The sequence below is a fragment of the Anoxybacillus suryakundensis genome (assembly GCF_001418025.1).
GTDB lineage: Bacteria > Bacillota > Bacilli > Bacillales > Anoxybacillaceae > Anoxybacillus > Anoxybacillus tengchongensis.
The window spans coordinates 56,291-113,961 of sequence record NZ_LIOK01000003.1 but is presented as its reverse complement, the minus strand read 5'-3'; the positions used below and the strand labels follow the sequence as shown (position 1 = coordinate 113,961).

The 57,671-nt window shown below is 42.1% G+C and carries 53 protein-coding genes (2 of these 53 running past the window's edge); 15 read left to right on the top strand and 38 right to left on the bottom strand.

Annotated elements, in window-relative coordinates; all coding sequences use genetic code 11:
- On the top strand, positions 1-443 hold the 3' portion of the coding sequence (locus ASC42_RS03000) for a DUF2777 family protein (protein WP_055440491.1). 79 nt of this gene lie to the left of the window's left edge; 443 of the gene's 522 nt are visible here — the last part of the coding sequence; the start codon falls outside the window, past its left edge; the stop codon is at positions 441-443.
- Here the strand turns inward: ASC42_RS03000 and ASC42_RS02995 are convergent.
- Together ASC42_RS02995 and ASC42_RS02990 are read right to left on the bottom strand one after the other, a co-directional pair.
- On the bottom strand, positions 437-2,383 hold the full coding sequence (locus ASC42_RS02995; protein WP_055440490.1) for an EAL domain-containing protein: 1,947 nt from the start codon (positions 2,381-2,383) through the stop codon (positions 437-439). The genes ASC42_RS03000 and ASC42_RS02995 overlap by 7 nt on opposite strands.
- A gap of 116 nt (positions 2,384-2,499) precedes the next feature.
- Positions 2,500-2,856, bottom strand: coding sequence for a YisL family protein (locus ASC42_RS02990; protein ID WP_055440489.1), 357 nt, complete (start codon positions 2,854-2,856; stop codon positions 2,500-2,502).
- 151 nt (positions 2,857-3,007) lie between these two features.
- On the opposite strand from ASC42_RS02990, the gene ASC42_RS02985 reads away from it, so the two are divergent.
- Complete coding sequence (locus ASC42_RS02985; RefSeq protein WP_055440488.1) at positions 3,008-4,198, top strand: ornithine--oxo-acid transaminase; 1,191 nt, start codon at positions 3,008-3,010, stop codon at positions 4,196-4,198.
- 22 nt (positions 4,199-4,220) lie between these two features.
- On the opposite strand, the gene ASC42_RS02980 is transcribed toward ASC42_RS02985, so the two are convergent.
- The gene (locus tag ASC42_RS02980; protein WP_055440487.1) at positions 4,221-5,084 is read right to left on the bottom strand and encodes a fumarylacetoacetate hydrolase family protein; all 864 of its coding nucleotides are present in this window, start codon (positions 5,082-5,084) and stop codon (positions 4,221-4,223) included.
- 186 nt (positions 5,085-5,270) lie between these two features.
- On the opposite strand from ASC42_RS02980, the gene ASC42_RS02975 reads away from it, so the two are divergent.
- Positions 5,271-5,450: an aspartyl-phosphate phosphatase Spo0E family protein gene (locus tag ASC42_RS02975; protein ID WP_035046237.1), complete on the top strand. Its 180-nt coding sequence runs from the start codon at positions 5,271-5,273 to the stop codon at positions 5,448-5,450.
- 5 nt (positions 5,451-5,455) lie between these two features.
- Here ASC42_RS02975 and ASC42_RS02970 read toward each other — a convergent pair whose 3' ends face one another.
- On the bottom strand, positions 5,456-6,565 hold the full coding sequence (locus ASC42_RS02970) for a DUF418 domain-containing protein (protein ID WP_055440486.1): 1,110 nt from the start codon (positions 6,563-6,565) through the stop codon (positions 5,456-5,458).
- 71 nt (positions 6,566-6,636) lie between these two features.
- Positions 6,637-8,229 (bottom strand): long-chain-fatty-acid--CoA ligase, encoded by a 1,593-nt coding sequence (locus ASC42_RS02965; RefSeq protein WP_055440485.1) that lies wholly within the window; start codon positions 8,227-8,229, stop codon positions 6,637-6,639.
- Between the two features lie 141 nt (positions 8,230-8,370).
- Here ASC42_RS02965 and ASC42_RS02960 point away from each other — a divergent pair, with 141 nt between their 5' ends.
- The 7 genes from ASC42_RS02960 to ASC42_RS02930 all read left to right on the top strand — a co-directional run bounded on the left by ASC42_RS02960 (position 8,371) and on the right by ASC42_RS02930 (position 10,484).
- Positions 8,371-8,595, top strand: coding sequence for a spore germination protein (locus ASC42_RS02960; RefSeq protein WP_009361956.1), 225 nt, complete (start codon positions 8,371-8,373; stop codon positions 8,593-8,595).
- A gap of 3 nt (positions 8,596-8,598) precedes the next feature.
- The gene (locus ASC42_RS02955; protein ID WP_055440484.1) at positions 8,599-8,820 is read left to right on the top strand and encodes a spore germination protein; all 222 of its coding nucleotides are present in this window, start codon (positions 8,599-8,601) and stop codon (positions 8,818-8,820) included.
- 12 nt (positions 8,821-8,832) lie between these two features.
- Positions 8,833-9,045, top strand: coding sequence for a spore germination protein GerPB (locus ASC42_RS02950; protein ID WP_055440483.1), 213 nt, complete (start codon positions 8,833-8,835; stop codon positions 9,043-9,045).
- 72 nt (positions 9,046-9,117) lie between these two features.
- Positions 9,118-9,702 (top strand): spore germination protein GerPC, encoded by a 585-nt coding sequence (gene gerPC, locus ASC42_RS02945; RefSeq protein WP_055440482.1) that lies wholly within the window; start codon positions 9,118-9,120, stop codon positions 9,700-9,702.
- Entirely contained in the window at positions 9,699-9,896 is a 198-nt protein-coding gene (locus ASC42_RS02940) for a hypothetical protein (RefSeq protein WP_055440481.1), read from the top strand. The genes gerPC and ASC42_RS02940 overlap by 4 nt, the downstream gene beginning before the upstream one ends.
- On the top strand, positions 9,893-10,288 hold the full coding sequence (locus ASC42_RS02935) for a spore germination protein GerPE (protein WP_055440480.1): 396 nt from the start codon (positions 9,893-9,895) through the stop codon (positions 10,286-10,288). Before ASC42_RS02940 ends, ASC42_RS02935 begins: the two co-directional genes overlap by 4 nt.
- A complete protein-coding gene (locus ASC42_RS02930) occupies positions 10,263-10,484 on the top strand; it encodes a spore germination protein (protein ID WP_032100839.1) in 222 nt (73 codons plus the stop codon). The genes ASC42_RS02935 and ASC42_RS02930 overlap by 26 nt, the downstream gene beginning before the upstream one ends.
- On the opposite strand, the gene ASC42_RS02925 is transcribed toward ASC42_RS02930, so the two are convergent.
- From ASC42_RS02925 to ASC42_RS02885, 9 genes are all read right to left on the bottom strand, one after another.
- The gene (locus ASC42_RS02925; RefSeq protein WP_055440479.1) at positions 10,481-10,759 is read right to left on the bottom strand and encodes an HNH endonuclease; all 279 of its coding nucleotides are present in this window, start codon (positions 10,757-10,759) and stop codon (positions 10,481-10,483) included. The two genes, ASC42_RS02930 and ASC42_RS02925, sit on opposite strands and share 4 nt — an antisense overlap.
- A 12-nt stretch (positions 10,760-10,771) precedes the next feature.
- Complete coding sequence (locus ASC42_RS02920) at positions 10,772-14,131, bottom strand: AAA family ATPase (RefSeq protein WP_055440478.1); 3,360 nt, start codon at positions 14,129-14,131, stop codon at positions 10,772-10,774.
- Positions 14,131-15,291 (bottom strand): exonuclease SbcCD subunit D, encoded by a 1,161-nt coding sequence (locus ASC42_RS02915; RefSeq protein WP_055440477.1) that lies wholly within the window; start codon positions 15,289-15,291, stop codon positions 14,131-14,133. Before ASC42_RS02915 ends, ASC42_RS02920 begins: the two co-directional genes overlap by 1 nt.
- Position 15,292: 1 nt before the next feature.
- Entirely contained in the window at positions 15,293-18,925 is a 3,633-nt protein-coding gene (gene addA / locus ASC42_RS02910; protein ID WP_055440476.1) for a helicase-exonuclease AddAB subunit AddA, read from the bottom strand.
- 4 nt (positions 18,926-18,929) lie between these two features.
- Complete coding sequence (addB, locus tag ASC42_RS02905; protein ID WP_055440475.1) at positions 18,930-22,394, bottom strand: helicase-exonuclease AddAB subunit AddB; 3,465 nt, start codon at positions 22,392-22,394, stop codon at positions 18,930-18,932.
- A gap of 16 nt (positions 22,395-22,410) precedes the next feature.
- The gene (locus ASC42_RS02900; protein WP_055440474.1) at positions 22,411-23,013 is read right to left on the bottom strand and encodes a TVP38/TMEM64 family protein; all 603 of its coding nucleotides are present in this window, start codon (positions 23,011-23,013) and stop codon (positions 22,411-22,413) included.
- Between the two features lie 65 nt (positions 23,014-23,078).
- The gene (locus tag ASC42_RS02895) at positions 23,079-23,597 is read right to left on the bottom strand and encodes a competence protein ComK (RefSeq protein ID WP_055440473.1); all 519 of its coding nucleotides are present in this window, start codon (positions 23,595-23,597) and stop codon (positions 23,079-23,081) included.
- 78 nt (positions 23,598-23,675) lie between these two features.
- Positions 23,676-24,956 carry an isocitrate lyase gene (gene aceA, locus ASC42_RS02890; RefSeq protein ID WP_055440472.1) on the bottom strand — a complete coding sequence of 427 codons (1,281 nt, stop codon included), beginning with the start codon at positions 24,954-24,956 and terminating at the stop codon, positions 23,676-23,678.
- Positions 24,957-25,172: 216 nt separating this feature from the next.
- Complete coding sequence (locus ASC42_RS02885; RefSeq protein ID WP_055440471.1) at positions 25,173-26,420, bottom strand: M48 family metallopeptidase; 1,248 nt, start codon at positions 26,418-26,420, stop codon at positions 25,173-25,175.
- Between the two features lie 145 nt (positions 26,421-26,565).
- On the opposite strand from ASC42_RS02885, the gene ASC42_RS02880 reads away from it, so the two are divergent.
- Together ASC42_RS02880 and ASC42_RS02875 are read left to right on the top strand one after the other, a co-directional pair.
- Positions 26,566-27,156, top strand: a complete 591-nt coding sequence (locus tag ASC42_RS02880) for an SCO family protein (RefSeq protein WP_055440470.1) — start codon at positions 26,566-26,568, stop codon at positions 27,154-27,156.
- A gap of 78 nt (positions 27,157-27,234) precedes the next feature.
- Positions 27,235-29,610, top strand: coding sequence for an EAL domain-containing protein (locus ASC42_RS02875; protein ID WP_055440469.1), 2,376 nt, complete (start codon positions 27,235-27,237; stop codon positions 29,608-29,610).
- Between the two features lie 12 nt (positions 29,611-29,622).
- On the opposite strand, the gene ASC42_RS02870 is transcribed toward ASC42_RS02875, so the two are convergent.
- The 12 genes from ASC42_RS02870 to ASC42_RS02810 all read right to left on the bottom strand — a co-directional run bounded on the left by ASC42_RS02870 (position 29,623) and on the right by ASC42_RS02810 (position 41,763).
- Positions 29,623-30,417: an ABC transporter ATP-binding protein gene (locus ASC42_RS02870; RefSeq protein ID WP_055440468.1), complete on the bottom strand. Its 795-nt coding sequence runs from the start codon at positions 30,415-30,417 to the stop codon at positions 29,623-29,625.
- The gene (locus ASC42_RS02865; RefSeq protein ID WP_055440467.1) at positions 30,383-31,357 is read right to left on the bottom strand and encodes an ABC transporter permease; all 975 of its coding nucleotides are present in this window, start codon (positions 31,355-31,357) and stop codon (positions 30,383-30,385) included. Before ASC42_RS02865 ends, ASC42_RS02870 begins: the two co-directional genes overlap by 35 nt.
- Before the next feature lie 17 nt (positions 31,358-31,374).
- A complete protein-coding gene (locus ASC42_RS02860) occupies positions 31,375-32,361 on the bottom strand; it encodes an ABC transporter substrate-binding protein (protein WP_055440466.1) in 987 nt (328 codons plus the stop codon).
- A gap of 106 nt (positions 32,362-32,467) precedes the next feature.
- Complete coding sequence (locus ASC42_RS02855; protein WP_055440465.1) at positions 32,468-34,018, bottom strand: fatty acid--CoA ligase family protein; 1,551 nt, start codon at positions 34,016-34,018, stop codon at positions 32,468-32,470.
- Positions 34,019-34,169: 151 nt separating this feature from the next.
- A complete protein-coding gene (locus ASC42_RS02850) occupies positions 34,170-34,412 on the bottom strand; it encodes a hypothetical protein (RefSeq protein ID WP_072242650.1) in 243 nt (80 codons plus the stop codon).
- Between the two features lie 252 nt (positions 34,413-34,664).
- Positions 34,665-35,327 (bottom strand): 3'-5' exonuclease, encoded by a 663-nt coding sequence (locus tag ASC42_RS02845; RefSeq protein WP_055440464.1) that lies wholly within the window; start codon positions 35,325-35,327, stop codon positions 34,665-34,667.
- Positions 35,328-35,338: 11 nt separating this feature from the next.
- Complete coding sequence (locus ASC42_RS02840) at positions 35,339-37,171, bottom strand: DUF294 nucleotidyltransferase-like domain-containing protein (RefSeq protein ID WP_055440463.1); 1,833 nt, start codon at positions 37,169-37,171, stop codon at positions 35,339-35,341.
- 55 nt (positions 37,172-37,226) lie between these two features.
- Positions 37,227-38,876, bottom strand: coding sequence for a sodium:solute symporter family protein (locus ASC42_RS02835; RefSeq protein WP_055440462.1), 1,650 nt, complete (start codon positions 38,874-38,876; stop codon positions 37,227-37,229).
- A gap of 26 nt (positions 38,877-38,902) precedes the next feature.
- Positions 38,903-39,205: a DUF4212 domain-containing protein gene (locus ASC42_RS02830; RefSeq protein WP_032100864.1), complete on the bottom strand. Its 303-nt coding sequence runs from the start codon at positions 39,203-39,205 to the stop codon at positions 38,903-38,905.
- Positions 39,206-39,866: 661 nt separating this feature from the next.
- Positions 39,867-40,532 (bottom strand): hypothetical protein, encoded by a 666-nt coding sequence (locus ASC42_RS02820; RefSeq protein ID WP_141653486.1) that lies wholly within the window; start codon positions 40,530-40,532, stop codon positions 39,867-39,869.
- Positions 40,526-40,837, bottom strand: coding sequence for a hypothetical protein (locus tag ASC42_RS02815; protein WP_055440460.1), 312 nt, complete (start codon positions 40,835-40,837; stop codon positions 40,526-40,528). Before ASC42_RS02815 ends, ASC42_RS02820 begins: the two co-directional genes overlap by 7 nt.
- 191 nt (positions 40,838-41,028) lie before the next feature.
- Complete coding sequence (locus tag ASC42_RS02810) at positions 41,029-41,763, bottom strand: MBL fold metallo-hydrolase (RefSeq protein ID WP_055440459.1); 735 nt, start codon at positions 41,761-41,763, stop codon at positions 41,029-41,031.
- A 153-nt stretch (positions 41,764-41,916) separates the two neighbouring features.
- On the opposite strand from ASC42_RS02810, the gene yhfH reads away from it, so the two are divergent.
- Positions 41,917-42,048 carry a protein YhfH gene (yhfH, locus tag ASC42_RS13610; RefSeq protein WP_072242648.1) on the top strand — a complete coding sequence of 44 codons (132 nt, stop codon included), beginning with the start codon at positions 41,917-41,919 and terminating at the stop codon, positions 42,046-42,048.
- Between the two features lie 28 nt (positions 42,049-42,076).
- Here yhfH and ASC42_RS02805 read toward each other — a convergent pair whose 3' ends face one another.
- The 10 genes from ASC42_RS02805 to hemE all read right to left on the bottom strand — a co-directional run bounded on the left by ASC42_RS02805 (position 42,077) and on the right by hemE (position 54,984).
- Entirely contained in the window at positions 42,077-43,786 is a 1,710-nt protein-coding gene (locus ASC42_RS02805) for a glycoside hydrolase family 13 protein (protein WP_055440458.1), read from the bottom strand.
- A gap of 18 nt (positions 43,787-43,804) precedes the next feature.
- Positions 43,805-44,632: a carbohydrate ABC transporter permease gene (locus ASC42_RS02800; protein WP_055440457.1), complete on the bottom strand. Its 828-nt coding sequence runs from the start codon at positions 44,630-44,632 to the stop codon at positions 43,805-43,807.
- An 11-nt stretch (positions 44,633-44,643) separates the two neighbouring features.
- Complete coding sequence (locus tag ASC42_RS02795) at positions 44,644-45,939, bottom strand: ABC transporter permease subunit (RefSeq protein WP_055440456.1); 1,296 nt, start codon at positions 45,937-45,939, stop codon at positions 44,644-44,646.
- Positions 45,940-46,008: 69 nt separating this feature from the next.
- Complete coding sequence (locus ASC42_RS02790) at positions 46,009-47,316, bottom strand: ABC transporter substrate-binding protein (RefSeq protein WP_055440455.1); 1,308 nt, start codon at positions 47,314-47,316, stop codon at positions 46,009-46,011.
- A 38-nt stretch (positions 47,317-47,354) separates the two neighbouring features.
- Positions 47,355-48,374, bottom strand: coding sequence for a LacI family DNA-binding transcriptional regulator (locus ASC42_RS02785; RefSeq protein WP_055440454.1), 1,020 nt, complete (start codon positions 48,372-48,374; stop codon positions 47,355-47,357).
- Between the two features lie 135 nt (positions 48,375-48,509).
- Positions 48,510-50,819 carry a YhgE/Pip domain-containing protein gene (locus ASC42_RS02780; RefSeq protein ID WP_055440453.1) on the bottom strand — a complete coding sequence of 770 codons (2,310 nt, stop codon included), beginning with the start codon at positions 50,817-50,819 and terminating at the stop codon, positions 48,510-48,512.
- Between the two features lie 74 nt (positions 50,820-50,893).
- Positions 50,894-51,463 carry a TetR/AcrR family transcriptional regulator gene (locus tag ASC42_RS02775; protein WP_055440452.1) on the bottom strand — a complete coding sequence of 190 codons (570 nt, stop codon included), beginning with the start codon at positions 51,461-51,463 and terminating at the stop codon, positions 50,894-50,896.
- Positions 51,464-51,564: 101 nt separating this feature from the next.
- A complete protein-coding gene (gene hemY, locus ASC42_RS02770) occupies positions 51,565-52,983 on the bottom strand; it encodes a protoporphyrinogen oxidase (RefSeq protein ID WP_055440451.1) in 1,419 nt (472 codons plus the stop codon).
- The gene (gene hemH, locus ASC42_RS02765) at positions 52,980-53,927 is read right to left on the bottom strand and encodes a ferrochelatase (RefSeq protein ID WP_055440450.1); all 948 of its coding nucleotides are present in this window, start codon (positions 53,925-53,927) and stop codon (positions 52,980-52,982) included. Before hemH ends, hemY begins: the two co-directional genes overlap by 4 nt.
- 7 nt (positions 53,928-53,934) lie before the next feature.
- Complete coding sequence (hemE, locus tag ASC42_RS02760; protein ID WP_141653485.1) at positions 53,935-54,984, bottom strand: uroporphyrinogen decarboxylase; 1,050 nt, start codon at positions 54,982-54,984, stop codon at positions 53,935-53,937.
- A gap of 181 nt (positions 54,985-55,165) precedes the next feature.
- Between hemE and ASC42_RS02755 the strand changes: the two genes are divergently transcribed.
- Positions 55,166-55,672, top strand: coding sequence for an antibiotic biosynthesis monooxygenase family protein (locus ASC42_RS02755; RefSeq protein WP_082435670.1), 507 nt, complete (start codon positions 55,166-55,168; stop codon positions 55,670-55,672).
- Between the two features lie 15 nt (positions 55,673-55,687).
- On the opposite strand, the gene ASC42_RS02750 is transcribed toward ASC42_RS02755, so the two are convergent.
- Entirely contained in the window at positions 55,688-56,056 is a 369-nt protein-coding gene (locus ASC42_RS02750) for a rhodanese-like domain-containing protein (protein WP_055440447.1), read from the bottom strand.
- A 96-nt stretch (positions 56,057-56,152) separates the two neighbouring features.
- Between ASC42_RS02750 and ASC42_RS02745 the strand changes: the two genes are divergently transcribed.
- Complete coding sequence (locus ASC42_RS02745; protein WP_141653484.1) at positions 56,153-57,328, top strand: M20 metallopeptidase family protein; 1,176 nt, start codon at positions 56,153-56,155, stop codon at positions 57,326-57,328.
- A 10-nt stretch (positions 57,329-57,338) separates the two neighbouring features.
- On the opposite strand, the gene ASC42_RS02740 is transcribed toward ASC42_RS02745, so the two are convergent.
- Positions 57,339-57,671: the 3' portion of an ABC transporter permease gene (locus ASC42_RS02740; RefSeq protein WP_055440446.1), read on the bottom strand. It continues 876 nt past the right edge of the window; the window shows 333 of its 1,209 coding nt (coding positions 877-1,209); its start codon lies beyond the right edge, outside the window; its stop codon occupies positions 57,339-57,341.

The following is a 57,671-nucleotide window of genomic DNA, read 5'->3' as shown; positions in this document are numbered from 1 at the left end:
TGTTTTTTGATGAAGATGATGAAGCGCATGAGTTCATCAGTTTGCCTGAAGAAGTGGAATTGTTTCGCTTCGGTCAATGGGTGAAAGGATGGCTCGGAGAACATGGAGACATATATATGTCGGAACGTTATACATTAAAAAACGGTGATCGTCTTCGCTACATGAAACCGTTGTCGCACGCATACGAACAATGGCTTGCTCAGCTACCCGATCACGCGTTTTTCCATTTCATTCATTTAATTAATGAATGGAATTTTTCGGTATATGACTGTTTGTATTGTTATAACTATATGTTATTTGCTGAAAAAGGGGTGAATTTTTTAATGTTCGACAACTCGCTCGACATGTGTAACGTCCAACATTATTTTGACGGGAAGCAACATCGTTTCGAACTGACGTTGCAAACAGGAAAAAAAATGATTGGCGTACAACTCGATCATTGAATGGTGGATTCGCTTCCTTGCAGCACTTGTTGTTCAAACTGTTCGGCCAGAAGTGGTTTAAAAATGGCGTATCCTTGCGCATAATGACATTTTAATCGTTTCAACAATTTCATTTGTTCCGCCGTTTCAACACCTTCTGCGACAACTTTTAAGCGCAAACCGTGCCCCATCGTAATAATCGATTTGACGATCGCAATATCCGAGCGATCTTTATGAAGCTGATAAATAAACGATCGGTCAATTTTTAACGTGTTAATCGGCAAATCTTTTAAGTAACTAAGCGATGAATAGCCTGTGCCAAAATCATCAATCGACACGTGTACGCCAAGCTGTTGCAGTTTTTTCATGACGTGGATGCTGTAATACATATTGCGCAACATCGAACTTTCCGTTAATTCTAAATGTAAACAATGCGCAGGCAGTTGCGATTGTTTGAGCGCTTGTTGGACGTCTTCAAAAAATGTCGGATGTTGAAATTGCGAAGCGGATACGTTGACTGAAATTATTAACGAACGAAAGCCGAGATCGTGCCATTTTTTCGTTTGCATGCACGCTTCTGTTAACACCCAGCGCCCGAGGTCATGGATGAAACCAATTTCTTCCGCAATCGGAATAAACTCAAGTGGAGAAACAAGACCGATTTTCGGATGTTTCCAACGTAACAACGCTTCGCTCCCAATAATTTTCCCAGACATTAAATCGAGAAGCGGTTGATAAACGAGAAAACATTCATTTTTGTCGAGCGCTTTTCGTAAATATCGTTCCAACTCGACGCGATGCATGACTTGTTCATTCATTTTTGTCGCGTACAATTTCACATTGTTGCCGCCGTTTTGTTTCGCTCGATTGACCGCTGTATCTGCATTTTTTAATAGCGACTGCGCATCTACACCATCTGTTGGATAAAAACTGACACCGACGCTTGCAGTTAAAAAAAACTCTTTTTCTTCGTATACAATCGGTAAAGCAATATGTTGGAGCAATGTTTTCGTCCATTCGACGACCGTTTGCACATCCGTTTGTTTTGTCAACAATAAGCTAAACTTATCTCCCCCAAAACGACCGAAATGCGCGCCAGATGGCAATATGTTTTTTATTCGCTCCGCCATTTGCTTTAATATTTCATCTCCTCCGTAATGACCAATCGTATCGTTCACCATTTTAAAGCGATCCATATCAATAAATAAAACCGCAAGCGTATCGCCTGTTTCTTTCGCTTTGTCGATGGCGTTTTTCACGATATTTGTAAATTGCAGCCGATTCGGCAACCCTGTGTCTATATCGTGATATGCGATATATTTGATATGTTCTTCCGCGCGCTTTTGTTCAGTAATGTCACGCCCGATGCCGTAAATGCCAACCTTGTTTCCGTCAACGATAATCGGGACATTTTTAATTTGGAATAAATATACCTCTCCTGATTTCGTCGGAATTTCTAAATTGTATTGTTGTACTTTTCCTTTTAACGCGCGATAAAAATAGCGACGCACGCGGGGAATGTCTTCTTTTTTAATGTAATCGAGCGAGTTTGTATGCAAAATTTCGTCTGCTTTATACCCGAACACTCGTTCAAATGCGGGATTGACACTTGTGAAATTGCCTTCTAAATCAGTGGAATATACGATGTCTGGATTATGTTCAAATAAGGAGCGGTAATATTGTTCAGATAGTTTCATTTTTTGACGCATTTCGTCTACATCCGCTCGACATTCGTCAAAAACGAGGGCACAGATGACTGCTATTTCCGATGCATCCCCAATCATCGGAAACAACTTTGCTTGGGGTAAATGATGTTGCACGTATTGTTCGACTTGCATGCGAAACGAAGGAGAAAGCGAAGAAACGAAAATCGTTAGTTGGTCATACTCATATAAACGATAGTCACTTACCCACCGTTCCCAATCCGCAAACGTGTTGCAAACTGTTTGAAATAATTTCATCCCCTTTTTCCCACTCTTTCTTTCTCTTTATAATATTTTTTCAATTATTAATCAATTTGTATTATAGCACATTTCCATATGATAGAAAAAGAAAAAAGTTGGCGAATATGCCAACTTTACGAAAAAAATGAAAAACCAAACGGCAATTTAAAGCCAAGATAGAGCACAACGACGAACGCAACAAGAAACTGAAGCCAAAGAACGTTCGTATTTTTCCCTTTTGCTGTCCGAACGAGAATCATTTCCATTGTAGCAATAACCCATAAACCGACGATCACTTTGACGATATACAGAAACGGAAATGAGGACATGCTATGTAAAATCCACGCGCCTGTCGCAATGATTAACACGTAAAATAAGCGCAACAACATGTGTACCATCTTTGTTTTTTCATGTCCTTTCGCTTGAAAAAAGATCGCAACGACAAATAAAATAAGCGCAACGACCCACGTTGTAATATGTGCATGTGTCATAACTAAGCTCCTTTCTTTCTCCAATTCATATATGCTTATCATAGCATGTCTATATATGAATTGAAAAAGAAAACGCTCGCCTTTTCTATTTACTTTCTGTATTCACTTCAAGTATGTTATATATGTGACTATTGCAATAGGAGGGATTGACGTGAAAACAGCACAAATTATCGAACTAACAGAAAAATACGGAGCAAATAACTATCATCCACTTCCAGTTGTCTTATCGAAAGGCGAAGGTGTATGGGTAGAAGATCCAGAAGGGAATCGTTATATGGATATGTTAAGCGCTTACTCAGCGGTCAATCAAGGACATCGCCATCCGCGCATCGTACAAGCGCTTATTGAACAAGCTAATAAAATTACATTAACATCGCGCGCATTCCATAACGACCAGCTCGGTCCATGGTATGAAAAAGTGGCAAAATTAACAAAAAAAGAGATGGTTTTACCGATGAACACAGGTGCCGAGGCGGTCGAAACAGCCGTCAAAGCAGCGCGTCGCTGGGCATATGACGTCAAGGGCGTTCCTGCCGATCAAGCGGAAATTATCGTTTGTGAAGATAACTTCCACGGTCGGACGATGACAGCGGTGTCGATGTCATCAAACCCAGAATATAAACGTGGATTCGGTCCGATGCTTCCGGGCATTAAAGTCATTCCGTTCGGTGATGTCGAAGCACTTAAACAAGTGATTACTCCAAATACAGCTGCATTTATTTTTGAGCCTATTCAAGGGGAAGCAGGCATTAACATTCCGAAAGAAGGGTTTTTAAAAGCCGCATATGACGTATGTAAACAACATAACGTGTTATACATTGCCGACGAAATTCAATCCGGGCTTGGTCGTTCTGGTAAAATGTTTGCATGCGATTGGGAAGAAATTGAACCAGATATGTACATTCTCGGTAAGGCGCTCGGTGGTGGCGTATTCCCAATTTCATGCGTAGCCGCAAATCGCGACATTCTTGGCGTATTCAATCCAGGCTCGCACGGATCGACATTCGGTGGCAATCCGCTCGCTTGCGCCGTTTCGATCGCTGCGCTTGATGTCATCATCGAGGAAAAATTACCAGAGCGTTCATTTGAGCTCGGTCAATATTTCCAAGAAAAATTGCGCGAAATCAACCATCCAGACATTAAAGAAGTGCGCGGCAGAGGGTTGTTTATCGGCGTTGAATTACACGTCCCAGCGCGTCCATATTGTGAAAAACTGCAACAAGAAGGGCTATTATGTAAAGAAACGCACGATACGGTTATTCGCTTTGCCCCTCCGCTCGTCATTACAAAAGAAGAGCTCGACTGGGCGATTGAAAAAGTGAAAAAAGTATTTGAACAGTAAAAAGCTGGGGCATCCCAGCTTTTTATTTGACTACATTTCGTAACGTTCCAATTTGCTCAATTGTAATTTCAATCACATCCCCCGACTGTAAAAAGCGCGGCGGATTCATTCCTTTTCCAACACCAGCTGGCGTTCCTGTCGCAATCACATCCCCTGGCTCTAACGTCATCCCTTTCGACAACGTCGCAATGATTGTTGGAATATCGAAAATAAATTGCGCTGTCGTTGCCGATTGTCTCACTTCACCATTTACTTTCGTTTCAATATGTAACGCATGTGGCTCAGCAATTGCCGAACGATGAACGATCCATGGCCCCATCGGACATGACGTATCTAAGCTTTTGCCAAGTAAATATTGTTTATGTCGTTCTTGTAAATCGCGCGCCGTCACATCGTTTACAATCGTATAACCAAATACGTAATCGAGCGCCTGTTCTTTCGGGATCGCTTTTCCTTTTTTTCCAATCACAATCGCAAGCTCCCCTTCATAATCTAATTGATCGGTTACATCCGCATGGCGTAAAATTGTTGCTTCATGCCCGATCACTGCCGTTGGCGCTTTCGAAAATACAATGATATTTTCACGATCTGCTTCGCCACCCATTTCTTGTGCATGATCGGCATAATTTTTTCCGATACAAAAAATATTTTTTGTCGGGCGTGGAATCGGCGCAAGCAATTGAACATCACGAAGCTCATACGTCCACTCTGGTCGCACACGTTCAAGCACACGTTGCACTTTTTCAATAAACGATTCACCAAGTTCGATGCATTCGATCATCGTATGCGGTATCGTTTCATCTGCTTTCGATAAATGAACGACTTTCTTCCCATGAACAACCCCTACAAACACATCCGATCCGGCGTGCGCTGTAACAAATTTCATTTCCTCAACCCCTTTTTCGTATGATCGAACATCATTATGTTCTCTTTTTTATAACTAAACTCCTTTGTAAAAAAATTATTTTTCAGCACATTATACTATTTCCTTTTTCTTCAGAATATGTATAATAGTTTATACATACAGTCGTTTACAGACTGTTGACGAAAATGAAAAATGTTGGTGAATCTTATGTCTCTTTCCCTCATCGAAAAGAAAAGACGACAATTAATTGAATTGGCGCAAATGTACGGTTTTTCTGCGAAGGAAACGATCCAATGCAGCCAAGAGCTTGACGAATTGTTAAATAAGCATTTGAAAGAAGCCGTGCTTTTTCATAAAGAAAAAGAAGACAAGCCGTGTACGACATGATCGACTCATGTCGTTTTCTTTTTTCCATACGTCATCCATCGCCATACGCGTTCCAGCGGGCCGATCGTATGTTTTTTCAGCCACCAATGACTCCAACATATTTGCATGACATATACAACGAGTGCGATAGTGAGCGCTTGTTTTGGCGTTACTTTCCCATATAAGCCGAAGCCATATGAATAAAAAATGGTCGTGCAAACGACGGATTGCATCAAATAGTTTGTGAACGCCATTTTTCCGACGGGCGCAAAAAAACGAATCACTTTCTCTGTCACAAACGAAAACGCGGTCAAATAAAACAGAGCGAGCGCAGGACCTCCGATCATATCTTGGGCATACTCGGTTACGATATTTTTTTCGACATACGGAAGCCACTTGAAAACCATGCCAATAATAAACGAGCCGATGCACCATTTTCGGATCGTTGCGCGATGTCGATTGACATCATGAAACCACTTTTCTTTTGCGATATATGCACCAAATAAAAAAAATGGTAAAATCGTTAACATAAAAATAAATGCTTGTGTCAATGAATTGACGTACAACCAGTCATCTAGCCGTTGCACAAAAATTTGTTCCCACGTGCCTTGTTGATAGTTTGCTATCGCTTGTTGCGCCAACGTCGGTTGGGAAAAATCGACATCACCGCTCATTTTCCACATCAGCCACATGAGTACGGTGGAACCGAAAGCCCAACTGCTCCAAAGCGAAAGCGCCCAGTTGCGCAACGTTTTTGCGCTCGCTTGAAAAAACGGAAAAAGAAACAAACCAACGATCGTATACCCGATTAAAATATCGCCATGCCAAATGAAAAACGCATGAATCATACCAAATAACAACAACGCTAGCAATCGGCGCAAAAAAGTCACTTGAAACCGCTCGCCCCCCTTATCGAGCATGATCCATGCTCCCCAGCCGAACAACAACGAAAAAAGCGGATAAAAGCTCGCTTGCGCAAATATATCTACAAATGCAAGCAGGAAAAGATCAACTCCATCTTTCGCAAACACCGTAGCATCGACATACATCGTAGGAAGCGAAAAATCAAGAACGTTCACAAGCAAAATGCCAAATAACGCTAAACCACGCACTGCATCAATGATTGAAATACGCATCTTTTCCCTCCTTTTCCATTTCAGCGTAAAGAAAAAAGAGCCGTCTGTCAATCGACAACGGCTCTTCCCCGTTAGTTCACATACCTTCCTGTCTTCCCTATTGATTGCCAATATTCGTTGCGTAAATGTACTTTTTGAATTTTTCCTGATGCGGTTTTTGGTAATTCTTGAACGAATGTCACACCGGTAATCGCTTTAAAATGGGCAAGTTTTTCACGTGAAAAGGCAACGAGCTCCTGTTCTGTCACTTCTTTTCCCGGACGGACGACGACGAATGCATGCGGAGTTTCGCCCCATTTTTCATGCGGAACAGCGATGACGGCCGCTTCAAGTACAGCTGGATGCTCGTACAACACCCCTTCCACTTCAATCGATGAAATGTTTTCTCCACCGCTAATAATAATATCTTTTTTCCGATCGACGATGTCGATGTTTCCGTATTCATCAATCGTCGCCATATCTCCTGTATGCAGCCAACCGTTGCGAATCGTCTCCATCGTTGCTTCTTGGTTTTTCCAATAGCCTGCCATCACACCGTTACTGCGCACAATGACCTCTCCGATCGTTTTTCCATCGCGCGGCACTTGTTCACCATGCTCATTGACGACTTTCACTTCACAGCCAATCATCGCATAACCTGCTTTCGCTTTCATTCGATATTGTTCACTTAACGGTAAATGACTGAGATGCGAGCGAATTGTTGATACAGTACTTAACGGTGATGATTCCGTCATCCCGTACACTTGAATAAACTCCCAACCTAATTCTTTTTCCACGCGCGTCACAAATGCTGGTGGGGGAGCAGAACCTGCAATAACGACACGCACATCATGCTCGATCATTGGCACATGTTGCTCATAATATTGTAGCAACGTATTTAATACCGTTGGCGCCATGTGCATGACGGTCACTTTATATTTATTGACGTATTCAAAAATCACTTCAGGAATAGCCTTACGCAAGCAAACGTGCGTGGCTCCGTTTGCTGTATAGTAAAATGGTGCTCCCCATCCGTTTACGTGGAACATCGGCAAAATGTGCAAATACACATCGCAGTCTGAAACACGCAAATGGTGCATCGTGCTTAATGCGTGCAAATAGTTGTTGCGATGTGTGAGCATCACCCCTTTTGGATTTCCCGTCGTTCCGCTCGTATATAGCAAACTACATACGTCGTTTTCATCGATATCCGGGCGCTCAAACGGCTCCTTCGTATATTGGACAAGCCATGTATCGTAAGCGATTTCATAAATGTCGTCCGTTTTCCCATGCACAATAATATGCTCAATCGTTTGTAGCTCATCTTTAATTGGTGCAATCAAATGATACAACTCATAATCAACGAACAACACTTTACTTTCGCTATGGTTTAAAATAAATACGTAATCATCTGGTTTTAAGCGAATATTGAGCGGTACCATGATCGCTCCTGTTTGAAATACACCGTAAAATCCTTCGAGCATTTCTAACGTATTTGGCGCTAAATAAGCGACACGATCCCCTTTTTTCACCCCTAAATCGCGTAACCCGTGCGACAATTGATTGACGCGCTCATTGAGTTCACGATAGGTGAGCGATTTTCCCTCACTAATGACGCCAACTTTCTCACCATAAAGCGATACGGCGCGATCTAAAAAATGAGTTAATACTAATGGAACATTCATCCCCAATCCCCCTTATTTTTATGTCTAAAAATTATCATTTTTCAGAAATATTATAGCACATCTTTCTTTTTATCGAGCACATTTCTTTCATTGTTTTCATATAATCGGGTAAGGGAAAGAATGAGAGAGAGGACGATGGCCATGCCTTCCTATATTGCGGGTCCAATTAAAATCACGAACGTCAGTAGCGATGCGACCGTCAATTTCGGCGATACGTTGCAAATCGCTCCAAAAAGTTCATCGAAGTCGCTTGCAGGTGCTGGCGGTGGAAATACAGGGGACTTTTTACAAACGAATACGTTTATTAGCTTTACAAATACGATCGATCCAGACATCGCCGATGGCAACGTAAAAAGTAAGGGATAGCCGATGCCAGCCATTGTTGGAGCGGTACAAATTAACAGCATCGGAAGTGGCGGTGTGTTTCATATCGGCGATGTATTTGCTATCTCTCCGTATAGCGTTGCTAAAACGTTTGCTGGCGCTGGCTCATTTAATACGGGAGACGGTCTCCGTATTTACAATCAATATAGCAACACAAATACAAACGACCGCGATATTGCTGATAGCAATATCGTTGGAAACGCCTAGTGAGGTGGGAAGATGAACTTTTACATTCAACAAACGATTTCAATTCATCAATTAAAAATCGGCTCGCTCACGAACTCATCCGTTCTTCAAATCGGAACAACCGGCAAAGTACAACCGCTCGCCACATTAAGCAATACCGGGCAATTTACACAACCTGCTCCGGAATCAAAAATTAATATTCAAGGAGAAGAAGGAACGTTCGTTCCACTCCAATCCCCTGTATAAAACTGTGCTACTTCTTCCTGCTCGGCCATACATTAGAAAGTAAAAGGGTCGGCAAAGAAGGAGGCGTCATACATGTGGCACGATTACTTTAAACAACTCGAAACGTATTTAAAATGGCAACAACAAAAAATGCAATTGCTTGAACAAGCAGTAAACGATTTACAACAACAATATGAACAGCTAAAAAAAAAGCCGCGCACAACAATTGAAAAAATTGAATATCATTTCGATCAATTAAAAGTGGAAACGTTAGAAGGAACGTTAAATATCGGTTTAAATCCTGCAACGTTCGGAGAAGATACGATTGAAAATTTTGCTGTTCCCCAAAGCCAAACGATCATTCCGCAACCAGCACCGATTTTTCGCGACATTCAAACTGCTGTTCACGAATATTTACAACAAGAAGGAGAAAACATCATCGCCCGCACCGAACAAACATACGGACGTTCACTCGATTCAGCATATCGTCAATTTATATTACAAGATATTGCGCGCCAAATTGATGATCGCATTCATTTTTATTTGCGCCAATACGGAGAGCATGAACATGAAAACGATGCATTACAACAAACGATCATTTCTTATTTAAAAAGAGATATCGAACATTCGATTGACACCTTTTTAAAACATCTACCACGAGAGGAGACGAACGAATGAATATGACAGTTGTGAATCATCATCTATCTGTCGGTCATATCGCCATCGGAGGAGTAGCAAGCGCCTCGCTCGTATTAATTGGTGACAGCGAAACGATTCAGCTAGCTTCCGCATTTGATACGCCGCCCGAATCGTTAATTATCGGTCCGTTTCCAGAAAAACAAAACAATAAAAAAAATGAGGAAAAGCGATGAGCCGCCTTTCCGTCGTCCACTTTCTACGGGCAAACGCTGTTGTCTTTAGTTCTGTCGTGCAAATTGGAGATAGCCAAGAAATTCGTCTTTCTGCGCGAGCGCTAGCTGTTCAGCGACAACTCGAATATGTGGATAGTCGGGAATTTCCGCTTACCTTTCCAGTTTTCACAAAACCGATTCCGCTTCCACCCGCTGACGATAAGGATGTTTGCCGTTATACGTTGCACGATTGCCCGCTCATCGCCGTTCATTCCGTTCGCGTCATCGGAATTTCTTCTACATCCGTTGTGCATATCGGTTCAACAAAAACCGTAGAGGCGAATTCGCGCGTGAAACATATTCGGCAATTAGAAAGGAGAGAACAACATGCCAGCTCTCGTCGGTCCGATTAAAATTAACCTTGTCGCTAGCGGTGCCGTTATGCAAGTAGGTGATACGTTATATGTATCACCGAAAATATCGTCAAAAACATTTGCCGGTGCTGGCGCATTTAATACCGGAAATTTTATTATCGCTAACAACGGCATTAGCTTAACAAACACGCTTGATTCTGACGTATTCGATCAAAACGTTGCCGGCAATGCTTAACGCTTTTGCCGTTTCGCTTTTTTTATTTTTGGTATGCGTTCAGCTGGTTGTTTGCGAATCCAGCGAACAAATGATGCAATTTGCCCATCATGTTGTAGCCGTTCAATCGTATAGAGCCGACTGGCTAACTCTTCATTCGTATATATAGCGTGAATTTGTTTATGGCACGGGATGCATAACTTTGCTGTTTCTGTGCCACCATACTCTTTTGGTGTTAAATGATGAACAGTTAATGCGACATCTTCTCTTCCGCACAGTTCACACATCCCTTTCATTTCCATTCTCCTTTACATCACTTCAAGTTGGACCGTTGTTCCTTTTCCAGACGGTTCTGCTGGCTTGACCATCAACCGTTTCGGCATGCGCGCATGCAATTCTTGCACGTGACTAATGACCCCAATCGCCATATTGTCTGCACGCAATCGTTCTAATGCGGTCATCACGACATCTAACAACTCTTGATCGAGCGTGCCGAATCCTTCATCTAAAAAGAAAAATTGAAGCGGATATTCTCCGCGCAACTGAATTTGCGCTGATAGTGCCAACGCTAACGATAAAGACGTTAAAAACGTTTCTCCACCAGATAACGTCGTCACCGGACGACGTACACCGCCATTTGCGTCATCACGAATGACAAAACCGCCTTCCGAATCTAATTCAATTGCATATCGTTGTCTCGTTAATTCTCCGAGCCGTTCCGATGCGTAGCGCGTTACATGAACGAGCTGTTCCTCGGCAATAAATTCAACAAAACTGTTGCCGCGCAATACTTTTTGTAACTCCTCATACTGATTGACCATCTTCTCTAATTGCGCTCGTTCGCGTTGCAATTGTTCAAAGCGCACATGTTTCGCTTCCAAGTCAGAGACGATCGCTTCAAGTGAACCGAGTTGCCGCATATGCTCATCGACCCGTTGCTTCACGTCTTCGTACTCACGCATCGTTTCTTCCCATTGCTGTTTCGTTATCGTCGCACCGTTCATCACTTCGTTTAAACGCTGCCATTCGTTTTCTAGCTTCACCAGCACTTGCTTATATTGCTGTATGTCGTGAGCCATTTGTTGTTTGATTTGTTCTTCTAAGCGAGAAGCCCGCACGTCATCGACTGTCTTCCATGGACTTTTTTGTAACTGCTCGGTCAAAGCTTGTTCTGCTTCCTTTTTTCTTTTTTCTACTTCTTGTAAAGCGACATCTGCGGCCTGTTTTTCCGATTGTAACATTTGTAATTGTTGCTGTAATGATGTCCATCGTACATACGCTTCTTCTTCTTCTCGTTTTACACGCTGAAGCGCTTGTTCGAGATGAACGAGCTGTTGTTGTACACTTTCTTCGTCTATTCCTTCAGGTAGCGTTCGTTTATATTGTTCGTATTGTTGTTGTTGCATATTCCATTCCGTCATACGTTCTGCTTTTTGTTTCATGACTGTTTGATACGTTTCTTTCCATCGCTCCAATTCAGCTCGTTTATCATCTAGTACCGGCACGCTTTTTTCAATGCGCTGTTGCAACTGTTGCGCTTCTCCTTCCCGTTGACGAAGATCGCTAACTAGCGCATCGATTTGTTCAAACGATACATCCGGATACGCCTCATACCACATCGCTTGTTCTTTTTCTACGCGTGCGCGTCGCTCAGCACATTTTTCCTCCAATTGAGCGATTTGTTGACGCATCGTTTCGATTTGATACGCATATTGCTGTTCTTTTTGTTTTTGTTCGTTCCATCGCTCCATATGGTGATATACCCGATCGCGACATGCAATATAATCTTGTTGCAACGCCTTTAATTCGACTTCGGCCTCTTTGAAAGTGGAAAGAGGCGTGTCTTCAACTTCACGTTTCACTTTTTCGACATCGACACGTTGTGGCAGCGACTGACGCGCCATCAGTTCAGCTAGTTGCTCAACTTGCATTTTTACTTGTTGCATAGCCGCAATGAGTTGTTCCCCCATTTGAACGGAGCGGTCGATTTGTTCGATTACTTGTTCATCAAGTATAACTTGTTGTCTTTTTGCCCGATTTGGATGATGTGTTGAACCACACACAGGACAAGGATCACCGTCGTGCAAACGTTCCGCTAACGTCGCAGCTAAATCGTGCAGTCGTGCAGCTTCGATTTGTTTTTTTTCTTCCTTCCATTTGTAGACGAGCAACATTGCTTGTTTTTCTCGTTCGCATACGCGATGATATAACGATTCGAGATGATGAAACACTGCTAATAAACGCGCTTCATATTGTTCTATTTTTTTGATTTCTTCATCATACGTACGCTTCATCATTTCGTACGTTTTCTGTTTTTCTTCTTTTTCCTTTTCTATTTCTTCAAGCGCTTGTTGTTGCAATTGAATGTGCTTCTTTTTTTCGTACGCTTGCTCCAATCGCTCTTTAATATGGACGTCTACTTTTTTTTCTTCCCATTGCTTTTTTAACTCTACTTGTTTCGCGCTCCATGTCGTATATTCTTTCAAACACGTTTCAACCATTTGGCGCGCTTGTTGCTCTTTTTGCTCCATTTCTAGCAAACTCGCACGTGTTTTCGCCTGTTCCTGTTCAAGCGCGCGCATAAACACCAATGTTTGTAGCGCTTGTTTAAGCTGTTCTTGTTTTTGTAGCCATTTCGGTTCTTCTTCGTTTTTTTTCGCACGTAACTGCTCATATCGCTTGCTTGCTTGTTCATACATCGCGCTTGCTTGCTGTAATTGATCAGCTAGTTCGCTCGCTTTTTTTCGCCAATGTGCAACCTCACCCATGCTTCGTTCGACTTGTTCAATATATGGCATGAGCCGCTCCGCTTCTTTACTTCGCTCATACATTTGTTCAAGCTGCTTCATTTGTTCTTCTTGTTCTCGCCACTTGTTAAGCTGTTGTTCCACTTGTTCTTTTTCCCGTTGCCATTGCCATTGTTGCTTTTCTTTTTCGTATCGTTCATGCATGTCGCGCAATGCGCGTTTCGCTTGTTCGAGCACCTCTTTTTTTTCTGCTAGCGCCTGCTTTTGTTTTTCGACTTGTTCTTTGGACGCATCGCCAAGCCCTGCTTGTTCCCCTTTTATCGCTTCTAGCTTCGCTGACGCTTCAGCTAACTTATGTTTCAACTTTTTATTTAATTCGTCCCCATATCGTTCAAGATGGAATAACCGTTGCAACATTTGACGCCGTTCCGAACCTTTAAGCGATAAAAATTCTGCAAATTTCCCTTGTGGCAAAACGACAGCTCTTGTGAAATCTTTCATTTCCAAACCGAGCAGCTGCTTTACTTGCTCATCCACAAGCCTCGCTTTATCTGCGATAACGATGCGCTCTGTTCCTTCTTCAATGAGGCGGCTTACAACAGAACGAATGCGCAGCGCATCTGCACGCTTAAACGAGCGTTCAACCGTGTATCGTTTGATCCCTTCTTTATTTTGCAGTTCGAACGTAAACGAAACGAACAGCTCATGTTCTGCATGATTCATAATTCCATTCGTTTGGTTAGCCGCTCGTTCTACATTTCCATATAAAGCGAGCGTCATTGCATCTAAAATAGATGACTTTCCGCTTCCAGTCGGACCAAAAATGCCAAACAATCCGCCTTCACATAGCCGTTCAAAATCAATCGTTTCCTTTTGGCGAAAACTATGCAACCCTGCAATCGTCAAGCGAATCGGCTTCATTATTCGTCCTCCTCGGCAACGAGTTGTAAAAATAGTTGAACGATTTCTTCTGACGGCTTCCCTCCGCCTGTTTGTCGTTCATAAAATCGTGTAAACAATACGTCAATCGGCACATCGGTGCGCATTTCACGCACGACTTCTTGTTTCTTTGTATAATTCGGACGAATGTGGACAAACCGATCACACAATTTGCGCAGCTGGTGAATGTCCTCTAATGTTAACGACTGTTCAACATCAATTTCTAAGTCAATCCACGCGGTATGATCGCGACCTTCTTCCATCCAACGATACACTTGCGCCAAGCCTTCTGTCGCTTTCCATTTCACGAGCGGACGACCTTTTGACAAAAAGCACTCACGAACATTCGGCGCACAGCGTGGATGAACGTCAACGATCGTAACCGATTTACTATATCCCGCTTCTGAAAAACTATAAGCGAGCGGCGAACCGGAATAACGTGCAGGCATCGTCGCGTGCTTCACATCTTGCGGACGATGTAAATGACCGAGCGCGACATATTGCGCGCGTGTAGGGAAACTTGCAGGCGAAACCGTATATGCTCCCCCAAGCTCAATCGGACGCTCGGAGTCGCATGTGGCTCCGCCTGCAACATATACATGGCTCATTGCAATGTTCACCGCATCCTCGCGAAACGATTCGTTCATTTTCGCAAAAATGGCGCGAATGCGTTCATCATATCGTGCGCGCAACAATGCTTCGTCGCACTCCTCTGACAACAATTCGTTCAGTCGCGACTCTGACGGATATGGAAGCGCCCCGATCATTAACGTTTCATCGCACGACGGAACATGAATTTGTTGTACTTGATCCGTCGGAAAGCCTAGCAACGTAATGGCGTGCTGTTCGGCAATCGGAGCAGCAGCGCTCAAACGTCCCGGATGATCATGGTTTCCCGCAATCACGACGACGTGACGCTTGCCATAATCACTTAAACGCGAAAGTGCGTCATAAAAAAGAGTTTCCGCATCAGCAGGCGGATTGACTGTATCAAATGCATCCCCAGCAAGCAATACGACATCGATTTTTTCTTTTTCTACCATGTCGACGATCTCATCAATGACCTCTGCTTGCTCGCGAAGGCGGCTTCGCCCTTCAAGTGTTTTCCCTAAATGCCAATCAGCTGTATGCAAAATGCGCACATTAATCCCCCTCCATCGGTACAAGTAGCGCCCCATCAAAAGCGTACACGTACGTTTCGGTTACTTCCTTTTTCCAAATGGCTTCAATCGCTTCCCGATATAGCGCCAATTGCCCTTTATATCGTCGCCTTAATTCCTCTTTCGGTTCGTTCATCCACGACACACGATCTGTTTTATAGTCAATTAAAACGAGCCCTTGCTCATCTTCAAACACGCAATCAATCACCCCTTGAACGACAACTGTCTCACCGTCCATTTCGTGCGCTAAATAAAACGGCACTTCACGCTCAAGCCGCGCAGCACGTTGCATTCGTTTGCCAAGCGGCGTGTTAAAAAAGGCAACAATGCTTTCTACATCAACAGCTTTTGCTTGTTCTTCCGTTAGCCATTCACCGTGAACCATGCGTGCGATTTGCTCCTGCACCGCATCAACGGTGACTTCTTTTGTAACATCAATATGTTGCATGACCAGATGCATCATCGTTCCTCGCTCAGCTGGCGTCATCGTTTTCGCTTGTAAAAAGCGTGGACGTTCAATAAGCTCTTTTCGAAACGGTTGTTCCGCGTGCCCCCCGTATATGTCACGCTGTCGTTTTAACTCCGATACGCTTTGTTTTGCTCGTAACACCGTGGCGTCCGCATACGTGTATGTCCAAAAAAGACGGCGCTTTATTTCTTGTTCATATTCGCTTTTCATTGGCACAGGTTGCAGTTGTTGAATCGCTTCGACAATGTCTCGATGTTCATTCACTTGCTCATCTTTTTGTTCAAGCGAATGCGCTGACACGATGTAAATATCCCATAATGATGGATCATAAAGCACCGTTGAAGACGAACATATCCCTTGTCGGTGACGAACCAATGCATAGCCGATCCAATCCGCATAGCTTTTCGCCTTTTCAATCATATACGCAGGAAGTTCCCACGTGGATGTATAAGCGACTTCTTGCCATTTTTTCTTTTTTGCTTCGATATCTTTTGCCGTACAGACGATATATAATTTTTCTTTTGCACGCGTCAGCGCAACATACAAAATACGCATTTCTTCCGCAAGCAGTTGAAGTTTCATTTTTTTCTTTATCGCCAATTGCGCGACCGTCGGATAACTTGCTCGCCACGTTGGATGAACGAAGCGCATCCCTAGCCCGAAATCTTTATCTAATATATAATCGCCACGTAAATCTTGCATATTAAATGATTTCGCTGCACCAGCTAAAAAGACGACCGGAAATTCAAGCCCTTTACTTTTATGAATCGTCATCATGCGCACAACGTCTTCTTGTTCTGTAAGTGAACGTGCCGCTCCAAAATCGTCTTCCCGCTCTTTTAACCGCTCAATAAAACGTAAAAAGCGGAAAATGCCACGAAATGACGTTTGTTCATATTGTTTTGCACGATCGTATAACGCACGCAAATTCGCTTGCCGCTGTTTTCCACCAGGCATTCCACCGACGTAGTCGTAAAAGTTTGTATCACGATACAATTGCCAAATCAAATCGGCAAGCGGTTTTTGTCTTGCTGCTGTACGCCATTCGAGTAAATATGAAAGCCAACGTTTCATTTTTTCATGCAGTTCATCATGTGGTGGTTGATCAACAAAAGCAATCAACGCCTCATAAAAAGCTCCGTCTTTTTTCGCCAAACGAATGCGCGCCAAATCATTTTCACTCAACCCAACAATCGGAGAACGAAGCACCGCCGCAAGCGGAATATCTTGATACGGATTGTCGATGACTTTTAAAAGAGACAACATGATCGACACTTCTGTTGCGGAAAAGTAACCGCTAGATAACTCGGCATATACAGGAACGTTTTGTTTACGAAACTCCTCTAACATGGCTGAAGCAGATGACATCGAGCGGCATAAAATGACGATGTCGCGATACATTAAGCGCCGTTCTCCTTTTAAACGACGGTCATAAACGAAAAACGGCTCGGCAAGTAGTTGTTTAATTTTTTTAGCGATCCAGCGCGCTTCAAGTTGAGCAGTCGTCACATCCTCTTGTTGTTCTTCTTCTTCGCTTTCTTCTTTTGCTTCATTTAGCCACACGCATTCAACAGGCACTTGTTTTTCTGGATAATCAAGGGCGCCAAAGCGAAGGGCAGCTTCATCGTCATAACGCATGTCGCCGATAGCCTCCGTCATAAGCTGACGGAAAATAAAGTTCGTTGCGTCTAATATTTCTTTTCGGCTGCGAAAGTTTTTCGCTAAATCAATACGAAGTCCACCTTCTCCGTCTTTCGTAAACCGGTCATATTTTTGTAGAAAAAGCGACGGTTCCGCAAGACGAAAGCCGTAAATCGATTGTTTCACATCGCCAACCATAAACATGTTGCCCGTTGCTTCATCGTCGTTCGATACGAGCCGTAAAATCGACTCTTGCACCATATTCGTATCTTGATATTCGTCAACGAGCACTTCAGCAAATTGTGCTCGATAATAAAGGGCGGCTTCTGACGGCTTCAGATCATGCTCCATAGAAGAAGCGCGTAAAATACGCAAACAGTAATGTTCTAAATCTGAAAAGTCAACGATGCCTTTTTCATCTTTTTTCGTTTGCAATAGCTTAGCAAACCGTTGCACGATTTGGACGATCGTTGCAACAATCGGCTTCATTTCGCGCAAATGGCGAATGTATGTCGCCGGTTGAAACGAAAACAACTCTTCTGTTAAACTGCCTATTTCTTTTTTCACTTGTTCGCGCAATTTTTTTACATCATCCACCAGCTGTTCATCATACGCTCCGTCTTTCGGCTTTCTTTTTGCCGTCGCAAACGATACGTTTTTCATTGCTTCATGCAGCTTTTGCCACGACTCATCACGCGCTTCTTTTAGCTTTGCAATGACTTGTTGATCGCTTGCGAGCGTATCATGCAAATAATCGGGTCCGCCCGGCTCTTTCGTTTTTTGCAGCGCTTGCAACAATCGTTGTTCCGCTGCTTCAAACGCCAAATCGACCGCTTGAAAAAGGTAGTGAGCATACGGCAAATCGTCGATGCGTGCGTGTTCTGCGACATCGTACATATGAACGATTTGTTGTAGCCATTCGTTTGGATTAGGATGCGAACGTGAAAATTCATATAGACGCAAAATGAGCGTTTGTAAATCCGCATCCGTCCGATCGCTCGTATATCGATCGACAACAGCTAAAAATGCTTCATCGTTGTCGGCGTAATATTGCTCAAATAATGTTTCTAACACTTCTTCTTTTAATAAAGCCATTTCTCCCTCATCCGCAATACGAAACACCGGATCAATGCCGATGACATAATAATATTTACGAATGACATCTAAACAAAACGAATGAATCGTTGAAATAGACGCTTTTTGCAAAAGACTGAGTTGTCTTCGTAAATGGAGCGAATGTGGCTCTTTTTCAAGCGCTTTTTCTAACGCTTCTCCGATGCGTTGGCGCATTTCGGCCGCTGCGGCATTTGTAAACGTCACAACAAGTAACCGATCGACATCGATCGGTCGCTCTTTATGCAATATTTTTTGAATGATGCGCTCGACAAGCACCGCCGTTTTTCCTGATCCCGCTGCTGCGGCAACGAGCGTATGCTTTCCAGTCGCATAAATCGCTTGCCATTGTTCATCCGTCCATTGACTTTCTCGTGGTTTTGGCGGAATCACACAATCACCCCTTTAACCATTCATCAATCTGTTTCGGTGTGAGCACGCGATATTGTTCCGCGTCGACCCCTTCATCAAATTGGCACACATCGCGAAACTCACAATATTGGCATGCTGTTTTATCTTTTTGTTTATATGGTGCAATATGTGTAACACCTTCCATCATTTGTTCACCTACATCGACAATAAAGCGTCGCACATGTTGCCTTAGCATCGTAAATTGTTGCTCTGTTAACACTTTGGAATGTTGAGCAAACGTCCCGTTTTTATTTAAGCGCACAGGAATAACGAGAGAACTTGTTCCCGGTTCTATGTTTTCATCCATTAAGCGAACCGTTTTTTCGTCTGCCAATACATATCCGCCCATTTTAAACTGTTCGAAAAACTTTTTCTCCAATTCACGTTCGTCAAGCCATTCATTCACTTTCATCATTGGGTTATGAATCGGAAAGTATAGCACGCCCGCTGGAAACGCTGATGTGCCAACAAGTCGCTCGGCATATTCAAGCACAATATCTAAATATGCTAACATTTGTAGCGCTAAGCCGTAATATACTTCCGTTAAATCGAGCGTCTTTTGCTTTGATTTATAGTCGATGATGCGAAGAAGTACGCCTTGTTCGCTCGTTGCTTGGTCAACGCGGTCGATACGGCCGACAAACTGCAAAACGGTTCCGTCGGATAGCGTAAACGAAAGCGGTGGAAGCGGCTCGCCTTCACCAAATCCTAATTCGACGCCAATCGGTACAAATCCACTTCTTTTTGCATGTTCACTTAATACGGTCGTCGCTTTCGTCATAATCGTTTGCAGTTTTTTCTTCATATATCGATAACGGTGTGTACTTAATAGCACTTCTTGTTGAATATATGGTGCAATTTGTTCAACCGCCTCATATGACAGTTGCTCGCATTGCTGTTTGGATAGTTGACTCCATGGACGCTGCTCTTGACGCAGACGATCAGCGATCACTTTTAACGTCTGATGAAACAACTGACCCATATCAGGAGCCTTTAATTGAAACACGGTTCGTTCTTTTAACTTTAATCCATGCGCGGCAAAATGAGCGAACGGACAACGGTTAAACGTCTCCATACGTGAAATGCTCGCCTTCACTTTTTTTCCATATAACTCTTTCGCCAACTGCTTATTTAATCGTTTCGCACGATTTTCATAAAATAACGCACGCCCAACGACCGCGATTCGTTCTTTCCATTGTTCATGTTGCACGTATGCGTTGTATACGTCCCACCATATCGGTTCGATAGCATATTGTCGCTTCCATGCTTCCAATTGTTGCACGAGCGGACCGAGCGTTGCGACATCGTTTGTCACATACGACAGCTGTTGTTGCAGTGGAAGTACAAACGGATCCGCTCCCCATTGCATCTTTTTCACGTACGGGAACATGTCCATCAACCGCTTAATAAACATTGATGGCAATAACGTTTTTTCTTGTTCATCAGCTAGCGCATACGTGACATATAAACGTTCAGACGGGCTAACAAGCGCTAAATAAAGCAAAAAAGGTTCGTCAAGTAACCGTTCGCGACTAGCTGGAGCAACATGTAAAGAATAATGGTGCAACAATTCACGATCTGTTTCCGACAACATGCCATCATCATTTTTGCGCATCGGAATAACGCCTTCGTTTACCCCTACAAGAAATGTACAACGAATATTCGAAAGACGCGAACGATCGAAATGCGCAATTAACACTTGGTCCGTCGCTGGTGGGACGAGAGAAAACTGCAAACTTTCAAGTCCCGTTTCAATAATCGTAAAAAATGTTTCAAGCGAAAGTGATTCATCGCCTAATATTTCAACATATTCATCAAGCAAATGAATAAACGCTTGCCATACTTGCTCATGATGGCGGGCAGCGGACAAATCGCCTCTTTCTTCTGCTTCATCGCGCAAACGTTCTAATTTTTGCGGAATATGAAGCTGTTCTGCATATGCATATAGCGCTTCGCATCGCTCACGTCCTGTTTTTGCTTGCTTTAAGCGCTTTTGTAAAAGCGATAACGGCGAAATGACAAGCTTACGCCATTCGTTTAATTGCTGTTCATATCGTTTTTCCTCATCGGTTTGCGGGGCGTGTATGCCTTCTAGCCCTTTATATTTACGATACGTCCAATGCTCCGTCCACTTATCCCCTTGGATACCGGAAGCAAGCACATAGTTTTCAAGCTGATCCATCGCCATGCGCATCTCATGTACAGATTGATCAGGCGAGAAAAACAAATCTGTCTTTACAGCACGAAACACCGCTTCATAACGAAAATTTGTCCGCACCGCTTCCATACTTGCGCGCAAAAATTCGATAAACGGATGATCAAGCATCGATTCTTTTTCGTCAATAAAATAAGGGATACGATAATCAGCAAACACTGTCTTTAACACGTCGCGATAGTCTGAAACGTTGCGAATCAATAAGGCGATGTCACGATAGCGATATCCTTCATCGCGCACAAGTTGAACGATTTCGCGCGCAATCCCTTCCATTTCTGCTCGTCGCGTTGTCGCTTCTCCGATAACGATCGCTTCCGTTTGTTTTTCCAACTTGCAAACAGGTCGTGCATCGTAATAGGCTTCAAGATGACGAAGTTCTTCATGTTTGTGACGGACGTTATCATGAAGTTGCACGACGTTTTCAATCGCTACCCCATTTTGTAGTGCAATTTCACGCAGTTGCGCATACGTCTGCCACGTGTTGCGGAATACATGTAACTCGTTTGGTAGCTGTTCATACGGAGCGTCTAACGTGAGCGCAATCGTCACATGCGGACAATGAATCAATAATTGTTCAATGACCATATATTCTTGGGGCGTAAATTCATAAAAGCCGTCCATGTAAATACGGGCTCGCCTTATATAGGAAGAATGACGAATTTTTTCAGCGAGCAAGCGTAAATAATCTTCCGAATCGACATAATGATACGCCATATACTGTTCAAATTGCTCAAAAATCATTGCTGTATCTTTTAATTTATCGGCAAGTACTATTTCGTTTGCGGTTGCATGGCGACGCAGCTCTTCTTCCGTTTGTTTTAATGCTGCTGGCGTGACACAATATCGTTTATATTCCGTCAACATTTGTTCCAGTTGTTCAATAAAGCCGCGTTTATCCGCCGCTTTCCGAAAGAGCTTTAACTGTTCTTTTTGCTGTTCAACAATTTTCCTTAGCAACATATGTACGCCTGTTTGCGTTAAATGATGGCGGCTCATGCCGCCTGTCTCTTGCAAGACGCGCCAAGCAAGACGTGTGAAACTAAACACTTGAGCGCGAATCATTCCTTTTATGTTTTCTTTCATTAAAGCGTATTCCGATTGAAACGTCATTTGTTCAGGAACAAGATAAATAATCGGACTTCCATCCGGTTCATGTCCAAGTTGTTCGATGATTTCTTTTAAACACATCGTCGTTTTTCCGCTTCCTGAGCGCCCGATGATGAAGCGTACAGACATATTCGTTCATCCTTTCTTATTTTCCGTCATGCAATGCGAAACGTTGCTCGACTTTTTTCCCAATGTACCAAAGAAGAAAAATGGCGACTGCCACAAACACGGTACGCACCGGTTGGCGAATAAGCGCCACCACATCATAACCAATAAAACTAATCATAAACACCATCACCATTTTTCCAAGCAAAACGGCAAGCATATATTGTTGCATCGCAATGCCCGATAACCCAGCAACAACATTGACCGCTGCAGATGGTGTAAACGGAAAACAAAGGAGTAAAAAGAGCGGACCGAATCCACGTCGCTCCACCCAATGCATCATACGGCGAATCGTCGGGTGGCGATGTAAAAAAGAGAAAAAGCGTTGCCTCCCGATTTTTCGAACGATGAAAAAAACGAGAAGAGAACCTGCGCTCGTTCCAATCCATGAAATAAGAAATCCTTTCCAAAGACCAAATGCCGCAGCATTTGCCATAACAAAAACAAAAAGCGGCAAAAACGGTAAAAACGCCTCAGCCATCGGCAGCAATACACCAGGAATCACGCCAAATGAACGATATTCCGCTAACATATCAAGCATATGTTTGATCGTAAACCATTGTTTTAATTCCTCTAAACTCATACAGTAACTCCTTTGCCACGTGCTCATGCTTATATTGTACAAGTTTAGAGGAAAAGAGAAAACTACTACGACCATTCCTTTTCCCGTAAATATAATAAATACATCATTTTCCTTTCACGTGCTTCAATTCGTTCGTTCATTTTTGTTCGCAACTGAGCGGTACGATGTAGCTGATTCACGAATGAATGATGCGAAATACATAACTCTACGCTCATGCCATTTGAAAACGTAATGCGCGTTTTCCCACCTCGAACATGTTCATGATGACGAATATGCAAATGAGATAGCCATACACATTGAGGATTCATTGGGGAGATTGTTGGAAAAAAGAAAATTTCGTTCGTTGGTTCGACTGCAATCGGTGCTTTATGAGAAGTGCCAATAATATGTCTCGTTCCATCTTTCCTTCCTCTTAAACTTGCGCCATAATACAAACAACTTTGTTCAATAATGTCCATCGGACTTTTTTTCACGATGATTTCTCCATCTTCCTCCAACGCTTTCGTCCATATTTGTTTATCACGAGAAAACGGAAAAAGTCCCATCGTGTAGCGCGTCAAATGGAGATGCTCGACAATGAGCATAAAGCCCCCTCCCTCATATACACATTTCGAGAATATTATACCAAAAAATCCCCTCGTCCGTCACGAGGGGATTCGTTTTTATGCACCCGTAAATTGTTCTTCTTCTGTTGAACCTTTTAACGCCACAGTTGATGCTTGACCGCCTGTAATCACAAGCGATACTTCGTCAAAGTAACCTGTCCCAACTTCGCGTTGATGGCGCGTTGCTGTGTAGCCATATTTTTCTGCCTCAAACTCCGCTTGTTGCAATTCAGAGTAAGCGGCCATACCACGATCGCGATAGCCATGCGCTAACATAAACATGCTGTAGTTGAGGGCGTGGAAGCCTGCCAATGTAACGAACTGGAATTTGTAGCCCATTTTTCCGAGTTCCACTTGGAAGTTGGCGATCGTTTCGTCATCCAATTTTTTCTTCCAGTTAAATGAAGGCGAGCAGTTGTACGCAAGCAATTTGCCTGGGAACTTTTCATGAATCGCTTCCGCGAAACGACGCGCTTCTTCTAAGTTTGGCTCGCTCGTTTCGCACCAAATTAAATCTGCATAAGGTGCATACGCCAATCCGCGCGCAATCGCTTGGTCTAAGCCCGCACGCGTACGGAAAAAGCCTTCTGGCGTACGCTCACCTGTAATAAATTCTTGATCGCGTGGGTCGATGTCGCTTGTAATTAAATCCGCTGCGTTCGCATCTGTGCGCGCAATTAATACGGTCGGCACACCCATAACGTCTGCCGCAAGTCGCGCCGCAATTAAGTTACGAATCGCTGTTTGCGTTGGAAGCAACACTTTTCCACCTAAATGACCACACTTTTTCTCAGAAGACAATTGGTCTTCAAAGTGGACGCCTGCTGCTCCTGCTTCAATCATCGCTTTCATTAGTTCAAATACGTTTAATTGACCGCCAAATCCTGCTTCCGCATCAGCGACGATCGGCAAGAAATAGTCGATGTCTTCTTTTCCTTCAACATATTGAATTTGATCGGCGCGTTGTAGCGCTTGGTTAATGCGCTTTACAACGTGTGGCACGCTGTTTGCTGGATATAAACTTTGGTCTGGATACATATGACCAGCCAAGTTCGCATCCGCTGCCACTTGCCAACCGCTTAAATAAATCGCTTTTAAACCTGCTTTTGCTTGTTGTACCGCTTGGTTTCCTGTTAATGCTCCAAGCGCATGAACATAATCTTCTGTATTTAATAAATGCCAAAGTTTTTCCGCCCCGCGACGCGCTAGCGTATATTCAATATCGAGCGAACCGCGCAACTTAATAACATCTTCCGCGCTATACGGGCGCGTAATCCCTTTCCACCGTTCATCCAATTGCCAACTTTCTTCTAATTGTTTCACACGTTCTTCAAACATGCTCTCTCCCCCTTGTTTTTTATCGTAAACCCCTCTGTTTTCGTGCATATGACCCCCAAAAAAGTTGTGACGCTTTTTTCTCTATGTACGAGCTTTAATACGTCTCCCACCCTTCTTGTTATAATACACGATTTTCTTTCGACGTTTTTATTATATAACACAATTTTCAGAAAAGAAAGTATTTTTATGAATTTTTTCTAAAAAATTATCCCGCTTCTATTGTTTCTCTAAAAAGATGATTCGTTCTAAAATCGTTGGATGGCTGTAACGAAATAGTTTAACGATATATGGTGGGTGTACTTGACTTAAACTTGAACGCGTCAATTGTTGAAATGTCGAGATCGCCGCTTCTTTATTTTTCGTTAACTCAATCGCATACTTGTCCGCCGCATGTTCTTCGTAACGAGAAATGGCATTCATCGCAGGACTTGCCGCAAAACTTAATAGCGAAATCAACAGTAAAAACATCGGCAAAGATGCGAGGTCATTCCATTTTTCAATGCGACAAAGCGAGCCAAATCGTTTCATCATTCGTTTCATCCATCGATTCGTTAACAGCAATCCGATAAATGTGACAACAATGTATAACCCAATTCCCCAATAAATATGTTTCATGACGTAATGAGCCATTTCATGCGCCATAATAAATAAAATTTCATCTTCGCTTAACCGCTCAAGCGTCGTATCCCATAATACGATACGCGAGTTGCCGCCAATGCCCGTGACATACGCATTTAACGCATTTGTCTTTTCCGACATGTTTACTTCAAATACGTGTTCAGCCGGAATGTTCGCCTTTTCCGCTAGCGCTAAAATTTTTGCTTCTAGCTGTTTATTTTTCAACGGATAAAAATCGTTATAAAGCGGATCGATGAAAACAGGTTGAATAAACGTTAAAAAAAGTGTAAATGGAATCGAACAAAGCCACGCGTACACCCACCATCGTTTTTCGAATTTTTTCATGAGCGTATATAATACATAAACGATGACAACCATGATTACATAATTGACCCAAAAATCAATGAGCTCATCGCGCATCCAACTGGAGAACGTTTGGGTTGAAATGTTATACATTTTCGTGACGTAATAACTTGTGTAACTAAGCGGAAACGTAACAACTTGTACGAAAAGCGACAGCCAAAATACGTAAATTGCCGTTTGCATAAACCGACGTTTTGTCGTTGCCTCCGCCCATTGTTGAAAGCGCGCTGACAAACCAAACAACAACACAAAAATATAAATGACCCACTCATATGGAACAGATAAGAAAAATAAAAAGTTTTTTACTTCCGAAAACTGTTCAGCCAACATCAGTTCTTTTTTCGTTAAAAACGTTGCAGGATCTGCGCTTGTTCCTTTATATTGTGCTGGAATGGATGAGTCTGTCCATTGAAATAAGTAAAATGCGAAAAACAGCGCATATATCGCATACAAAAACAACGTCCAAAAAGCGATTTTTCTCATTACCCTTTCCCCCTTGTCCATGATTACTATTAGTTTAGTTTTTCATTTTCCATTTAGAACAACGAAAAAAATTCAAATAATTGTCACGTCCCATTCTCCTCATTGGCACGTTGATTATGTATGATGAAAGTGGGAGGGATATACGTTGAAAAAACTATATATCGGTTTTTTTAGCTTACTTGCACTTTGTATTGGCATAGGTATATTTTATTTTTCTTTTTACCGGCAAGAAAAAATGGAGTTTCCAAAAGACGTGACGATGGAAACCGCATGGGGAAAACCGTATGCATTCAACAACATGGAGCCGAAAGTGCGCCTATTGGAGTTTGTGTACACAAACTGCCCGGACATTTGTCCAAGTACGTCATTTCAAATGAAGCAGTTAAAAGAACGGCTTGAAAAAGATGGTTTATTTAAAACGAAAGTTGAATTTATTACAATTACGATCGATCCGAGACGCGACACACAACAAGTGATGCAAACGTATGCCAACATGTTCGGAGTAGAAAGTGATAATGAAGGATGGATTTTTTTACGAGGTAGTGAAGAGGATACAAAAAAAGTAGCGGACGCGTTTAACTTCCTATATCGCGATCCTGGAAACGGCATGCTTATTCATACAACACTCACATACTTTTTAGACGAAAACAACCGCGTTATCGACACATTCGGCATGGGCGAAAAAGGGTTTGACAAGGAAAATGTGTATAAACGCATAGTAAAAGAGGCGAAATAGCCTCTTTTTCATTGAAAAACCAACATCTTTCGACAATAATAGACATATATTCTATTTTTCTTTAAGGAGGGGCTTGGAATGGAAAAACATATACATATACCACATGCCCTGTTTACAAATGAACAGCTTTTGTTTAACGTCATGGACCAATTGTTTGATATCGTCTTTTTAATGAAAGTGGAAGAAGGGCCACGCTTTCGGTATGAACGTGTCAGTCCATCATCTCTCCATTTAGCGAGTTTAACAGAAAAAGATATCGGAAAATACATCGAAGATATATATGATCATCACGTTGCAAATCATTTAAATGAACAATATACAAAAGCATGGAAAACAAAATCGCTCGTTACCTTTCGCGATCGTATGAACGTAGAAGGAGTGCGTTTTGCGGAATCTACGTTAATTCCTGTTTTAAATGAAAACGGCGAAGTCACACATATTGTCGCATGTACGCGTGAAATTACCGACATATTGCAAAAAGAAGAGCAGCTAGAAGAAGCGCTTCAATTAATTGATTCTTTATTTACTCATTCACAAGAAGCATTTATTTTATTTGATTTATTCGGGCGAATCATTCGTATCAATAAAGAGGTAGAACATTTATTCGGATTGCAGAAAAAAGAACTTGTTGGAAAAACACTTTCCGAAGTCATCCCAGCGTATAAAGAAAATATCGAGCAAACATTAGCACGACTAAGCGAAGGAAAGCCGTTACATGCCATTCGTTTAACGCTGAAGACGAAAAACAACGACAACATATACGTTTCCGTCAATGCTTCTCCGCTGTTAGACAAAAACGGAAACATCATTGCAGGTTTTGCTAGTCTGTTGAATATTACAGATCTCATCCAAACACAAAAGCAATTAAAACAAAGCGAAAAGTTGCATCGTCACATTGTTGAAGCATTTCCTGATGCAATCATCATTTGTACAGACGATAAAATCACATACGCCAATTCCGTTGCCCTTCATATGTTTAAAACAGCGACGCTTGACGATTTAAAAAACAAACCAATTCAACAATGGATCAATACAGTCCAACAACCAACCATCACAGCAATAAATGGCGAAATGATCCCCGTACACATCGACGTACTCCCATTTCCATACGAACCGAAACGGACTGAATTGATGCTCATGAAACCAATCGAACCGATTGCCGCAAGTCAAAAAGATGAAACATATATAGAAAGAAACGAGTTTGTCGAAAAGTTAACCGATCTTCTTTTTGCACATGAAGGAGTCGCTATTCTTTTAATTGACGTATACCAATTTAAATTTATTAACAGCTTTCTCGGATATGAAAACGGCAACGAGCTATTAAAACAAATCGGTATCCGTCTTCATGAAACGATTGATACAAAAGTGATGTGGACAAGAATAAACGGTGACCAATTCATCATTGCCCTTTCGTATGAAAAACAAGACGAAGTGGGACAGCTTGCGCATACAATAAAAGAAACGCTTCAAGAACCTTACACCATCGGTAATCAATCGATTCGAATCGGGGTTCATATTGGCATTAGCTATGCATTCGACGCTCAATTGTGCGCAGAAACACTAATCAACAATGCTGAAAAAGCATTATATTTCGCAAAAATGGAAGGAACAAATATTATTAAGCCATACGAGCCGCATATGTCAAACGTTTTTACTCGAAAAATTCAACTTGAAAACGCCCTTTCATCAGCTGTAGAAAACGAAGAGCTTTTCTTACTTTATCAACCGAAAGTAAATTTCCATGCGTGCTCGTTTAGTGTAGAGGCGCTCGTTCGTTGGAAACATCCACAGTTTGGTTTTGTAAGCCCTGCAGAGTTTATTCCCATGGCAGAAGAAACGAATGCCATTTACGACATCGGAAAGTGGGTGTTACGCCAAGCATGTCGCGATCTTACCTTTTTACGTCAAAGTGTAGCTGGATGTATGAAAATCGCCATCAATTTATCCGCCAAACAATTTTCAGACGAACATCTCGTCGAAGATATTCAGCATATTTTACAAGAAGAGCGTTGTGACGCCTCATGCTTTATTTTCGAAATTACTGAAACAACGATTATTAAAAATCCTGAGCACGTCGTAAAAACGTTAGAACAGTTAAAGCAGCTTGGCTTTTCGATTGCGGTAGACGACTTTGGCGTCAGCTACTCGTCACTTGAATATTTAAATCGCTTCCCAATCGACGAAGTGAAAATTGACCGCTCGTTTATTCAAAACATCATAAACAATGAAAAAAGCAAAGAAATTGTCACCGCCATTATCTCTCTAGCGCATAATTTACAGTTAACTGTTACCGCTGAAGGAGTCGAGACAAAACAACAAGCACAATTTTTAATTGAAAAACAGTGCGAGCAACTGCAAGGTTTTTACTTTAGCCGACCCGTATCGCTCGAACAACTACCAAACACGATCGTATCATTACAACAAATGGTTAACACATTAAAATCCCCGATGTAACTCGGGGATTTTTTATACGAGCACCGCGCGATCGCTTGCAAATTGGCTGCCGCGAATGCGCTGAAACTCTTGAAGCAACGCTTCGACAGTGAGCTTTTTCTTTTCCTCTCCACTCGCTTCAAAAATAATTTGCCCACCGTCCATCATAATAAGCCGATTGCCTAATTGGACGGCTTGCTCCATATTGTGCGTCACCATTAATGTCGTTAAGCGATATTGTTCAACAATTTGTTTCGTTAAATTTGTAATGAGCTGGGCGCGCGCAGGGTCTAACGCTGCGGTATGTTCATCAAGAAGTAGCACATGCGGTTTCGTGAACGTCGCCATTAACAGCGACAACGCTTGCCGTTCTCCACCAGATAATAAGCCGACTTTGGCATGCAGACGATTTTCTAATCCAAGTTGAAGTGTAGCAAGCGTTTCTTTAAAAAATTCGCGCCGTTTTTTCGTTACCCCGAACTGTAACGTCCGTCTAACTGTTCGGTTATAAGCGATCGCTAAATTTTCTTCAATCGTCATATTTGGTGCCGTTCCCGCCATCGGATCTTGAAAGACGCGCCCAATATAACGCGCGCGATCATGTTCGCTCATCGTCGTCACGTCTTTCCCATCAATGACTACTTCTCCTGTATCTGGCGCAAGCCGCCCGGAAATGATGTTCATGAGCGTTGATTTTCCCGCCCCGTTACTGCCAATAATTGTTACAAAATCGCCCGGCTGAAGCGACAGCTCAATATGTTTTAGCGCCACTTTTTCATCGAGCGTTCCTTCGTTAAACACTTTCGTAATCTGCTTGAGTTGAAGCAACGGCTGCACCTCGCTTTCTCGCTTTCCGCTGTTTTTCCGCACGCGCTGCGACCATCTGCGGAACGACAAGCGCTAAAATGACGATCAAAGCAGTAATGAGCTTTACATCACCCGTTTCTAAAAATTGGACACGCAACGCGAGTGTAATGACAATGCGATATACGATCGCCCCTAAAATGACCGCAAGCGTCGCGCGCACAATCGTTTTTGCCCCAAACAGTGCTTCCCCGATAATGACGGACGCTAAACCGATCACGATCATTCCGATGCCCATGCCAATATCGCTAAAGCCGCTATATTGTGCAATTAACGCCCCTGAAAATGCGACAAGCGCATTTGACAAACCAAGCCCGATAATCGTTAGGCGATCCGTATTACCTGAAAAACTAGCAATCATTTTTTTATTGTCACCAACTGCCCGAAGCGCCAAACCGACTTCTGTTTTTAAAAATAAGTCGATCACTACTTTCACGATCGTAACTAACAGCACACCGAAGACGATAATCGCCCATGTTTTCGGAATAAAAGGAATAAACGTTGCCAAAGCTTGATCGAAACGTTGAAATGCTGTCGTAATGATCGTCATAACTGTTTCTTGTTGTAAAAGCGGAACGTTCGGTTTATCCATAATGCGCAAATTAATAGAATATAAAGCGATCATCATTAAAATACCTGACAATAACGGATTAATTTTCCCCTTCGTGTGCAAAAGCCCTGTCGCACATCCTGCTAAAAAGCCAGCGCCAAGCGCCGCAAGCGAGGCGATAAACGGATTGACGCCACCGACAATGAGGACGGAAGCGACAGCCGCTCCCGTCACAAAACTTCCGTCCACTGTCAAATCCGGAAAGTCTAAAATGCGAAACGATATATACACACCAAGCGCCATGAGCGCGTATAACAGTCCTGCTTCTACGGAACTAAACAATGCTGTAATCATACGATCCATCCTTTGCGTTATTCGATAAATTCCGCCATGCTATCCCATTCGCTGCGCCATGTGACACCCATCTCTTCCGCTGCTTTTTTGTTGATGACAAGCTTCAACTTTTGCGGATATTGTACCGGAAGTTCAGCCGGCTTTTTCTTTCCTTCTAAAATGTCCGCCGCCATCACACCTGCTTCATAGCCGATATCATAGTAGTCAAAACCGTATGCCGCAAAGCCGCCGCGCTTCACGGAATCCAACTCCCCAACAAAAAGCGGTAAATCTTGGTCGTTTGCCACTTGAATGACCGACTCAAGCGCAGACACGACGGTGTTGTCTGTAATGACGTAAAAACAATCCACTTTGCCAACTAACGATTCCGCCGCTTGCTTCACTTCCGCCGATGTCGACACCGACACAGGTACGATCGTTAAGTCGGTTCCTTCCATCGCTTTTTTCACCGCATCAATTTGAGCAACTGAGTTTTGCTCTCCCGCATTGTAAATCATACCGACGCGATTGCCATCAACGTATTGATCAATAAATTGCACCGTTTTCGGGATCGCATCTGGATGTGTATCCGTCGTCCCTGTCACATTCCCCCCCGGCTGTTCCATCGACTGCACAAGTTTCGCTCCAACCGGATCCGTCACAGACGTAAAGACGATTGGAATGTCTTTCGTTGCATTTAATGCGCCAAGCGCGCTCGGTGTCGAATTGGCGAAGATTAAATCGACACCATCTGCAACAAAGTTGTTGGCAATTGTTTGGTTATTGTTCATATCTCCTTGCGCAATTTGCACATCGTATTCCACTTTTAATCCTTTATCTTCAAGCGCCTTTTTAAATCCGTTAAACGCCGCATCGAGCGATGGATGTTCAACAATTTGCGTCACGCCGACTTTATACGTTTTTTCTTTTTCCCCACTCGCTTCTTTCGTTGTTTTCTCTCCGGAACATCCAGCAAGCACACTACCTGCAAGCAACAACGCTCCGCACGTTTTTAACCAATTCATTTGTATCCCCCTTACTTTTTTGCTGTTATGCTTTTATGCGTTAAATTATACAAATATATTTTCTAAATATCAAGCAAATTCTAAAAAAATAAATAAAAAACGGTGCTTACATCGCACCGCTTTGAGAGATGACTTGTTCTTTTAACGCGCGTCTTAAAATTTTTCCAGTCGTATTTTTTGGCAACTCTTCCAAAAATTCAATCGAACTTGGTACTTTATATTTCGCTAAATGCTCGCTACAATAAGCGATAAGCTGTTGTTCAGTTAGCTGTTTATTTTTGCTTACGACAAAACATTTGACCGCTTCTCCAAAATTCGGATCCGGTACACCAATCACTGCGGCCTCAACGACATCTGGGTGGCTGTAAAGCACTTCTTCCACTTCACGAGGATATACGTTATATCCTCCGACAATAATCATATCTTTTTTCCGATCAACAATATAAAAATACCCTTCTTCATCCATTTTCGCTAAGTCGCCTGTATATAGCCAGCCATCCCGAATCGTATGCGCTGTTTCTTCTGGCATTTTATAATATCCTTTCATCACATTCGGGCCCCGTACGATGAGTTCCCCTACTTCCCCAACAGGTACTTCTTCTCCTAATTCATTGACAATTTTATTTTCGACATTCATAATGCTCGTTCCGATCGAGCCTGGTTTGCGCGGACGATCGAGTGGATTAAAGCATGTCACCGGTGAGGCTTCTGACAAGCCGTACCCTTCAGAAACGATCACGTGAAATTTTTTTTCGAAATTTTTCAACAGCGCAACCGGCATCGATGCGCCGCCCGAAATACATAGACGAATGTGTGCGAAATCTTCTGCCTTGCCTTCTGGATATTGATATAAAAAGTTATACATCGTCGGCACACCTGCAAACACTGTCGCTTTTTGTTCACGTGATACTTTAAACACTTCTGCCGGACTAAATTTAGGAAGAATAAGCACCGTTCCACCGTTCATGAGTGGCGCATTGAGCGCAACCGTTAAACAAAATACATGAAACATCGGCAACGTCGCAATCACTCGGTCATCTTCATGAATTTTTAAATAATCCGCGACATCTTGGGCATTGCTGTATAAATTTTTATGTGTCAACATCGCTCCTTTCGGTTTTCCAGTCGTCCCTGATGTATATAAAATAACTGCCACATCATCATCGTCGAGTACTGGCCCATCGAACGGAACATCACCTATCGCAAGCACATTTGTAAACGATTTCATTTTTTCTGGCACAACAACGCCTTGTTCTTTTCCTTGTGGTGTTTCGCAAATGATGATGTGCTCGACATTTGGCAGAAGCCCATCAAGCTTCATCAGCGTCGGGATGACTAGATCAAGCGCAATGACAACTTTTACGTCGCCGTTCGTTAAAATGTAATGAATTTCATCAGGTGTGTAGATTGGATTAATTGGAATCACTGTCGCCCCTGTGCGCATCGCACCGTACAAACTGACGATAAAATACGGTGAATTACCTAACAATAGCGCCACATGATCCCCTTTGTTTACTCCGAGCTTTGCTAGCCCGCTCGCAAACTTCATGATCGCACCGTTCAATTCACCGTACGTTGCAGACGTTTGCTCAAACACATACGCCTCCTTTTCCGGCTTTTGCGATGCAATTTGCTGTAACCGTGAAACTAAATTCATCTTCCCCACCCCTTAGTGAATGAATGATCATTCATTTTAAAATTAAAAAAATTCTAAATGTATTATATTTTAAAATAAAAAAACAGGCAAGCAGGACACCAATTGTATTTTCAAAAATCACTACGACAAAAGCATCCGCTCGCCATCTTGCTTAATTCATCTCCGTTAAAACTGCTCGTTGTACGGGTGGGCAGTATGTTGCTGCAACATTTGTTTCATACAAATAATATTTTTTTCCATCTACCAATAACGTGTTCACATCGATCATTTCGCATTGCTTTCCTTCGTTTTTTAAATGTTGTACAACTGCATGCATAAAGCTGTTTTTATCAAAATACCTTTCATTTAATTCAATAACGATTTTACGTTTTGTATGAAAAAAATGACGAAACATTTCCATCCCTCCCTTTATCGTTGTTGTTTCGCGAAAAATAGCGCCATCAAACCGATCAAAAGAAACAACCATCCTCTAATCATTTCGAATGTGTCATAGTAAAAAAAAGATTTTATTATCACAATAAAACCATATATGAAAAATGGTACTCCAAGAAATAGAAAATACAAAAATCTTGTCTTATTCGTCATAGACCACCATCCTCTGTCTCATTCATATTTTACCATAAAATAAAAAAAAGGGGATCTCCCCTCAAAACGATAGTGAGCGCATTTGGCTATCTGTTGCCCGCAACAGTTCCCCCCATGTTCGATAACCGCGCATGCGAAATTGTTCTAATAGCTCAACGAATAAATACGCGGTCGTGAGCGCATCACCGATGGCGGAATGTCGGTCGTACATGCGCGTGCCGAACGCTTGGGCATAGCGCTCTAAATCACGCATATCATATGACGGTGCAATAAAACCAATTAAATCGAGCGTATCGATAAATGTCGGCTTGCGAAATTTTATTTTTTCACGGCGCAATTCGTGCTTCATCACAAACAAATCAAACGAAATGTAGTGACCAACAAAACATACACTTTGTTTTTGTTCAACAAACTGAAAAAATTGTTGCAACGCCTCAATAGCCGTCGGAGCGTCTTGTACTTTTTCGCTTGTAATATTCGTCAACTCGACGATAACGGATGGAATGTCGCGATTTGGGTTGACGTACGTATGAAACGTTTCGTCTTCAAGCACGGTCGTCCCTTTTACTTGCACCGCACCAATTTCAATTATTCGATCTACGGTTGCCACATTAAATCCCGTCGTCTCTGTATCAAAAACCGTAAAAACGATGTCATCAATCGGTGTTGATAACGGGATGTTATCGTTTAGTTTATAATCCATCGCCTTTCGTAAAAAAAACATCATCATCCCCCTCAAAAATGAGAAAATAATTGTGCCTGTAGTTGCTTTAACGTTTTTAAACTTAAAATCAGTTCATCTTTTTCACGCGTTGTCATCGTTGTAAACGACAAGACAGACGATGATTGTTTATTCGCTTTATAATGATTCCATTTGTGGCGAATGTAAATGGATAACACGTTTTCCGCCGCTTTTTGCACATCTTTCGCAAACGATGGCGATAACACTTGCTTCTCTTTTAGCTTTTCGATCCGTTCAAATGGTGTACCAGATACAATCCCATGAATTAACCCTAAAATTTGCACGCTATGGTGGTAAGGAAATAGCACTTCTTTTTTCATATCAATCGTTTTCCGTTCAAGTCCAAAAATCGAGCGAATCGGGCGATCAAGCGTTGGAATTTCATTTTGCCTTTCCATCTCAACAAGACGAAAAAAGAAGATTTTTGCCCGGTTTAACTGCCCCCGAATTTGTTGTTCAAACGTACGGTGCAAATCGATGTCCCCATATACAAATCGATATGAAAAAAAGTTTTGTGCTAACAACAAATTGTCGTTTGTCGCGTGAACCATCCATTCACGCAATCGGTCTCTCCACGTCTCTAGCGAACCGCGCCACGCTTCTTCACTCGCCATCATTTTCCCTTTGCATCGTTCATATCCCGCTCTCTCCATAAAATGAACGATCACCTCACCAAGTTTCGCAAAATACGAAACATGCTCGTCGCTTTCATACACAAGAAAATGGTCTTGATCGGTAAGTAAAAACTGCTCTCTCCGTCCACTTGATCCCATTTGGTAAAAGGCGAAGCGACACGGAGGATTTCCCACTTCGTTTAGCGCTAACGCCATGCAACGTAAGACGAGCCGATCGTATAGTTTCGTAATCATATTTAAACATTGGGCAATCGGTACTTGATCGCGCAACATCGTCGCCAACAACTCATAAATCGCCGTTTTTACTTTTGGCAACGTCTGTTCATCGGCATGATCAATTTGTTGAATCATCCGCATGATGCTTTCGTTTTTCTTCCTCATTAAGTCGGAAAACGTGACAATTCCTTGTACTTTTCCACCATCTACAACAGGCAAATGTTTTACCCCGCGTTCAATCATCATCGCAAGTGCATCATAATAATACGCAAATCGTGAAATCGTTGCGACGTCCTTCGTCATCACCCGTTCAACGACTGTATTATACGGAAGCGATTGTCCTAGCACACGCTCGACAAGATCCGTTTCTGTTAAAATTCCACATAACTTTTGTTCATCTGTCACGACGATCGAACTAATATGAGTGGCCGCCATTTTTTTCGCCGCTTCTTGCACAGTTGCGCTCGGCGGAAGGGTCACAACATCGCGAATCATTACATCCTGGACAGGAACAACAAACGATGTAGAATCACCAAATTTCCGCGCCTGCTTAATTTGTTCTGCAAGCGACACATACACATCTTTTAAACGGACACACGCCTGTGTAAGCAAATAATCATGCACGTTCGGATCATCCCACAACCGCGATAAGACAGAAAACGGAATAATTAACACTTCGCATCGTTCCGCTGCCCTGACGGCGACAAGCTCTTCTTTGCCTCCTTTGGATGCACCTAAAAAATCGGCTAAGCTTGAAAAACCGATCAGTCCCCCTTTTTGCACAACTTCAAGCACTTCATCATACCCTTCGTGCTCGACATACACTTCCGCCACCCCATCAAGCAACAACACAAGCCCTTTACGTTTCTCGTTTTTTCCTAAAATCGTATCGTCTTTTTCAAACGTTTTTCGTTCACATTGAACGATGAGTCGTTCAATTTCTTTTTGTGATAAACCACTAAATAATGGATGCACTCTATATCCCCTCCCTTATAAAAACGGCATCTGTATCACACAGATGCCGAACGTATTATCTCATCCACACTTGACCGTCTTTATACGTCATTTGCTCTGGATAACGAAGGTCATATACTTCTTCTTGTACAGATTGCGAAGGCTCTTTTGTCATTAACGAAACGACGATATTTGCTAACATGGCTGCAACCGCACCAAATACCCCTGCACCTGTATCAACAATACCCGCAATGGAAAAACCACCATACTTCGCCGCTAAAATGTAGCCTAGCGAGACGACAAGTCCAACAAGCATACCTGCAATGGCTCCTGCAGCGTTCGAACGTTTCCACCATACACCAAGTACAAGTGCTGGGAAGAATGTGCTTGCTGCAATAGCAAACGCCCATGCAACAATTTGTGTAATGACGCCTGGTGGGTTTAATGCTACTAAACCAGCTAATACCGTAGCAGCAACAATTGAAATGCGCGCAACGAGCAAACGATTTTGCTCTGATGCATTTGGACGTAAAATGCGATAGTAAATGTCATGAGCAAACGATGACGAAATAGCAATCATTAAGCCACCTGCTGTCGATAACGCTGCCGCCATCGCCCCAGCTGCTACTAAACCGATGACAAATACACCAAGGTTGGCGATTTCTGGCGTCGCCATAACGACGATATCATTGCTAATGACCATCTCTTGCCATTGTAAAATACCGTCGCCATTCGCATCAGCAATTTGCAATTTTCCTGTATTAATCCATTTTTCTGTCCAAGCTGGCAATTCGCTAATTTTTTGACCGACAACATTTTTAATTAAAATAAAGCGTGAAAACGCCGCATATGCAGGTGCTGATAAATAAAGTAAACCGATAAATAAAAGCGCCCATGCACCTGACCAACGTGCCGCTTTCATCGTTGATACCGTATAAAAGCGAACGATGACGTGCGGAAGACCAGCTGTGCCAGCCATTAATGTAAACATAAGTGCAAGGAACTGCCACTTACTACCTTTCAAAAATGGTTCTGCATACTGTGAAATACCTAATTGCTGATCTAACTCTTGAAACTGACCAACAATTTTTCCATAAGAAAGCCACGGAATTGGATTTCCTGTCAATTGAAGCGACATGAAAACGACCGGGATTAAGTAAGCGATAATTAAGATGATGTACTGCGCGACTTGCGTCCATGTGATTCCTTTCATTCCACCAAACGCTGCATAAAACGCAATTAACACAACACCAATCATCGTACCGACTTTTGCGTCTACTTCAAGCAAACGTCCAATAACAACTCCTGAACCAGAAAGCTGACCGATCGAATAAACGAACGAAATGATGATCGTACAAATCGCTGCAATTAAGCGAGCAGAATGGCTTTCAAAACGGTCTCCAATAAACTCTGGTACTGTATAACGACCGTATTTCCGCAGTTGTGGAGCAAGTAAAAACGTCAACAATAAGTATCCACCTGTCCACCCCATAATGTATGCAAGACCGTCATACCCTAACAACATAATTGTACCGGCCATACCGATAAATGACGCTGCGCTCATCCAATCTGCTGCGATCGCCATTCCGTTTGAAAACGGCGAAATACCACGACCTGCGACATAGAAATCAGACGTTTCTTTCGCTTTGTTATAAATGGCAATCCCAATATATAATGCAAATGACGCAATAATAATCGATAAAGACACGAGAAATTGTGTATCCATGATGCTCCCCCTTCCCCTTTGTTCTCTTAATGATCGAGCGCTTTTCCAGCGCTTAATTGTTCATTTTTCTCTTCGCTAATGCCGTATTTTTTATCAATGCTGTCGCTTACTTTTGCGTTAATAAACAACAAAATAATGAACGTGACTACTGCACCTTGTGCACCCATAAAATAATGGAACGGAAAGCCGTTGAATGTCATGGCTTTAAACGACTCCGCAAACATGACAACACCGAATGAAACAATAAACCAAATAATCAAGAAAATAACAATTAATCGCACACGTTCACGGAAGTATGAATCAGCTACTTTTTTATCAATTTGTTTCAAACAAACACACCCCCAAGTTAAAAATAAATTTGACCGTTTCAAAAAATGGAGCTGGGAACGTTATGACTTCAAATAAAAAGTAAGCGAAGACTGACAAGAATGGAATGAGTAAAAAGAAAGGTTTTTGCTTACGAAAAGCAACGTACAAGCTCACGATCGTAATCCCTAAGATGAGGTAAAACACAATCAAACAAATACCCCCTTTAATTTGTAAGCGTTATCATTTTATTTTAACACCCACCTCCTAACACGTGTTACTAAATTTTAAGAAAATTCTAACACAACCATATTATCTCTACTTTTCAATCTATCGTCAAGCATCTGTTTAAAAAATTTTCAAAATTTTTATTCTGTATTATAACAAATACAGCAAAAAGAATCTAACTGAAAAAGGCTAATCCCAAACTGTAAACATGTTTTGAGATTAGCCCCATCATCTCCATTTACTCTATAAAAGGAAATTTAATATCAAAAAAGTATAAAATAACAAGTATAGTAGTCAAAACAAGCGTTTGAATGCTGTCACGTTTAAGTAAAACGCGATGTGAAGGTTTACATTCTTGTTTTGATGTCCACCGATGCGTAACATAGGAAGAAAACAAAAACCAACAAAAAATAACTACATAACTAACTATTCCGTATTGCCACCACGTCATTTGAATCACCTAAATCCCAATTGTTTATTGGAATAAATTAAGTTAGAAACTCTATATGTTACTTCTCCTAAAAAACTATTATTAATTAAGAGCCTAGTTCGCCAATCCCCTGTCCTCATCGTCGAAGAATCGACGGTCAGCTTAGGGTTCAGTTTAATCTCTCCATTGTATTTTGAGGAATCAATCCACTTATCAGTTACGTAATATGTTTCTTGTGGATCGATCCATTCGAGTGTTACAATAAGCGGATGATTCATCTTGACTTTACAAACCCTTAGTACCAAGCTTAAACATATAAAAGAATCTGTTAAATAAAAGACTGCAGACCTAGCTTCTTCATCCCAAAAACGATATGTTGAAAAATCAATGATATCCATATGCTCCTGTATATCTGTATCGTTTCTACGGGAGACATATTTGTGAAATACAGAATATATCATTCCCTTTTCTTCGTACACATTCGGATTCAAAGGATCCAAGAAGTAGTTATTCCCCTTTAAACTGAAAAAATACTTGTCACCTTCTTCAAAATGACATTTTGTCTCCCATAAGCGCATTTCACAATTATATTCAAAAGGAAATTGAACAATTCCACCGTTAACAGCTTTATTTAAATTCAGTCCTTTTGCACACTCAGATAAATTTAAATACATGTGACTTAAAATTACCACCATCCCCTTTCCTGTCCAAGTCTAAACCCAAAATTAACTCCCACTCCAATCGCCGCCCCAACAACAGTACCTTTTGTAGTTGCAGTAACTACTGCTTTCCCGACACTTTGCACCGATTTATTTAGTGAAACACCAGTAATTTTACTGATATGAGCCATCTTTTTATTGTTATTAATAGTGTCTATGGCCGCATTGGCACCGTCCCGTGCTCCTCCTAAAGCCGCCGCTCCAATCGTGACAGGCCAAATTTGATCTTTAACTGTCTGTTTCGCAGCAGATTTTATATCTGACCACCAACTCGACATCCAAATCCCTCCCTGAAAACTTACTAATGTTGAATGATTAATAATATTTCACTTTTATTGTGTAATAATCTTGAATTAATGTTAAAAAAAAAAAAAAAAAAAAACGTCAATATTTTTTACAATAAAATTTATATAAATTAAAAAAATTCTATAAAAAATCTCCTTAAAACATTAATAAGGGCAGCGATTCGCTACCCTTCCCACGTCCATCTTGTCTTTGCTAATTGCACATCGCCGTGGAAAATCGTTTTTGCTTCGCTGACAAGCTGTTCGATGTTTCCGAAATGAGGCAAGTGCGTCAGTAGCAGCGTTTCAACGCCTGCATCGCGAGCGATTGTTGCCGCTTCCTCGCTCGTCATATGTCCTGCTTGTTTGGCGTTTTGTCCTGCGTAAAAGTTGCATTCACAAATGAGCAAATGGGCATGTTTCGCAAAAGGAACAAACTGCGGTAAATAGCTCGAATCCGCTGTATACACAACCGTTTTTCCTCCTGCTTCTATGCGCATCGCATAACAAATAGCTGGATGTTCAGTTTGCATAAACGAAATCGTAAACGGACCGATGTGAATCGTCTTATTCGGATCATATGCCACCGCTTTTGTCACTCCTTTATGCGCAAGGCGTGCGAATCCATCGCGATCGAGCGAATGACCGTAAATAGAAAGTTCCGGCAAATCGATACCTAAATTTTTCTTGATAAGCCACGCGTATTGAAGCGGGCCAATGTCTGCCACGTGATCGTGATGATAATGCGATACGATCACCGCATCAATTTGTTCAATATCCATGACGTTTTGCAGCTGCGCTAACGCTCCGCTTCCGCAATCGACTAACAAATGAAACCCATCATGTTCAAATAAATAACATGACGTTGCTTCATTTTTTTTCGGAAATGCACCCCAATAACCGATGACTGTCACCTTCATATGTATTCACCTTCCTGACAAAAATGTGTACAACTACACAATACCAAATTTCCGAACGAATTTCACACACATAAATGTTATAAAACAACTATTGACAAATGTATATCTGTTATAATACAATAGGATTAACAAAAACGAAGGGGCTGGGGAGTTATGTTAGAAAAAATGTCTGAATTTTATAAAAACTTACCACCAAAAACATGTTGCGAGTGTGGTAAAGAAATGGAAGAGCAACATGAATGCTATGGAAACATTTGCGTTCAATGTTTAAACGTCACTTGTTAAAGTAAAAAGCAGCCTGCGTGGCTGCTTTTTACTTTAACTTATATACACGTGCTTCATACGGTTTTAGCACGATCGTGTCAATGGATTCATTTTCATCAACTACATAGTTGCTGATGAGCAATTGTTTTTCCGTAAACGTGATGTGTGCTGGCAATTTAAATGTCGGTTGCTCGCTACTAAAGTTTGTAATGACAAGCAACTGTTCATTGTTGAACTTGCGCACGTATGCATAAATTTGTTCATCATCTTCAAGCAATAGCTCGTATGAACCGTACACGATAATTGGATGCTCTTTTCGAAGACGAATGAGCTTTTTATAATAATGGAACACCGAGTTTTCATCTTTCATCGCTTGCTCGACGTTAATGTCGCAGTAATTTGGATTGACGTTAATCCATGGGGTGCCTGTTGTAAATCCTGCATGTTCTGTCGCATCCCATTGCATCGGCGTACGTGCATTGTCGCGACCGCGATAATGAATCGCTTTTAATATTTTGTCTCGGTCATATCCTTTGTTTACTACAACATCGTTCCATAAATTAATCGTTTCGACATCGCGATAATATTCAATCGATGGAAAGGCAACATTCGTCATGCCGATTTCTTGACCTTGATAAATGTATGGCGTTCCTTGCATCATATGTAGCCATGTGGCTAACATTTTTGCGCTTTCCACACGATACGTTTTGTCGTCACCAAAACGAGAAACAGACCGTGGTTGATCGTGATTTTCTAAATAAAGTGAGTTCCACCCTTTTCCATGCAATTCAACTTGCCATTTGCTCATAATTTTTTTCAAATCGGTCAGCTTCCACGGCTGAATGTCCCATTTCCCAAGCGGGCTACCTGGCTTTGTATCAACATCCATGTGCTCGAATTGAAATAACATGTTCATGACGCCGTCTTGCTCGTTCGTAAACCGAATCGCATCGTCTGTCGTGACCATCGGTGTTTCACCGACCGTCATAATGTCGTATTTGCTTAACACTTTTTCTTTCATTTCACGCAAATAGTCCATTAATTTTGGACCGTTGACAAAATATTGCCCACCCCATTGATAACGGTCATTCGGATTCGTCACCGGAGCATCTGGCAATCCTTCCACTTTCGACAATAAATTAATCACGTCCATGCGGAATCCATCAATGCCACGGTCTAACCACCATGTCATCATGGTGAAAATTTGTTCGCGTACCTTTTCATTTTCCCAGTTTAAATCTGGTTGTTTTTTCGAAAATAAATGTAAATAATATTCTCCAGTCGCTTCGTCGTACTGCCATGCTGAACCGCTGAAAAACGATTGCCAATTGTTTGGCTCTTTTCCGTCTTTTCCTGGACGCCAAATGTAATAGTCGCGATACGGGTTATCTTTTGACTTGCGCGATTCGATAAACCAATGATGCTCATCAGACGTATGGTTGACGACTAAATCCATCACTAATTTCATGCCGCGTGCGTGCATTTGGGAAAGAAGCTCATCCCAATCAGCGAGCGTGCCGAACTCGTCCATAATGTCTTGATAGTCACTAATGTCATAACCGTTATCATCGTTCGGTGACTTATATACAGGCGATAACCAAACGACATCAACGCCAAGTTCTTGTAAATAATCTAATTTTTCGATAATACCTGTTAAATCGCCAATCCCATCCCCGTTCGAATCTTTAAAACTGCGCGGATAAATTTGATATACAACCGCTTCTTTCCACCATTGTTTCGTTTTTGGAATCGATTCCATTCCCTTTTCCCCTCTCCATTATTCTTTCACTGAACCAGACGTTAAACCAGACACAATGCGACGTTGGAATAATAATACCATAATGACGAGCGGAATGGTGACGATAACGGTCGCAGCTGAAATCTCACCCCACGGAATCGTATATTGTCCTTGGAACATCGCAATACCGACTGGCACCGTTTTATAATTTTCCGCAGTGTTGATGGTTAAAGCGAATAAAAATTCGTTCCAAGCCGCGATAAAAACAAGAATAGATGTCGTAAAAATACCCGGTACGGCTAATGGCAAAATGACTTTAAAATACGTTTGAAGCGGTGTTGCTCCGTCCATTTTTGCCGCTTCTTCTAAATCAAACGGAATTTTACGGAAAAACGTCACTAATAACCAAATCGAGAGTGGTAACGCAAACGTTGTATACGGAATAATTAATCCTAAATAACTATTTGTTAACCCAAACTTTTTCACAAACATATAAATTGGTGAAATTGTTGCGATTTGCGGAAACATGGATACCGATAACACAATACCGAGAATAACTGATTTTCCTTTAAAATCTAAACGGGCAATCGCATATGCCGCAAACGCTGCCACAAATACGGTATATACGGTTGTAATTGTCGCGATGACTGTACTGTTCCATAAATATTTTAAAAACGGATAATTGACAAAAACGGAAACGTAACTTTTTAACGTCGGATGGCTCGTAAACCAGTTAAACGCTTCTTCACCAAACAATTCACTTAACGGCTTAATGGAGCTTAATAAAATCCATAAAAATGGGAACATCACTAAAAAAACGAAAACAAATAAAAACACATAAAACAATGGACCGGCTTTCTTTTGCATCGTTGCACCTCCTATTTTCGGTCAGAAATGAGGTCAGCACCTAAAAACTTAATGTAAATCGTTGAGATGATCGCTACGCAAATAAAGACGATCACCGCTAACGCTGAACCGCCACCGAAGTTTGTTTGCGAGAACATGACTTTATACGCTAAAATCGAGATCGTTTCTGTCGAGTTCGCTGGTCCGCCGCCTGTTAAAACGAAAATTAAGTCAAATACCCGGAACGCATCAAGCGTACGGAACAAGAGCGCAACGAGAATGCTTGATTTTAAAAGTGGTAACGTAATTTTGACGAACTGTTGCCACTTTGTCGCACCGTCAATTGATGCCGCTTCGTATAGTGAGCTTGGGATCGTTTGCAATCCTGCAAGCAACAATAGCGCCATGTATGGAGTTGTTTTCCATACGTCAGAGAAAATAACAGCAAACATTGCTCCTGTACCCGTTGTTAATAGCTCACTCATATTATTAATAATACCAATATCTGCAAAATATTTTGCGACAATGCCGTTTTGTCCGTCATACAAAAACTTCCACATTAATGCTGATACTGCTGTTGGAATTGCCCATGGAATTAAAATGGTTGCCCGTACAAGTCCTCGGCCAAAAAATGCTTTATTAATTAATAAGGCAATCGCCAAGCCAAGCACTAATTCAATCGATACCGAAATGACTGTAAACACCGTCGTATTCCAAAGTGCTTTCCATAAACGAGCATCAGTAAAGTAGTTTTTATAATGTGCAAGACCGACAAAGTTCGGTTCAATGACTGCTCCGCTTAATCCGTTTGCAAGTCCTGTTAATTTATCTCCTTGCTTTAATTGACCGTTTTCGTTTAACGATTTTAACGTTTGTTTCGTGTCATTGATCGTTTTTATTAAATCTTCTGCCGCCTGTTCATCGATTGGAACAATTTTTATTTCTTCACTTGGCACTTCGAAATTGTTTAAAATTTCGTCTACTTGCTCATATCGTTTCGCTACTTCTTTATCGGCGCGAATTTCTTCATCCACTTGCTGCAACTGTTCTTGTAACGATGTCAGTTGCTCTTTTTCCTCGCCTGTCGCCTGTGTCATTTCTTGTTTTAATGTGCTCATTAAAAACGGATAACTTTCTAAATATCGTTCTAAGTTTAAGCTGTAATCGAGATGGAGAGAAGATTTTGCTGGATTGTTGAGACGATAGTCAAATAAACTGAAATAAAACGACTGAATAACCGGCCAAATCGCAACCGCCAAAATGAGCAAGAGCGATGGAGCAACAAGAATATAGGCTAAACGGCGCTCCGATTTTTTTTCGTTTTTCACTCGTTGTTCCCCCTTTATGCAAAGGATTTAGCCTTCAGCGCTCACATGAGGCTGAAGGCTAACGTGCAACTACTGCATCACTGCTTTAATTTCTTTTTCCATGTTCGCAACTGCTTCTTCAACTGTAATTTGTCCAGCAATGGCTTTTGATACGTTAATTTGAATAATTTCAGATACTTCTGGATAGTTTGGCACAACTGGACGTGGTACCGCTGCATTTAACCCATCAACGAAACCTTGTTCTGCAAAGAACGGATTCGCCTTCAATACTTCTTCATCTTTAAATAACGCTGGAAGCGTTGGCGCTAAACCACCATAGATCGCAGAAATTTTTTGACCTTCTGGACCGGTCATAAACTTCACAAATTCCCAAGCCGCTTCTTTATTTTTCGAATATGCGTTAATTGCTGTCATCCATCCACCTAATGCAGCTGCTGAACCTTTATCACCGGCAGGTAGTGGCGCAACGCCTACTTTATCAACAATTTTTGATTGCTCTGGATCGTTTGCTAACGCGTATTGATATGGCCAGTTGCGAATAAACGATGATTGCCCTTCAATAAACGCTGTATGAGACTCTGGCTCTGTAAATGTTGTAATGTTGCTTGGTACAACGTCAGATGTTGCAATTTCAACCATTTTCTTTAATCCTTTAATTGTTTCAGGGCTGTTGACGACAACGTTGTTGTTTTCATCAACGATTTTTCCACCGTATGCCGCAATAAATTCAATCGCGTTACATACTAATCCTTCGTATTGTTTTGCTTGCATTAAGTATCCGAATTGTGTGCCGCCTTTTCCTTTAAACTCACGTGCAGCCGCTAACAATTCATCCCATGTTTTCGGCACTTTATCTTCTGGCACGATATCTTTACGATAGAATAATAGTCCTGTGTCAATAAATTTCGGCATCGCCCATTGTTTTCCGTCGAAGTTTCCAGCTGCAAGCGCACCTTGGTTATATGTGCTTAAATCAATGCCGTCTTTTTCAATGAAACGATCAAGCGGGAGAACATATCCGGCTTGCGCAAATTCTGCTGGCCAAATCACGTCTAAATCCATCACATCAATTTCAGATGATTTTGCGTTTAACATTGTCACGTATGCATCGTGCTGCGCCCCTGTGTCTGAAGGCATTTCACGAAATTCGACATCAATGTTTGGATACTTTGCTTCAAACGCTTTCACGATTTCGTCTGTCGCTTTTGTTGCATCTTTACCACGAGCATAAACGATTTTTACAACTTCTTCCGATTTTTTTGCATCGTCTTTTTTGTCCGTCGTTTCTTTTTTGTCCGTGTCTTGACCGCCAGAACAAGCCGTTAAGCCAAGTGTAAGCGCTAACAACGCAGAAGAAAATTTTGTTGCCTTCTTCATGAAAAAATCCCCCTTTATTTAATAACTTGAAATGTATGTCAAGCTTCACTTTCATGAAGCTCGCTACCCACTGTCGATGCGCGCACAATCAGCTGAAGTGGAAATTCGTAAATTTCTTTTACTTCATATTTTTTTGTCTGAATTTTCTCAACAATAATATCCACCGCTTTTTGTGCCATTTGTTTGACTGGTTGATGTACAGTTGTAATTGTCGGATTCGTTAGCTCGGTAATCGCTTGATTGTCAAAGCCCACAACAGCTAAATCTTCAGGGATGCGATAGCCACATCTTAACGCTTCAGATATAATGCCAGCCGCCACTTCATCGCTTCCGGTAAATACAGCAGTCGGTCTCTCCGAAAGCGCCATCATTTGATGAAATACGCGCTTTCCATCCGCGATGTGAAACACATCACGAAACGCGTACCGTTCATCGAATATCATTTTATATTCTGCTAGCGCTTTTTTAAAACCGATTTCTCGCGATTGTGCGACATTGCTCCGATAGCCACCAGAACAATAAGCAATTTTCGTATGCCCGCGTTCAAGTAAATGTTTCGTTGCTATGTATCCCCCATACACTTGGTCGAGCCGAACGGTTGGAACGTTTGCACAGTCATCAAACTCATTACAAAGAACAATCGGCCCATACTGTAAAAAAGGTTTTAACTTTTTCCATTCATTTTGAATGGAAGCCAAAATAACCCCGTCAACTTGTTTCGTTTTCAATAAATTCATATAGTTTAATTCTTTTTCCGGCGAATAGCGAGTCTGACAAATAATAAGCTGGTAGCCATGTTCCGCTGCTGCGATTTCCGTCGCTTCTACAAGCTCACTAAAAAACGGATTTGTAATTCGCGGAATAAATAGCGCTAAAATACTTGTTTTTTGATTTCGCAAACTTCTCGCCGATGAATTAGGTACATATCCTAACTTTTCCATCGCTTCAAGCACGAGCTTTCGTTTCTCTTCTGACACGTACGGGTGATTGTTTATGACGCGCGAAATCGTCGTCCGTGAAAGCCCTGTTAGCTTGGCGACATCTTCAATCGTCGCCATCCTTCCATCCCCCTTATTTCAATTGAAAAGAAACGAATGAAATCGTTTTCATATTCATATTATACTTACATCGCCTTGTATATGCAAGTTAATTTTTTAAAAAATTTTTTATAAACAAAAAGCTCCCGAAGCATATTACGCTTCAGAAGCTTGTTCTACAATTGTTGTAAATTGGCGACGATGTTGGATTGTAAAATACGTTATCGTTCCCGCCATCATCACAACAATAAACATGAGCAACTTTCCGACGTTTTCCCACATAAACGAGAAGTCGCCGCTTGAAATGACCGCTTTTAATCCGAAAACAGAATATGTCATTGGAAGCCATGCGTTAAAATGTTGCAACGCACGTGGAATTAATTCAAGCGGAAACGTTCCGGCACTTGTTGTCAATTGTAAAATTAAGACGACAATCCCGATAAATCGCCCTGGGTCACCAAAAACAGTCACGAGAAATTGAATGACTGATAAAAAGGCAATGCTTGTCACCACGCTAAATAAAATGAATAACGAAACGCTTTTCACTTGTAAATCGAGCCCAAAAAGCAATACGCTATCGGCAAGGAGTGCTTGTAACACACCTACACCAATGAGTACACCAAATTTCGCAAAAAACCATTGAAACGGTGAGCGTGGCACCCCAGCTGGTTCACGGAGTGGAAAGACGATCGAAAGTAAAAGCGCCCCAACAAACAATCCTAATGACAAGAAATATGGTGTAAATCCTGTTCCGTAGTTTGGCACTTCATTGATTCTTTCATTTTTTACTTTCACCGGTTCAGCAAACATGTTATATACGTCTTCGTTTGCTTTGACGTCGCTTGCTTTTTTGGCACCTTCATTTAATTTATCTGCTAGTTCTCCTGAACCATCCGAAAGCTGATTCATTCCATCTTGTAATTTTTCTGTACCATTCGTTAGTTCATTCATTCCGTTCGCTAATTGTTGTGCACCATCCGCTAACCGATGCGCACCGTCTTGCAGTTGGTCGCCTCCATTCGCAAGAGTCTGCAAACCAGAAGTAAGTGTTTGACTACCATTTGCTAGTTTCGCTGTTCCTTGCTCCGCTTCTTGCATTTTTTCATGTAACGTATTCATGCCCGAAACAATCTGTTCTTGCCCGTTCACTAACGCATTTGCCCCATCAGCGAGTTGTTGTTGCCCAGCAAGCAGTTGGTTTACGCCGCTATCAAGAGCCGTATGCCCTTCATGTAGCTTCTTTGCCCCTTCGCTTAAAGACGTCGCCCCTGCTTGTAACGCTTGAGCACCATCATTTAACTGTGCAACACCTGTTTCTACTTGTTTGCTTCCTAGTGATAATCGCTCAACATTTTGTTTGAACTGCTCATATACGGCTTTTTGCATCGGGTCTGACGTTTGCGCAATAAGCGCATCAAGTTGTGCAGCTAACTGCTCTAACCCACCTGTCACTTGTGTTGCACCTGTTTGAACTTGCGACGCTCCTTGTCGCCACTTGGCAAGCGACGTAGCTAATTTTTCCGCTCCGCCACTTAATTGTTCTGAACCTTGTAAAAGCTGTGGCATACGAGCATCGAGTGCTTTCATTCCTTCAAGCACACGATGTGCACCTGAAGCCAGTTTCGTTGTCCCTTCTTTTGTTTGCTGTGCTCCCGCAAGCAATTGTCCTTGCCCATCTACCATGCGCTTCATCCCGTCATGAAGCGTTTGAACACCAGTTTGAACTTGCATTGAACCGTCAGCCGCCTGATGCAAGCCGTTCGTAAATGTAATGGATTTTTCTGCAAGCGTTTCTAAATGGCGATACAATTCATCGGAGCCATCTTGCGCTTTTTTCATTCCATCATATAGCTTATTCGTTCCTTCTTTTGCATCCATCAGTCCGTCATGCAATTGTTTTGCTCCGTCGCTCGCCTTCGTTAATCCATCTGCCAACGTTTTTACGCTCTCAAACATGTTTTCGGCATACGTTTCAGTTAATGTTTTTGCTACTTCTGTTTTAATTCTTTCAACCGCTGTTCCACCGATTTGGGCAGATAAAAAGTTAAATCCTTCATTTGGCTTGTAAATAAGTTGAAGCTTTTTCGGATGATTATCTTGTAACGTCGTTGCGTTTTTTGAAAAATCTTCTGGAATTTCAATAAGCATATAATATCGTTGTTCTTTTAATCCTTTTTCCCCTTCACGTTGGCTTACAAAATGCCAATCAAATTGTTTTTTTTCTTTTAACTTGTCAACGAGATCGTCACCAATATGAAGTTCTTCCCCTTCAAATGTCGCGCCTTTGTCATGATTGACAACAGCGACAGGTAAATCGTCTAAATGATCGTACGGATCCCAAAACGCCCATAAAAACATACCACTATATAAAAGCGGGATAAATAAGACAGCGATAACCGGAATAAGCACTTTCCGATTGGACGTGACCGCTTTAATTTCTTGCATCAATAATCGGAATGTATGCATATGCTCAACCCCCTTTTTAAAAATATTGACCAATTTGTTCATTTAGTCATTTCTTGCAAAAAAGAGAAGGATCATCATCGAGATAATCCTTTTAATAAATACAAATCAAACAGTTCAGCCATTTTTTGTTGCGGTAATGGTTCATGTTCTTTTTCCCAATCAACGTTTAAAGCAATATACATTTTAAACATTAAAAATGCTGTTAATTCGGGATCACACGAACGGATTTCCCCTTTTGCCATCGCCTCTTCTATTTTTTCACGAACGTAAGCAATCATTTCACGATCAAGCCGCTTCATCACATCACGTACAGCTGGCGTGCCGATATCACGCACTTCTTGTAACAGCTTGATCGTCAATTCATGCTCTTTGCGAAACGTAAAAATACGTTGCAAAGCACGTTGTACATTTTCTTTAAACGATAAATGTTGATCAATTGCCGCATCTGCCTCATGCTTGATTTCAGAAATAATCGAAGAAACGATTTCTTCTAACAGTTCTTCTTTGCTTTTGAAAAACGTATAAATCGTCCCTTTACCGACATTCGCCATTTTCGCCACTTGATCCATCGTCGTCGCTTTATAACCAAAAAGCGAAAACGACTTCGTTGCCGCTTCAATAATTTGTTTTCTTTTTTCTGACATAGGCGTTCATCCTTTATTTTGACTAAATGAACATTTTGGTCATTTCGTTTTACATCTTATCATAATGGACATATGTTTGCAAGAAAAAAAGGTGCCTAATATTATAATGACACCTTTTCTTTCGTATAAGCTAAATAATGTAACACTTTTTTTACCGCTTCTTCTCCTTGATCGATACAATCTGGAAGCCCAAGACCTTCATACGAACTTCCTGCTAAAAAGACGCCTGGAAGATATTGTTGCATATCTTGTTTCACGCGCTCCATTCGTTCACGATGACCGACCGTGTATTGCGGCATCGATTGTTTCCAGCGCGTCACAATCGAAAACATCGGATTCATCGTCATATTCATCACTTTATTCAAATCGTCCATCACGACTTGGACGATATCGTCGTCTGTTTGATCAACAATCGCTTCATCACCAGGTCGACCGACGTAACAACGCAACAAAACGTACCCTTCTGGTGTCGTATGTGGCCATTTTTTATGCGTCCACGTACATGCGGTAATCGTATAGTCGCTATCGCGTGAGACGACAAACCCTGTCCCGTTCATATCTTTCGCTACCGCTTCTTTCGGAAACGCTAATGCGACCGTTGCAACAGACGTAGATGGCATCGTTTCAAAAGAAGAAAACATCGTTTCATTTGGAAAAAGCGATGTCAATGATTGGTGCGGAACAGCAATAATGACGCTATCCGCCTCTTTTTTCGCCCCGTTGCTTAACGTTAAAACGTAGCGCTCACCGACTTTTTCAATACGATCAACACGTATCCCTTTATGCACCGTTCCTTTTTCTAGCTTTTGCTCTATCGCATCAACGAGAGACGACAATCCTGTTTTTAACGTTTGAAAAATGCCTTTGTCGCTTTTTTGCTTCGTTTTTTGTTTCGGCATCGACCGCTTCATTCCTAACACAAGACTTCCGTGTTTTTGCTCTAAATGGAAATACTGTGGGAACGTCGCCATTAAACTGAGCTGGTCAATATCTCCTGCATAAATACCTGATAGTAAAGGTTCAATGAGACGATCAACAACTTCATTGCCGAGGCGACGACGGAAAAATTGTCCGAGCGATACGTCTCCTTGCGCTTTTAACGGTGGCAAAACAAAGTCAGCTGCTGCGCGCAGTTTACCAAACGGAGAAAAGAGACGCGTCATGGCAAACGGTGCGATTTTTGTCGGAATACCCATCACCGCACCACCTGGAATTGGATGAAGCGTTCGATTGACAAGAATGTACGATTGACCGGCCGTATTATGCACGAGCTCTTTTTCAAGTCCGACTTCGTGAATGAGGCGTGAGGCGCTCATTTTTCGTGCCAAAAAAGAATCTGGCCCTCGTTCAATGATAAATCCGTCGCGATAAACGGTTTGTACTTTCCCTCCCAGTCGATGGCTCGCTTCAATTAATTCACAGGAAATTGGCAGCTGCTTTTCATGTGCCTCTTTTTGCAAATAATACGCTGCCGTTAATCCTGTCATACCACCGCCAATAATGACGACTTTCTTTTTCATAATGATCCGCCTTCTTTACGTAAATGGTTTAACACAACGGTTGCAAGGGCGTCAATAAACTGCGGATGCGCATTTGGCATCGCCGGACGATAGTAACTCACACCAAGTTCGTCCGTTACTTGCTTACATTCAATGTCGTTATCGTACAACACTTCTAAATGGTCAGCGACAAAGCCAGCTGGAACATATACAAAAGCCTCGTAGCCCTTTTCTTCGTATAGTTGTCGCGTTAAATCTTGCACATCAGGACCTAACCACGGTTCTGGCGTATTTCCTGCACTTTGCCAACCAGTGACGTATTCCGAAACACCTGCTTCTTTTGCAATGAAATCGGCTGTTTCTTGTAGTTGTTTTGGGTACGGATCCCCCATCGCGATAATCTTTTCAGGCAAGCTGTGGGCTGAAACGATCAACACCGCTTTTTCCCGCTCTCGTTCAGTCATCGAAGCGTACGTTTCTTTTACTCGCTCGGCCCAATATTGAATAAATTTCGGTTCAGTATACCAACTTTCCACACATGTCAATTTCGGTCCGCCTAAGCGAGCCGCTTCTTCTTTCGCCCGTCCGTTGTATGATTTCACACTAAATGTCGAAAAATGCGGGGCTAATACGATCGAAACCGCTTCCTCTATTCCGTCTTCATACATTTGTCGAACGGCATCTTCAACGAACGGTTCAATATGCTTCAATCCTAAATACATGCGAAATTCAATATCATCCTGCACTTCATTCAGTCGCTCGGCAAGCTTTTCCGCTTGTTGTTTTGTAATGGCTGCAAGCGGGGAAATGCCTCCAATTGCTTCATAGCGTTCGCGAAGATCTGCTAGCATCTCTTCCGACGGTTTGCGGCCATGTCGAATATGTGTATAATATCTCTCCAAATCTTCTTCTTTATATGGCGTGCCATATGCCATAACAAGCAATCCCATGACTTTTTTTGACATCGTTTATTCATCCTTTTCTTTTTGCTGAATAATCGTGAATAAATGCTGTAAGTCGTTTTAACGTCTCCGGCTTGATTTGTGGGAAAATGCCGTGCCCTAAGTTAAATACGTATCCACCTTCATGCGCCATGCCTTCATCTAAAATTTGTTTAACGCGCTCTTCAATGACTTCCCATGGGGCGAGCAATACAGCTGGATCTAAATTGCCTTGTAGCGCTTTTGTAAGCCCCATCTCGCGCGCTTCACGAATCGATAAGCGCCAATCTAAGCCGACAACGTCAAGCGGTAAGTCATGCCATTCTTTCGCTAAATGGCTCGCTCCAACGCCGAACATAATAAGCGGAACGTTTTCGTCGCGAAGCGCTGTAAAAATACGCTCCATCGTCGGTTTAATGAAATAACGATAATCTGCGACGTTCACCGCCCCAACCCATGAGTCGAAAATTTGAATGGCGCTTGCGCCGGCGCGAATTTGCGCTTTCACGTAGCGAATCGTCATGTCTGCTAGCTTATCCATCAAGGCAAACCATGCTTTTGGCTCGGCATACATGAAAGCTTTCGTTTTATTATAGTTTTTCGACGGTCCACCTTCAATCATATAGCTTGCTAAAGTAAACGGCGCACCAGAAAAACCAATAAGTGGAACAGTCAGTTGTTCTTTCGTCAATAGACGAATCGTTTCAAGCACATACGGCACATCGCTTTCTGGATCAATCTCCCCAAGACGCTCGACATCCGCAAGCGAGCGAATCGGATTGTCAATCACTGGTCCAATGCCCGCTTTAATATCGACGTCGACACCGATCGCTGGAAGCGGTGACATAATATCTTTATAAAGAATGGCCGCATCGACGTTATATTGTTCGACAGGCAAACGTGTGACATATGCGCATAACTCCGGCTGATGTGTAATTTCAAAAAGTGAATATTTTTCTTTTAACGCACGATATTCTGGCTGCGAACGCCCTGCTTGTCTCATATACCACACCGGGACGTATTCCGTTGCTTCTCCGCGACAGGCACGTAAAAATGTATCGTTTTTAATCATTATGTCCATCCTTTCTCGTTATGTAATCGCTTCTATTATAAGTGTAGCGAAATTGCTCATTTGTTTCCACTAACACAACTATACCGATTTTTTCACCGTCTGGGTAGTAATAATGCGCAACGTTCATGAAATCGCCAAGAAGAAAAGAAAGTGGTAAAATATGAGTAGTGAATGGAAGGAGATGATATGGATGTACATATTTATGACAAATGGCACAATCGACTATTTGCAACGACTGCGTAGCCAATATGCAAATGAACATATGTTGCTTGTATACGATGAAGATCATGGCATGCTTATCCATGAAACGGAAGGAACAAGCGTTTTTCATGAGCCCCGTCCATACGAAGTGCTAGATGCAGTTGGTCCGTTAGGTGGATCATTCGTTGTTTGCAATAATATTCCTGTTACTGATGAAGGAAGGCCGTTATTTGAACATCGTTTTCAACAACGTGCGCGCTTAATCGAAAAAGAACCTGGATTTGTCTCCATTCGCGTGTTACGTCCGTTAAAAAGCGACACATACGTCATTATGACGACGTGGGAAAATGAAAGCGCCTTTCGTCGTTGGCAACAGTCCAAAGCTTACGAAAAAGCACATGAAAAACGTGGCACAGAAAAAGGAATTGACCAACAACGATCCATTTTTCCACGTCCGTCATATGTGACAACATACACCGTCATAAAAGAAGGCTGACGTTTTGTCAGCCTTTTACCCGTTCCAAGCATTCATGCCGCCACGTACATTCACGACACGCTTAAATCCATTTTTCGCTAATATTTTGGCCGCTTGATTGCTGCGCATGCCACTTTGACAAATAACGATCGTCTCTTTTTCACGATCGAGCTCATGTAGTTTATCAGCCAATTGATGAAGCGGAATGTTTTTAAATTGGCGAATGTTGCGCGCACGATATTCTGCTGGTGTGCGTACATCAATAAATTGACGGTCTTTCGTTTGTTTTAATTTTTCTTTTAACTCATCTGGTGTAATATGTTCTACACCTTTTGTTGGTAACATTTTTGTTGCTACAAAATAAATAAGCAAAATAATTAGAACAACATTGATCCATGTGCCCATGTATTCTCCTCCTAAATACGTATATGGGTATATTAACCCGTTTTCGATGATTTGTCAACGATGGTATAATGGTAAAAAACAGAAGGAGCGGTGCGTGTGAAAACATTACTATTTGCAAAGCTTGACGAATATTACAACGAAATGGTTACGATTCGTCGCCATTTGCATCAATATCCTGAACTGTCGTTTCAAGAGTATAAAACAGCAACGTATATTGCAAATTACTACGAACAGCTTGGCATTCCTGTGCGAACAAATGTCGGAGGAAACGGGGTAGTTGCAACGATTCAAGGTCAACCAGGCGGAAAAACGGTTGCGCTTCGAGCGGATTTTGATGCTCTTCCGATCCAAGATGAAAAAGATGTGCCATATAAATCAACAATGCCGGGTGTCATGCACGCATGTGGACACGATGGTCATACTGCCACACTACTTGTTCTTGCCAAAGCGCTTTATGAATTACGCGAACATTGGTGCGGCACGATCGTTTGCATTCATCAACATGCAGAAGAATATGCGCCGGGTGGGGCAAAAGCGATGATTGAAGATGGTTGTTTAGAAGGAGTGGATGCAATTTTCGGCACACATTTATGGGCAACAGAGCCGACAGGCGTCATTCAATATCGTATGGGACCGATCATGGCAGCGGCAGACCGCTTTCAAATCATCATTCAAGGTTCTGGTGGCCACGGAGCAGAGCCACACAAAACAAAAGATGCGATCGTTACGGCATCACAGCTAGTGTTACATTTACAACAAATCGTCAGCCGTCGCGTCAATCCGCTTGAACCTGCTGTTGTTTCTATTGGCTCATTCGTTTCCGACAATGCATTTAACGTCATTGCCGATCGTGCTACGTTAGTCGGGACGGTACGGACGTTTTCGGAACAAGTACGTGACGACATTGAACGAGAAATTGAACAAATTGTTAAAGGTACATGTATCGCCAACGGTTGTACATACGAATACACATATATGCGCGGCTATCCACCTGTTGTGAATCATGAGGACGAAACGAAATTTCTCGTCTCCGTCGCCCGTGAAATCGAAGAGGTAACCGATGTAGTCGAAATTCATCCGCATATGGGCGGTGAAGATTTCGCCTATTATTTACAACATGTAAAAGGAACGTTTTTCTTTACAGGGGCAAAAGCAAAAATGACAACCGCTGCCTTTCCGCATCATCATCCGAAATTTGATTTTGATGAACGCGCAATGCTTATCGCGGCGAAAACGCTCGGTCTTACAGCCATTCAATATATGGACAAATGAGAGAAGCGGCTCAAGCCTCTTCTCTCATTTTTCTTACATAAAGCATCATCGCTATGTAACATGCTAAAACAATAAAAAGCGTCAGTAGCATAGGGAAAACACCATGAGCTATATATGCAACGATAGCGAAAATAAGCGCCTGGTTCATTCCAATAGTAAATAACACACGCATAAATGACCGATGCGCCTCAACGGATGACAACGGATAAAGGAAGAGCAGTGGATGCCCTCGATGGTACGAACGAAGCGAAAGTAATTGAACAGCCGTCGCATACGAACATAAAAGGGCAAACCACTCCACACCGCGAGGCAATGTAAAAATGAAGACACTGCCGATTGCTGT

What these genes read in the sequence shown, in the direction of transcription:
- ASC42_RS02995 (WP_055440490.1), bottom strand. Translation starts at nt 2,383, where the DNA reads ATGAAATTATTTCAAACAGTTTGCAACACGTTTGCGGATTGGGAACGG.
- ASC42_RS02990 (WP_055440489.1), bottom strand. Translation starts at nt 2,856, where the DNA reads ATGACACATGCACATATTACAACGTGGGTCGTTGCGCTTATTTTATTT.
- ASC42_RS02980 (WP_055440487.1), bottom strand. Translation starts at nt 5,084, where the DNA reads ATGAAATTTGTTACAGCGCACGCCGGATCGGATGTGTTTGTAGGGGTT.
- ASC42_RS02975 (WP_035046237.1), top strand. Translation starts at nt 5,271, where the DNA reads ATGTCTCTTTCCCTCATCGAAAAGAAAAGACGACAATTAATTGAATTG.
- ASC42_RS02970 (WP_055440486.1), bottom strand. Translation starts at nt 6,565, where the DNA reads ATGCGTATTTCAATCATTGATGCAGTGCGTGGTTTAGCGTTATTTGGC.
- ASC42_RS02965 (WP_055440485.1), bottom strand. Translation starts at nt 8,229, where the DNA reads ATGAATGTTCCATTAGTATTAACTCATTTTTTAGATCGCGCCGTATCG.
- ASC42_RS02960 (WP_009361956.1), top strand. Translation starts at nt 8,371, where the DNA reads ATGCCTTCCTATATTGCGGGTCCAATTAAAATCACGAACGTCAGTAGC.
- ASC42_RS02955 (WP_055440484.1), top strand. Translation starts at nt 8,599, where the DNA reads ATGCCAGCCATTGTTGGAGCGGTACAAATTAACAGCATCGGAAGTGGC.
- ASC42_RS02950 (WP_055440483.1), top strand. Translation starts at nt 8,833, where the DNA reads ATGAACTTTTACATTCAACAAACGATTTCAATTCATCAATTAAAAATC.
- gerPC (WP_055440482.1), top strand. Translation starts at nt 9,118, where the DNA reads ATGTGGCACGATTACTTTAAACAACTCGAAACGTATTTAAAATGGCAA.
- ASC42_RS02940 (WP_055440481.1), top strand. Translation starts at nt 9,699, where the DNA reads ATGAATATGACAGTTGTGAATCATCATCTATCTGTCGGTCATATCGCC.
- ASC42_RS02935 (WP_055440480.1), top strand. Translation starts at nt 9,893, where the DNA reads ATGAGCCGCCTTTCCGTCGTCCACTTTCTACGGGCAAACGCTGTTGTC.
- ASC42_RS02930 (WP_032100839.1), top strand. Translation starts at nt 10,263, where the DNA reads ATGCCAGCTCTCGTCGGTCCGATTAAAATTAACCTTGTCGCTAGCGGT.
- ASC42_RS02925 (WP_055440479.1), bottom strand. Translation starts at nt 10,759, where the DNA reads ATGAAAGGGATGTGTGAACTGTGCGGAAGAGAAGATGTCGCATTAACT.
- ASC42_RS02920 (WP_055440478.1), bottom strand. Translation starts at nt 14,131, where the DNA reads ATGAAGCCGATTCGCTTGACGATTGCAGGGTTGCATAGTTTTCGCCAA.
- addB (WP_055440475.1), bottom strand. Translation starts at nt 22,394, where the DNA reads ATGTCTGTACGCTTCATCATCGGGCGCTCAGGAAGCGGAAAAACGACG.
- ASC42_RS02900 (WP_055440474.1), bottom strand. Translation starts at nt 23,013, where the DNA reads ATGAGTTTAGAGGAATTAAAACAATGGTTTACGATCAAACATATGCTT.
- ASC42_RS02895 (WP_055440473.1), bottom strand. Translation starts at nt 23,597, where the DNA reads ATGCTCATTGTCGAGCATCTCCATTTGACGCGCTACACGATGGGACTT.
- aceA (WP_055440472.1), bottom strand. Translation starts at nt 24,956, where the DNA reads ATGTTTGAAGAACGTGTGAAACAATTAGAAGAAAGTTGGCAATTGGAT.
- ASC42_RS02885 (WP_055440471.1), bottom strand. Translation starts at nt 26,420, where the DNA reads ATGAGAAAAATCGCTTTTTGGACGTTGTTTTTGTATGCGATATATGCG.
- ASC42_RS02875 (WP_055440469.1), top strand. Translation starts at nt 27,235, where the DNA reads ATGGAAAAACATATACATATACCACATGCCCTGTTTACAAATGAACAG.
- ASC42_RS02865 (WP_055440467.1), bottom strand. Translation starts at nt 31,357, where the DNA reads ATGATTACAGCATTGTTTAGTTCCGTAGAAGCAGGACTGTTATACGCG.
- ASC42_RS02860 (WP_055440466.1), bottom strand. Translation starts at nt 32,361, where the DNA reads ATGAATTGGTTAAAAACGTGCGGAGCGTTGTTGCTTGCAGGTAGTGTG.
- ASC42_RS02855 (WP_055440465.1), bottom strand. Translation starts at nt 34,018, where the DNA reads ATGAATTTAGTTTCACGGTTACAGCAAATTGCATCGCAAAAGCCGGAA.
- ASC42_RS02850 (WP_072242650.1), bottom strand. Translation starts at nt 34,412, where the DNA reads ATGTTTCGTCATTTTTTTCATACAAAACGTAAAATCGTTATTGAATTA.
- ASC42_RS02845 (WP_055440464.1), bottom strand. Translation starts at nt 35,327, where the DNA reads ATGTTTTTTTTACGAAAGGCGATGGATTATAAACTAAACGATAACATC.
- ASC42_RS02835 (WP_055440462.1), bottom strand. Translation starts at nt 38,876, where the DNA reads ATGGATACACAATTTCTCGTGTCTTTATCGATTATTATTGCGTCATTT.
- ASC42_RS02815 (WP_055440460.1), bottom strand. Translation starts at nt 40,837, where the DNA reads ATGTCGAGTTGGTGGTCAGATATAAAATCTGCTGCGAAACAGACAGTT.
- ASC42_RS02810 (WP_055440459.1), bottom strand. Translation starts at nt 41,763, where the DNA reads ATGAAGGTGACAGTCATCGGTTATTGGGGTGCATTTCCGAAAAAAAAT.
- yhfH (WP_072242648.1), top strand. Translation starts at nt 41,917, where the DNA reads ATGTTAGAAAAAATGTCTGAATTTTATAAAAACTTACCACCAAAAACA.
- ASC42_RS02805 (WP_055440458.1), bottom strand. Translation starts at nt 43,786, where the DNA reads ATGGAATCGATTCCAAAAACGAAACAATGGTGGAAAGAAGCGGTTGTA.
- ASC42_RS02800 (WP_055440457.1), bottom strand. Translation starts at nt 44,632, where the DNA reads ATGCAAAAGAAAGCCGGTCCATTGTTTTATGTGTTTTTATTTGTTTTC.
- ASC42_RS02790 (WP_055440455.1), bottom strand. Translation starts at nt 47,316, where the DNA reads ATGAAGAAGGCAACAAAATTTTCTTCTGCGTTGTTAGCGCTTACACTT.
- ASC42_RS02785 (WP_055440454.1), bottom strand. Translation starts at nt 48,374, where the DNA reads ATGGCGACGATTGAAGATGTCGCCAAGCTAACAGGGCTTTCACGGACG.
- ASC42_RS02780 (WP_055440453.1), bottom strand. Translation starts at nt 50,819, where the DNA reads ATGCATACATTCCGATTATTGATGCAAGAAATTAAAGCGGTCACGTCC.
- ASC42_RS02775 (WP_055440452.1), bottom strand. Translation starts at nt 51,463, where the DNA reads ATGTCAGAAAAAAGAAAACAAATTATTGAAGCGGCAACGAAGTCGTTT.
- hemY (WP_055440451.1), bottom strand. Translation starts at nt 52,983, where the DNA reads ATGAAAAAGAAAGTCGTCATTATTGGCGGTGGTATGACAGGATTAACG.
- hemH (WP_055440450.1), bottom strand. Translation starts at nt 53,927, where the DNA reads ATGTCAAAAAAAGTCATGGGATTGCTTGTTATGGCATATGGCACGCCA.
- hemE (WP_141653485.1), bottom strand. Translation starts at nt 54,984, where the DNA reads ATGGACATAATGATTAAAAACGATACATTTTTACGTGCCTGTCGCGGA.
- ASC42_RS02755 (WP_082435670.1), top strand. Translation starts at nt 55,166, where the DNA reads ATGTACATATTTATGACAAATGGCACAATCGACTATTTGCAACGACTG.
- ASC42_RS02750 (WP_055440447.1), bottom strand. Translation starts at nt 56,056, where the DNA reads ATGGGCACATGGATCAATGTTGTTCTAATTATTTTGCTTATTTATTTT.